Source organism: Bacteroides sp. OM05-12 (genome assembly GCF_003438995.1).
In the GTDB taxonomy this organism is placed as follows: Bacteria; Bacteroidota; Bacteroidia; order Bacteroidales; family Bacteroidaceae; genus Bacteroides.
This window is the reverse complement of the sequence record NZ_QSUN01000011.1, coordinates 1-57,671: the sequence shown is the minus strand read 5'-3', so window position 1 is coordinate 57,671 and position 57,671 is coordinate 1. Positions and strand designations below refer to the sequence as shown.

Below are 57,671 nucleotides of genomic sequence, written 5' to 3'. Positions count from 1 at the left end.
GTTACGACAACAGTATTGCTCTAAATTCTGTATTTTTGTCGTATGAAACAGGAAGAGAATGAGTATTTCAGTGCTTTATGGGATATTTATGCTGTCAAGGAGCAGTCGCTAGTCGTTGCCTATCGCCAGTTGCGTGAATTGTTAGAACGTCTGTGCCGTGCATTCATGCAAAACGAAAGTCTGCAAATGACAGACCTTGCGGCAAGGATTAACTTTTTGGCAGCTAAATATGAACTGGGAGGTATGGAACAGAATTGTTTGCATACCTTCCGTTTGACTTCTAATGATATACTGAACAAACGTGTAGAACCGACCGACGATTTGTTTCTACGTGATATAAAGACCATCGCTTTTACTATTCGTAAATTATATAGGCAGGATATTCCGCTGAGACTTTATTCCGTATTGCCTAAAAATGATGTTATTATACCGGTGCATAAAGTCGTACGGAAGCAGATTAAAAAGATCCGTGTCTGTTACCAGTATTCGGATGATACCTATTTATATGTAACACCGGTAGATATTGTTGCGGAAGAACTGTTGAAAGTCCGTTATGATGTAGCCGGGATGAATGATGCATTTAATTCTACGGTAGCACAGTTGTGGAGATATGCGCAAGTCAACCTTTTGGATGTTTCTATAGATGAAGAAGGTGTATATACTCCGGCTTTCATTGTGCTGGAACCTGATTATCTGATTGACATCAGCACACTGGCCGAATGTTTTAAAGATTACGGATGCCATCCGGCAAATTATAATCTAAATAAGCTCGTTCCCATATCGAATGCCCGCCCTCTGTTATTGGGAAATATAGTGAATCTTTTCTTGGACGAATGGATTCACTCGGATGGAGAGGTGGATTACCTTTCTTGCATGAAGAAAGCGTTTAAGAGGTATCCGATAGAGATTGCCGCTTGTGAGGACTTGCAGGATAAGGTAAAAGAAAAGCAGTTCTTTGATGATTGTAAGCTGCATTTTGAGCATATCCGTAAAATAGTGACCTATACTTTTCATGATTCCGGATATGATTTGAATAAAGAGGATGCGGTACTTGAACCTTCGTACATCTGTGAAGCATTGGGCATACAGGGGCGTCTGGACTATATGCAAAGGGATATGAGTAGTTTCATAGAAATGAAATCCGGAAAAGCTGATGAGTATGCCATACGTAACAAGATAGAGCCGAAAGAGAATAACAGGATACAGATGTTGCTTTATATGGCTGTATTGGAGTACAGTATGGGAAAAGACCATAGACAGCAACATCCGTATTTACTCTATACACGTTACCCGCTGCTCTATCCGGCGGGAGCTTCGTGGGCATTAGTCAAGCGGGTTATCAATGTCCGGAATTTAATCGTAGCCAATGAATACGGCGTTCAGTTACATAATAACTTATCTTATACGGCTCTCAAATTGGGAGAAATAAATCCGGTTACCCTGAATGAAAAACATCTTTCCGGTAAGTTCTGGGAACAGTATCTTTCACCTTCTATTGAGAATTTCCGAAAGCATTATGCGGAAATGTCATCTTTGGAGCAGGCGTATTATCTTTCACTCTATAACTTCATAACAAAAGAGCAATATACTTCGAAATCAGGAGATATAGATTATGAGGGTAGGACAGGTGCGGCTTCGCTATGGCTTTCTTCTTTAGTGGAAAAATGTGAGGCGGGAGAGATTCTCTATGATTTGAAGATTATTGATAACCATGCTGCCGATGAACATAAAGCGTATGTAATCTTGGCTGTACCTCAGTATGGAGATGATTTTCTACCTAATTTTAGGGCTGGAGATGTTGTTGTTCTCTATGAACGGAATAACGATGAAGACCGGGTTACAAACAAGATGGTTTTCAAAGGAAGTATTGATGAAATATCTTCGGAACGGATTAAGATCAGAATCAGGGCTGCACAGCAGAATGTGTCGGTTTTGCCGGATGATAGTCTTTATGCGGTGGAACATGATACGATGGATACCGCATTTAGGTGTATGTATCAGGGGTTGCACACTTTTTCAGTCGCTAATAAGGATAGGAGAGACTTGTTACTGTCACAACGTGAACCAAGTTTTGATCTTTCTTATGCAGATGCGGTTAGAGAGGCGAAGGATGATTTCGCTCGCGTAGCTTTGAAAGCAGTAGCAGCAAAAGATTATTTCTTGTTGGTGGGTCCTCCGGGAACAGGCAAGACTTCACGTGCTTTGAGAAAGATGGTGGAAATGTTTTATGAGAATCCGGGAGTGCAGATACTTCTGCTGGCATATACGAATCGGGCTGTTGATGAAATATGCAAATCATTGCTTGCTATCGAACCTAAAGTAGACTTTATCCGCGTTGGGAGTGAGCTTTCTTGTGATGAAATGTATCGTGAATATCTGATAGAGAATGTTTTGTCCGATTGTAGCCGTCGTTCGGAGGTATATGAATGTATTACGAAATGCAGATTGTTTGTAGGAACAGTTGCTTCTATTGCTAACAAGCCGGAACTTTTCAATTTGAAAACTTTTGATGTGGCTATTGTCGATGAAGCAACTCAAATTCTTGAGCCTCAATTACTAGGCATACTTTGCGCGAAGAACCGAAAGGGGGAAAATGCGTTAGGCAAATTTATATTGATTGGTGATCATAAGCAATTGCCGGCTGTTGTTTTGCAGAATGAAGAGCAGTCGCGTGTCGTTGATGAACAGTTAAATTCCATTGGTTTAACGAATTTGCGTGATTCTCTTTTTGAACGCCTTTACCGTTTACATATCAATAAACTGTCGGGAGACAACGGGAGTTGGGCGATTGACATGCTGTGTAAACAAGGACGTATGAATCCGGAAGTGGCTTTCTTCCCTAATCATGCTTTTTACAGTGGTAAGTTGGAGCCGGTAGGATTACCGCATCAACAAGGCGAACTATTTGTTCCTGAAAGATATGCGTCAGGTGATTTGGCTAGGTTAATGAGTAAACGGATGGTTTTTATTCCTTCTAAACCTCAACGAAATGGAACTTCGGCAAAAACAAATATATATGAAGCTGAAATTGTGGGGGTATTGGTGGGCGAGATTTATAAATGTTATGGAGAACAGTTTAATCCGACTCAGACATTGGGAATTATTACACCATATCGCAGTCAGATAGCTTTGATAAAAAAAGAATTAGCCAAATTGTCTATCCCGGCAGTAAATGATATTGTTGTGGATACGGTAGAAAGATTTCAGGGAAGTGAACGGGATGTCATTATTTATTCGTTTAGTGTCAACTACCTTTGGCAGTTAAAGTTCTTAGCCAATGTGATTGAGGAAAATGGCAAATTGATAGATCGTAAGCTGAATGTTGCACTAACCCGTGCACGAAAGCAACTGTTTATAACAGGAGTCCCTGACCTTTTGCGTCAAAATTCTATCTATTCTAATTTGCTAAATTTAATAGATTCGTGTGATGGTTTTACAGATTTATGGAAACATTAATTTATATTCAAACTTTATGCAATTCATTAACACCTTTGTATTTGACAAACCGCTATATTTGCAATACGTTTTTTTCATAGAGATTTAGATTTAAGGTTAGAAGAATTGTGGAAGTCGTGAGACTTCCCTTTTTTTATGTCTATACCTAAGGTTTTTATGACTCGGAATCCCCTGCTTTATCCACTATCCGGAAGAATCAACGACTATAAGTTTCATCCTTCAGTTTGCCAATATTCGAACTGATACAGAATGGGTTAAGCTGAATGATTCTATCTTTCAGTTATTTTTCAAATCATTCAGTTGATCATTTGAATCCATCGCTTGTTTTCCCGGCTGAACCTTTTTTACGATAAAGGTTCAGGATAATCTACTGATACTCAAACAGAATATCCGGAACTGAAGGATTGAAAGACAAATAAGAGTAACTCGTTTTATATGGTTCCACTTAATAATTTAATTAAATGATCAATAGAAGTAATGAAAAACGACCTTGGTGTTTTTCTGAAACACCTTGATGTTTTTTTAAATCATCAGGTTGATTGAAAAAAACATAAGGACGATCGTAAACAAAGATACGGTCGATTGATGATAAACTCCTATTGTTTGCAAACGATCGACCGTATGCTGAACAGCATGTATTATTACCATCCTGACTCTTAATTGAAAAGTCAGGTAATCTTTATAAATTAGTAAGCTAAGAAAAGGCGTATTTATTTCTTTAAGTCAAAAAATACAAATATATTTGTCACATATATTGTTCACTTGGATTCGGCTTGATTTTGTTTTGAAGAAGAACGTTCGAAGTTCTTTGTAAAAGATGTAGCAATTGGTTTTCTGAAAGAAAAGATGGATAGTGTATTTTGACCGTTTTATTAAATTAATCGGTGATGAAATAAGTGTAATATTGAAAGGGGATAGGGCAGTATTGCGTTTTATAGTACCTTATCGAAATGAAAAAGGGGGAAATATGAGTCAAGAGCTAAAATCTGAAAACCTTAATTTGAATTCTGTCAATCAGGATACAAATATGAAATCAATCCTTGTTGCTGAGGATGTTGATAGTAATTTCTTGTTATTGAGAGCCTTTTTAGGTAAAATGTATATTCTTATTCGGGCAAATGACGGTTTGGAGGCTGTGGAATTGTTTAAAAAGCATAAACCTGATTTAATTCTTATGGATATAAAAATGCCGAATATGGATGGTTTGGAAGCAACGAAGGCTATAAGGGAAATATCTAAAGATATACCCATTATAGCACTTACAGCATTTGCTTTTGACAATGATAGACAACAGGCTTTGTCGGCAGGATGTAATTCATTTCTGACAAAACCAATATCTAAGATGGCTTTATTAGAGATGTTGGATCAATATATATAATTGAGTATATAAAAATAAAAGACTTTGCTTAACCAAGCAAAGTCTTTTATTTTATAACCTTTTGGATGATTAAATTTCAATTGGTTTGTATTTAGGAACTAATGCTTTCATTACAACCCATCCAATAAGATAAGCTACGGCGCAGATGCAGAATATAATAAAGTATCCTGCCGGTTTACCGATAAATCCCATGAAAGCCATTTGCGTTTCGTCTGCGTGTACAAACAATATACCTGCGCAATATTGCAGAATCATTGAACCTACACCACCGGCCATACCACCTATACCGGTAATACTTGCGATTGCACTTTTAGGAAACATATCTCCTACGGTAGAGAAAATATTGGCAGACCATGATTGATGCGCTGCTCCTCCTATACCAATCATTATAACCGGGAACCATGGTGATATTGTTCCTAATGGTTGTGCGAAGAGCACTAATAATGGGAAGAATGCAAAAATAAGCATTGCTTTCATACGGGCAGCATAGGGATTCAAACCTGTCTTATTTATAATAATAGTTGGTAATTTACCGCCATAAATAGATAACATGGTGATGGCGTATAAAGTAAATATCAAAGCAACGCCTAAACCTTCGGAAGTTTTGATACCGAATTGTGTATTAAGGTAAGACGGAGTCCAGAATAAGAAGAACCACCAAACACCATCGGTCATGAATTTACCAAATGCAAATGCCCATGTCTGTTTATAGCTGAAACATTGCCAGAAGCTCATCTTTTTTTCTTCTTTTTCCTCTTTTGCAGGATTGGAACCTTCTTGATGGTCCTGTTCAATATAGGCAAGTTCCGCTTTATTTACGAATTTGCTTTTAGATGGAGCATTGTACATAAATACCCAGAATCCCATCCAAATAAAACCTAGTGCACCGATAACAACAAAAGCCATCTCCCAACCCCAAGCTTTTGCTAATAAAGGAATACTAAGTGGAGCAATTAATGCACCGATGGAAGCACCTGCGTTAAAGATACTTGTAGCATAAGCGCGGTCTTTTTTAGGGAAATATTCGGCAGTTACTTTGATAGCTGCCGGGAAGTTTCCGGCTTCACCCAAAGCCAACACGCATCGTGCTGCCAAGAAACAATACATACTTACTGTGGCTATTATTACGACTACATCACCGGTTGCTCCCGCTAATTCTGCTGCACTATGCAAACCAACGTGTGCTTCTGTTGCAACACCGCATAAAGCATGAAGACAGGCACCTGCAGACCATATACCGATTGCCCAGAGATATCCTTTTTTAGTACCCAACCAATCTATAAAGCGTCCTGCAAAGAGCATGCAGACTGCATATACAATGGAGAATACGGAGGTAATCGTTCCATAATGTGATTCATCCCAGTGGAATTCCGGTTTAATAAATTCATCCCATGTTAAGGATAGTACTTGACGATCTAAATAATTGACGGTAGTTGCAAAGAACAGCATAGCACAAATTGCCCATCTGTAGTTTGTCATTTTCTCGCCAACTTTCTGAAATGTACTCATGATAATTGATTTAAATATTAATAGTTTTATATTCGGATTCAAAATTACTTTTCTTTGTTTTATCCGGCTTCTAATATTTGCCTAAAAAGGTCTACATATTGTTTTAAAACTTTCAATATTGTCTAAAACTATAAGTAGATACCTAAAAATCAATGTGTTTTAATCAAAAACAGTGCAAATATATAGCGAATTATTAAATAAAGCAAGGAAAAAACACTTTTGTGTGCGCACACGAATGCCATTATGTATTGTCATTGCATTGATTACTAGTGAATTAATGTGTTTTGGCGAAATAGTACATTTGATAAATATGTTTTCTAACATATTTAGAACAAGGGGTGAACTGAAAAATACTTCAATAAATCCACCTTTTATCACGAAAAATCCACAGATACATGAAAAAGACTTCTTATTTTTGTAACATAGAATAAAATGTATTACTAGAATCATGAAAAACGGAATGAATAAAACCATTAGTAAGTTTCTTCTTTTAGGAGCTATATTCTGCTCAACCCAAGTGTTTGCTCAAAAGTCAATCAGTGATAAGTTACCATGGTCTATTAGAATGACGGAATCGGAAATGGTTCGTTGTCCTGAGTCTTGGCAATTGGACTTTCAGCCCAAATTGAAATGGGATTATTGTCATGGTTTGGAATTGCAGGCAATGCTGGATGTATATGATAGATATGGTGATGATAGTATATATGATTATGCTTTGGCTTATGCTGATACGATGATTATGCAAGATGGAAATATAAAAACCTATAAACTGAAAGAGTATAATATTGATCGACTGAACTCTGGGAAATTCCTTTTTCGTATTTATGAGCAGTCAAAGAATGAGAAATATAAAAAAGCGTTGGATTTGCTAAGGAGTCAGCTTGATACTCATCCTCGTAATGACGATGGCGGTTTTTGGCATAAAAAGATTTATCCTCACCAGATGTGGTTGGACGGGATTTACATGGGTGCACCTTTTTATGCAGAATATGCTTATAGGAATAATCGTCCGCAAGATTATCAGGATATAATTAATCAGTTTGTAACAGTGGCACGCCATACGTATGATCCGGTGAATGATGTGTTTCGTCATGCTTGTGATGTGAGTAAGCAGGAAAAGTGGGCCGATAAAATGACCGGGCAATCTGCCCATGCTTGGGGACGTGCGATGGGATGGTATGCAATGGCCCTTGTGGATGTACTTGATTTTATTCCCAAACATGAACCGAAGCGTGATACATTGCTCGTCTTGTTGGATAAAGTGGCGGAACAGGTTAAGAGGCTGCAAGATAAAAAGTCGGGTGTTTGGTATCAAGTGTTGGATAGAAGTGGAGACAAAGGAAATTATCTGGAATCTTCGGCTTCTACAATGTTCGTTTATACCTTATTCAAGGCTGTAAGAATGGGATATATTGATAAGTCTTATTTAAATGTAGCGGAGAAGGGATACAAAGGAATATTGAAGAACTTTATTGAGGTAGATGATAAAGGTTTGGTGACTATAACAAAGGCATGTGCCGTAGCCGGGCTCGGAGGTAAAGTTTATCGTATGGGAGATTATGATTATTATATCAATGAGAAGATTCGTGATAATGACCCGAAGGCTGTAGGACCTTTTATTATGGCAAGTTTGGAATGGGAGCGTTTGCATCCTTCTTATACAGTTTTGAAATAAAATTTAAAGATATACTAAAATGAATATTAGAAAAACATTATTATTACTGTGTGTGATTCTTTCGGGAACAGTTTTTGCACAGCAAGATGAAAACACAGCATTGGCTTTTCCTGGTGCTGAAGGATTTGGGCGATATACTACCGGTGGACGTGGAGGTAAAGTGATTTGTGTTACTAATTTGGAAGATTCCGGTGAAGGAAGTCTGCGTCATGCATTACAGAAGGATGGACCTCGTATTATTGTTTTTAAAGTTTCAGGAACTATTTTCCTGACCCGTTCTTTAGATATCAATAAGGGAAACGTTACTATTGCCGGACAGACTGCACCGGGAGAGGGTATTACTATTGCGGGTTATCCTGTAAAATTAAAGGCTGATAATATAATTATCCGTTATCTTCGTTTCCGTTTGGGTGATATTAATAAGGTGGAAGATGATGCCATTAATTGTGTCGGAGGACATAATGGCAAACCTGCATATAAAGATATTATTATCGATCATTGTACTATGAGCTGGAGTACGGATGAATGTGCAACGTTCTATGGTAATCAGAACTTTACTTTGCAATGGTGCTTGATCTCCGAAAGTTTGAGAAAGAGTGTCCATGTAAAAGGTAATCATGGATATGGGGGTATATGGGGTGGTGATGGAGCTTCTTTCCATCATAATTTATTGGCCCATCATGATAGCCGTAATCCTCGTTTCTGCCATCCGGGTATAACGAGTGTTGCCGGAGTAATCGATTTCAGAAATAATGTTATTTATAATTGGGGTAAAAACAGTTCTTATGGTGGAGATACCCGTACCATTAATATTGTGAACAATTATTATAAACCGGGACCTGCTACTGAAAAGAATCGTTCCCGTATCTTTCAGCCGTATTTGCCGTGTGGAAAGTTTTATATTGAAGGAAATTATGTAGAAGGTGAACCTAAAGTGACAAATAGTAATTGGTTGGGAGTTAAGCCTAAAGGAGAGGTAAAGATGGACACAGTGCTTCTTTGGTCTCCGTTACCTTATGAAGCGGTGAGTACACAACCTGCAGAACAAGCTTATAAATTGGTTTTAGAGAAAGCCGGAGCTTCATTAGTACGTGATAAAATTGACAGCCGGGTTGTTGAGGAAGTGAGGAAAGGAACTTATACATACGGAGATAAAGGTATGATAGATTCTCAAAATCAAGTTGGTGGATTTTTGAAGTTTGTTTCTCAAACTTCTATAGAATCGGATTCAGATAATGACGGTATGCCTGATATTTGGGAAGTTGCTAATAATCTTGATCCGAACAATCCGGAGGATGCTTCTGAATATACTTTGGATAAGCAATATACTAATATTGAAGTTTATATAAATTCATTGATTAAGTAAAGATGTCTGTCAGAGTATTTAGGCTTTTGCTCTTATTTCTTTGTTCCAGTCTTTGTGCTGAAGCAGAGATAAAGGATACATTGGTTGTAGCCCATGATGGAAGTGGAAAGTACGATAAGATTCAAGATGCTATTGAAAGTATTCGTGCTTTTATGGATTATACAGTTGTGGTATATGTAAAAAATGGAGTTTATAAGGAAAAAGTTGTAGTGCCCTCTTGGATAAAAAATGTGATTATTGTAGGAGAGGATGCTGAGAAAACGATCCTCACTTATGATGATGGAGCTAATATCAACAAAATGGGGACTTTTCGCTCTTATACTTTAAAAATTGAAGGGAGTGATATTACTTTGAAGAATATAACAATAGAGAATAATGCTCCTAAAGGAACAGGGCAGGCTGTAGCCTTACACACGGAAGGAGATCGGCTGATTTTTATTGGTTGTCGCTTTCTTGGGAATCAGGATACGGTATATACCGGAGCAGAGAGGACACGCTTGTATTTTTATAAATGCTATATAGAAGGTACTACTGATTTTTTATTCGGACCTTCTACTGCTTTGTTTGATTTCTGTCAGATTCACAGTAAATCAAATTCTTATATTACGGCTGCGGCTACTCCTAAAGAGGTAAAATATGGATATGTTTTTAAGAATTGTAGATTAACGGCAGATAATGGCGTTACGAAAGTTTATTTGGGACGTCCGTGGCGTCCGTATGCCTCAACTATATTTATGAATTGTGATTTTGGTAAACATATTTGTGCTGCAGGATGGCATAATTGGAAGAACCCGGATAATGAAAAAACAGCACGTTATGCGGAATTCATGAATAAAGGCGAAGGTGCCGACACAACAGGCAGAGTAAAATGGGCAAAGCAGTTGACGAAAGAAGAAGCGTTACTCTCTATCGAAAATATATTCGGAGAGGATATTAATTGGTTTCCATTCAAGTGATAACGAGTAATCATAGAATTATCTGTGGTAAAGTTAGGCATAGAGCTGTCTTATTACTGATGGTTAGCTTTTTCTTTTTTGCTTTCAAAGAAGAACAAAGAGACATCACAATCTTTATGATTGGTGATTCTACTATGGCTAATAAGAATTTAGTCGGTGGTAATCCTGAGCGGGGATGGGGACAGATGCTTCCCGGTTTTTTTACTGAAAATATTCGTGTCTGTAACTATGCGAAGAATGGACGCAGCTCGAAAAGCTTTATTGATGAAGGACTTTGGGATGAAGTAATCTCTCAGGTTAGAAAGGGAGATTATGTTTTCATTCAGTTTGGACATAATGATGAAAAACCTGATGAACTGCGTCATACGGTCCCGGGAAGTACATTTGATGATAATTTGCGTCGTTTCGTAAAAGAAACAAAGGAAAAAGGGGGGATACCTGTTTTGTTTAATTCCATAGTCAGACGTAATTTTCGGAATAACACGAATGCAATTCTTGAAGATGATGCACCTAAAGTTGTTTCTGCCATAAGTGAGCATCCTAAAGAAGGAGATATATTGATCGATACACACGGTGAGTATCTTAATTCACCTCGTAATGTGGCTAAAGATTTGGATGTGGTGTTTATTGATTTGAACCGGATTACTCATGATTTAGTGGAAGGTTTAGGACCTGAAAAGTCAAAGGAATTATATATGTGGATACCTCAGAACACCGTTCCGATATGTCCGAAAGGAAAAGAGGATAATACACATCTTAATATATATGGTGCAAGGGTAGTGGCAAAACTTGCTGTTACAGCTATAAGTGAAGCTATTCCTGAATTAGAGAAATATGTTTGTTATTATGATTTTGTCGTGGCCAAAGATGGCAGTGGTGACTTTTTTACAATACAGGAGGCTGTTAATGCCGTGCCTGATTTCCGCAAAGAAAGGAGAACTACTATTTTGCTTCGTAAAGGGGTTTATAAAGAAAAACTGATTATCCCGGAGAGCAAGATCAATTTATCCTTAATCGGGCAAGAAGGAGCGGTGATTAGTGGTGATGATTATGCTGCTAAGAAGAATCGCTTTGGCGAGAATATGTCTACTTCGGGATCTGCCTCATGTTATATATATGCTCCCGATTTTTATGCTGAAAACATAACTTTCGAGAATACGGCAGGACAAGTGGGGCAGGCGGTAGCCTGTTTTGTTAGTGGAGACCGTACTACTTTTAAAAGATGTCGTTTTTTAGGTAATCAAGATACACTTTATACTTATGGCAGATACAGTCGTCAATATTATGAGGATTGTTATATTGAAGGAACTGTGGATTTTATTTTCGGATGGTCTATGGCTGTCTTTAATCGTTGCATAGTACATAGCAAAAGAAATGGCTATGTAACAGCTCCTGCCACGGATCGGGGAAAAGCTTACGGTTATGTTTTCTTCGATTGTAACTTAACGGCAGACGATGATGTGGATAAAGTATATCTGTCTCGTCCATGGCGTCCGTATGCGCAAGCCGTTTTTATTCATTGTAACTTAGGAAAGCATATTTTGGCCGAAGGTTGGAATAATTGGAATAAAAAAGAAGCTGAGAAAACTGTTTTTTATGCTGAGTATGAGAATGTAGGGGAAGGAGCAAATCCCAAAGCCCGCGCATCTTTTTCAAGACAGTTGGAAAATATAAAAGATTATACAGTTGAAAAGATACTTTCGGGTGATGACGGATGGAATCCTACAACTGAAATAAAATAATCAGAACATCGTGAAAAACGATGTTCTGATATTGGATAAAATGCCTTTCTTATTTTTTTATGACTTTCTCTTTGTATTCTGTAGGAGTCATTCCGTATTTCTGTTTAAAGCACTTACTGAAATAACGAGGATCATTAATACCTACCATATAAGAGATTTGCGTCATATTAAATTCTCCGGTCTCAATCAATTGCGCTGCTCGCTTAACACGCATTTCTTTTATAAATTCGATAGGAGCAAGTCCTGTCAGAGTCTTTAATTTTTTGAAGAATACGGATCGGCTTACGGCTAATTCTTGTACAAGATCGTCCACTACCATATCACCGTTATCCATGTTTTTCTCCATCAGTTCAACTAATTTGTCCATGAATTTACGGTCACTGGATGACATCTCCGGTTGTATAGGAGCTTCCTTCTCTTCCTGTGCAGAAGGTATGTTCATTAAGTTAGCCCGATAGATTTCCTGGAGTTTCCGGCGTTGTGCCAATAGATTGTCTACTCTGGCCTTTAGATAAGTGGAGCTAAATGGTTTTGTGATATAATCATCCGCACCTAATTCCAACCCTTCCAATTTACTTTCAATAGACGCTTTTGCCGTTAGCAGTACAATAGGGATATGACTGGTAGAAATATTGGCACGTAGTTCCTTTGCTAATTCAATGCCATCTTTTTCCGGCATCATAACATCACTGATGATAATATTAGGGATGAACTTTAGAGCTTTGTTCCAACCTTCTATACCGTTTGCTGCTTCTATAACTCTGAATTCGGAGGAGAAAATGCTGCGTAAGAAGAAACGTAATTCTAAGTTGTCTTCTACTAAAAGCATGGTATCTTTTTGATTATCTTCTAAATCTATATTTATGTCTTCTTCAACTTCAGGAACAGAGGATTTCATATCGATGACTTTGATATTTGAAGCCATCGGTGAGTCGGAGTCATTCAGAATGAGTTCAACGTTTTCGTCATAATGTTCTTTTCCTTTGCGGAAGTTTACAGTAAAGCAGCTTCCTTCTCCCAATTCACTGTCTACTGTAATGGAGGCTTTATGCATTTCTACAAGCTCTTTTACCAATGAAAGTCCTATACCGGAACTACTTTGGTTAAATAAGTTCTTATCCATCAGGTTTTCAAAACGAACAAATAACGATCCTTTTTTATTCTCGGCAATTCCTATACCCTGATCTTGTACACCCAGTGCTACTGTCTTTTCATCTTCATGGATGAATACAGTAATCATTTTCCCTTGTGGAGTGTATTTGAACGCATTGGATAGTAAATTAAAGATGATCTTCTCAAATTTGTCTTCATCTACCCATAGTTTTAAACTTGTAGTCTCGCTTTCGAAAATGAAGTCAATATGATGCTCCTCTGCCATTGCTTCGAAATTGTCCATTATACGGCGTGTGAAAGGTACTATATCAATTTCTTGTACTTGTAGCTTCATTTTTCTGTTTTGTATTTTGCGGAAGTCAAGTATCTGATTAACTAACCGCAGCATGCGATCTGTATTGCGTTCCACTATCTGAAGCTGTTCGCGGGCATCTTCCGGAAGCCTTGTATTCTTTAAAACATATTCTACCGGACCTGCGATAAGTGTAAGAGGGGTACGAAGTTCATGAGATATATTGGTAAAGAAGCGTAGTTTTATGTCTGAAACTTGCTGCTCTACAGAAACTTCATGCTTTAGACGATATATAGTAAATAAGATATATACTGTGATTAAGATTATTATTATGATAAAGAGCACATAAAGCAAAAATGCAAGTGGTGTTTCCCAGAAAGAAGGAAGTACGGTTATATGCAGTGTACGTTCGTTTTCTACCCATACACCTTCGCTGTTTGTGGATTTGGCTTTGAGGGTATAATTCCCTTTAGGTAAGTTGGTGTATGTGGCTGTACGCTGCTTGTCTACATAGTTCCAGTCCTCGTCGAATCCTTCCAGAAAATAAGCATATTTGATGTTTTCCGGTTTTACCATATCCAATGCTGCATATTGTATAGTAAAGATATTTTCTTTATGGGAAAGAATCAGCTTGTTTGTATCGTCCAATCCTTTTTTCAGAATGGAGCCATCCTCTCCAGGCACTACTTCCACATTGGCTATGGACAATTTAGAGAATATCAGGGTAGGGACATAGGTACTTTTTCGAACGGAATCGGGAATAAAGCTAAGCACTCCGTTGCTTGTTCCGAAGTAAAGCTTATTATCACGTGATTTGGCCGAAGCCCCTTCATTGAAACGGGTACTGAGGTCGAAACGGCCTTCATCATAATTCTCAAATTTTTCAGTAGAGGGAACGAACTTGCTTAGTCCGTTTTCAGTGCTAATCCAGAGTTGTCCGTGATTATCTTCCTGAATAGAAAGCATTACGTCAGAAGGAGCGCCGTCTTTTACTGTATATGATTTGAATATGGCTTCGCCTTTTTCATTTATGGAAGTTAATTTATTCAATCCTCCACCGAAAGTAGCCAAATATAAATCTTTATTTTGGGTAGAGATAATCCAATGCACATCATTATTACTCAAACTATTTGTATTGCTTGGAACGCGGGAGTAATGATGAAATACAACATCTTCCGCATTCTTGAAGTTTTCATTGAAACAAAGTGCTCCGGTTGTTGTTCCTACCCAAATATTACCGGATTTATCGGTTGTAATATGGCGTACGCGATGGCAACGGTCTATTGGATATCCTTTTAGGTTATTACGATGATTGATAAAGGTGATTTTTTCATTATGATTGTCTATATAGTTCAAGCCACCTCCGAAAGTTGCTATCCAGATACGTCCCTTATGGTCTTCAAAGACGGAATAGACATCATTGTGGCTTAAACTGTATATGTCATCTGCATTATATTTATAACGGGTAAGTATATAATTGTCACCACTTTTTTGAGCACGTACCAGTCCATCCCCTTTAGTCGCAATCCATAAGATACCTTTGGAATCTTGGAAGAAGCAATAAACAACTCCTGTCATTGGTGCTCCTTTTTGAGATATGGTACCATTTTCGGTCAGATATCCCATATAAATGTTTTGGGGATTATAGAATCGGACAATACCTTCTTTTACGCTAACCCATAAGTTTCCATCCTTATCTTTAAGCAATGCACGCACCTCATTGCTAAGCGATTCATAGTCATGTGGATATGGCGTATCTAAATTAAACTCATTATTAGTAAAGGTTACTTTTTCCAATCCTTTAGAGTGGGAGCATAGCCATAAGTTGCCCTGACGATCGGACATGATGGAATGTAATTTATTAGAGAACTTCCAATCAGGTGATCCCGGTTTATTATAGAACGGTATCAATGTATTCTTTTCTCTGTCGAAATAAGACAGTCCTCCACCATAGGGATGTACCCATAATCTGTCGTTTACGTCTTCATGTATATGGAATGCAGGTTCCGAACGTGCCGCATTTCCGGGTTCTGTGACGAGTATTTCCCGTTTTAAGTTCTTGGTAAACGGATTGAAATGACATACTTCTCCGCGTTTATTAAGTTCAAACCATAATTCATGATGCTTATCTACATAGGTAGACATTATTTTAATGCCGGATAATTCAGGGTTTGATTCTTTTGTATATGGAGTTATTTTTTGAGTTTTCAAGTTGTATACGTAAAACCCTTCGGTACGCGTTGTTGCTACAATCTCATCTTTTGAAAGGGTGTTTATTTCTATGATATTGGCTTTTACCGGTAGTTCTAATAGTTGGAATCTGCTTCCGTCTTTTTGATAACGCCACAATCGTCCTTTATCCGAGCCAAAAAAGATTTCATTTCCGTGTTCTTGGAAGGAGTAGAAATATTGTTTCCTGTCCGAACCAGTCTCTTTCGTTTCAACGAAATAAGAAACAGGAATATTACTATCCGGCTTTATTAAAGCCAGACCATTGTCTGTAAGCAACCATTCGTTACCGGATTTGTCGGCACAAGCCTTAATAACTTTTTGGCATGGGAACAGACCGGACTTTAAAGAATAGATTTCTGTGGACAGTTCATGCGTCTTTTCATCTGTCGTAGCACGGATTGCACCATCATTTTCGGTCAGTAGCCAAACACTACCTTGAGGCATCACTTCGATTGACTGTATGTTAATGTTGCTGCCCTCACCGGAAGAAGGAACCTGTTCAAACGTTTCCGTACTGGGATCAAATCTGTGTGCACGGTTATCGTAAGTCAGAACCCAAAGATAACCGTATTTATCTTCTTTTATAAAGTCCACACGGTTGTTGGTCAGACTGATAAAGTTGCCCTGACGAGCCTTATAGGTTTTAAAATTATAGCCGTCGAATTTATTGATACCGTCCCAAGTGGCCAGCCATATTAATCCTTTATGGTCTTGCATTATACTCATTACAGTGTTTTGCGATAGACCATCCTCGGAAGAATAATGCCTGAAAGAACATTTTAATTGTGCGGATGCGGATATACTTATCAATAAAGCAAGAACTATAAATAATCTGTGTTTCATCATGGTCCTTTTAAGTTATTATTAGCATTCAAAAATACATAAAATATAGTAAAGCAGGAAGTATAGGACCAATTATTTCAGTGATAAACTAAATAATCAAGTGATATGAACTTCTATATGGATGATGCGTTTGCCCTTGCTTGAACGGAAGGATGAGCATGGGCAAACGACAGGCTTTCCATAGTGAAACGCAAGGCTTGCCATGGCTGAACGAATAGGAGGTACGGAGGACTAAAATAAAAAGAGCCGCTTTCTCTATGATGAGAAAACGACTCTTTGAAAAAGTGATACTCTTAATTCAATAAATCAAGTTATTTTTTCCATCTTGGGTCGCCCATAATACTTCCGCGTTTACCTCCTGATAAGCATGGTGAACTGCTGCTTAATGTGAAGTCACCGGTTTCAGGTGCTGCAAACATCGGATCGGTATTCAGACGGTTACCTTCTTCAACATGCCACTGTGCAGTAGCGTTACTGGTGAAGTTTACATTGAATATACAGTTATAACTGTATTCCAATGTTGAACCGCTAGCCGGTGTAGCTTTCCCGTCAGCATCTTTATCTTGAGGCATTGTCCATCCTTTACCTGTAATATTGGAGAAGATGTTGTTTGTAATAAGGTAAGTACCCTTACTGCCGTTATTGAAATCGATGAATGACTGGCTGGAAGCATTGGTATTGTAGAATGTACAGTTGCTCAATTCAAAGTTTTGACTGTTTTCGTTCTTTGCCACACGGATAAACGCTCTTTCCATATTGTAGAAGGTACTATTCGTAATCTTCATATTTGTAACGGTAACGTTACGTAAATCAATAACCTGTGCGCTCTTACCGGCACTGATGTCATGAACAATACTATTATCTATGAATACATTACAAGAGGTATCATCCGGACCATAGCAGATTAATGCTTTATTGTAGTTAGAAATCTCACATCCGCTGATAACAAGTGAATCGATACTTGCGAAAGCTACACTTTCCGCATCATTTCCGGCTTTTGCCAAATTAAATGTATTCTCTCCGGAAGCACCATCTCCTGTGATGATTAAATCATTGAATGAAACCTTTCCAAGAGTTCCGCGAAGATTTACTCCGTCCGGAAGATAGAATTGAGTCGGAGCATCTGATGCTGATTCGATAGTTACGGATTTTGTGATATTAAGTGCAGAAGAGAATTCATAAGGAGCTCCTTCGGAAAGTGCTTTTACACGGATCACCCATCCCGGTTCTACAGCTTTTAACTGTGCGAGTAATTCATCAACGCCGGTTACGATGACTTCGTTTGCACTGCGGGTTGTAAATACTACTTTACCTCTACGTTTGCCTTCATTATAAATAGATACGGAATAAACGGTAGAAGGCGTTAGTCCTTCGAATGTATAGGAACGTGCATCTATTTCTTCCGGTGTAAGCAGGTGTTCATCTTTGATTGAGCCGTCTGCGTTTCTTAAAATCAGTTGGTCTACATCGGTTATTCCTTCTTTCCAGCGTACAATGACACTAGTATTATTAACATATTCTTTTTTGAAAGTGTTATTGGATGTAGAGAAGATGTTTTCACGGTAAGGAGCGAATTTCATTGCTTCTAACCATTCGGAATCACCCACACCTTGCAATGCACTGAATGCACGGATACGTACATAAAGAGAGTCGAGATCGGTACTGTTGATTGCTACTCCGTCTGTTACATGGAGTGTGGTTTCTTTTAAATCACTGTAAGTATTAGTTTTACCTTCAGAGAAAGTTTCATCTTCAGAGATTTGTACTTCATAAGAGGATGCATTCTTACTTGGATACCAAGAGAAATCTACATAACCGTCTCCTGTGTTGTCAACAGTGATTTCAATAGGACGGAAAATGCGTGATTGCGTCATATCCTCGTCATCATTGCAGGCAACGAGTAATGCCGTTGCCGCAATAAATCCTAAAAAATATTTTTTTATTTGCATAATATATCTTTTTACAAATGTTCTTAATTATAAATTAATAAGCGGATAAATATCCGTAGTTAGATAATGCTCCCTGGCTGTTGCTGATTACCACATCCATGATCGGTAGTAATTGACGCTCATCAGGATCTTCACATTGATAAAGGGCTTTGTTTACGTAAGCATCTTCATCAAGTAATAATTTACCTGTACTACTGTCAGTAGCTGTAAGCCATGATTTCTTTTTCCAACCTTCGGCTTTATCTTCATCTGTATTTCTTGGAGTATCTTCTCCTCGGTTTAATCCCCAAATCTCTAAAGTTTGATTATCTGCATTTAATTTGTAATAAACGTCAGCCGGAACTCCGGAATAAGCACCGCTTTGTTCACGGAGGTCACTTAGATTGGCTTTAGCTTCATCCATCTTGCTCTTTAATGCTCCCCAACGCATTAAATCCCATTTACGAATATTTTCACCACAGAATTCAAATGCACGCTCGTTTACAATTGCATTCAAGAAACCTTCTTTTGTGGTATAATCACCGCAATAGTTCATGTGTGCTTCATTATCGGAGAATGCTCTTTTACGTATAGCTTCCAAATATCCGATAGCTTCAGTAGTAGGAGCGGATTCCAGTTCATTGATAGCTTCGGCAGCCATCAGAAGAATGTCTGCATAGCGGAGTACACAGTGTGCGATACCATCATCATTACTGCTAAGGAAATTGTCTTTCATCCACTCGGCACGGAACTTTGCCAGATAGAATTTGTTGACGCTTGTTAATGTTTGCACATCGTCAACCCATTTGTATGGAGCTGCTGTTACATCACGGCGAGTGTCACCGGTTTGGAAATCATAAAAGAATGATGGTACTACGCTGATTTCACCTTTAACGGTAATGCTGCTGTATTTATCTCCGGATAACTTTTCATATTCTCTGCGAAGGCCGAGATAACTGACGTATTCACCACGACTGGAACTAAATGGCATTTGGAAAATGATTTCGCTTCCTGATGCAAAGTTGCGTTCACATATTCTTTTGAATACATCTTCATAATTACCTAATGTACGTGGATCTTGAGCAATGATGTCTTTACATTCGTCGCGTGCGATTGTATATAATTCCGTTCTGCGTGCTGCATCCACTCTGTAATGTGTATTAATAGTCTGATAATCTTCAGACACTTTCATTTGGTAACCTGCCGCCATTAAAGCTATTCTTGCACGGAGTCCTTTAATAAAGGTCGTGGATACACGTTGTGTGTTTGAATACTGTGTTTTGCTGTATGGTAAAAATTCTTCGGCTGTTTTCAAGTCATCAAGAATCCGGTTATAGATACTATTACGGTCACTTTTCTTCATGTAAACATTATCAGCAGATACCGGCTCAAAACGTGCGGGAACATCTCCCCAGTATTTGATTAAATCATTGTAGACCATAGCACGAAGAGTCAATGCTTCGGCAAGTAAGGTTCCCATTTGATTTTCTTTTGTCGGATTTCCAAAGTCTTGGATTCCTTTAATAACTAAATTAGCCTGTTCAACGATGGCATACATACGGCTCCATGGGTCTGAACTGTTGGAGTCATTGAATCCATCAGTCATACTTGATGTTTGTTGGTAAGTAGCCAATGCTGTACGGTCGGTTTTTCCGGCTGCATCTTTTGAGTTCGAATGGGTTTCGATATCTGTATTTACACCCATATAACAAATCATACGGTTACGATAAGAACGATTCTCTGTCATCAGGTTGTAGATACCCATCACAGCACCTTCCGTCAGGTTCGGGTCACTGTATAATTCTTCGTCTGATTTGGAAGAACTGGCACCGGAATCCAAATAGTCATCGCAAGATGTATTTAGAAGTAGTAATCCGGCAACTAATATATAAAATAGATTCTTCATTTTATTTACTTTATTATTGTTAGAAAGTTAAGTTAATACCAAAGTTATAAGTACGGCTTTTCGGATATGCAGAATAGTCTACTCCCGGTGTAAGAGGAGTTTTTGTTCTTGTATCTACTTCCGGATCAAAGCCAGAATAACTAGTGATGCAGAATAAGTTGGTTGCAGTGAAGTATACACGGCATTGTTGCATGAATACTTTCTTTATCCATTCTTTAGGTAAACTGTAACCTACAGTCAGGTTATTCATTCTCAAGAATGAACCGTCTTCTACCGCCCATGAGTGGAATACGAATTGGTTATAAGGAGACCATAAAGAGGTATTGGCATTTGCAGCTGTTAAAGCAGCTTTATCTGTAATTACTGCTCCGGTTTGCCAGTCAATGTTGGTCCAACGGTTACCTAAAGCCATATCTGTAATCATGTTACGATATTTGTAGTTATTGTTGTTTGAGGTGAATTCTATCTTATTTGCGTTATAGATATCATTTCCATAAACAAATGTAAAGGCACTTGACAAATCGAAGTTCTTGTAACGGAGATTAATACCGAAACCACCGGTGAATTTAGGAGCGGCGTGACCGATAACCTGACGGTCATTTGCGTCAATCTTTCCATCTTTATTCACATCTTTAAGCTTTAAAGCACCCGGTCCCCATGATTTTCCGGTTATACTGCTGTTATCAGCCGGACCGGAAACATAATTTCCTTTTTCGTCTGTAACGACTCCTGCCAATACCCATTTACTTCCATCCCAATTAAAATCATCCACGCTATATCTGCCTTCCGTTACATAGCCGTACATCAAACCGATTTCTTGTCCTACGTATACGCGGTAATCATCAGACATGGTACTGGTCCAAGTGGAACCTGCAATGATTTGTTTCAAACCACCGAGTGATTTAACTTTACCTTTATTCTTACTGATATTAAAGTTTATATCAAATCCCCAATCTTTTGTATCGACAATCACGCCATTTAATTGGAACTCAATACCTTTATTAGAAGTTTCGCCAATATTTCTAGCTTGTGTATTATATCCTGTTCCATTAACCGGGAAGTCAATCAACAAGTCTTTGGTATTATTGGAATAAAGCTCAATAGAACCATTTAGGCGGTTATTCCAAAAACCGAAATCTATACCAAGGTTACGTGTATAGGTCGTTTCCCATTTCAGATCTGGATTGTAAAGTTGAGTTCCGGTAGTCCAGTAAGAAGTTCCTTGTTCCAAATAAGCCGTATTCTTTGCTGAATACATAGAACGGTATTGATCAGAATCAATATTATTATTTCCTGCTGTACCATAGCTGAAACGTAGTTTTAGGTTTGATAACCATTTGGAAGCCCCTTGCATGAATTTCTCGTCAGAAAGTCTCCATGCCACTGCTACTGAAGGGAAATATCCCCATCGTTGTCCCGGAGCAAATATGCTTGAACCGTCTGCACGGAATGTTGCTGTTAACAGATAACGTCCCATCAAATCATAATTGGCACGACCGAAGAAAGATAACAGTTTAACGTCCGGGTCTGTATAATTATTGAAAGACGAATATTTTCCGTTTACTGTGTATTTGAATGCATCTTCAGGTGAGAATGCATCGGATATGCCATCTATCTGATTCGTAACCGTACGACTACGTGTTGCCATTGTCTCTTCACCTAATAATACAGTCAACTTATGGATTTTCTTGAACGTAGCATCATAGTTGATTGTATTGGTGTTACGGAAACGATTGAAATATTTTGTAGTAACAGTTAAAGCCGGTTCATTCTGCACAGAGCTGTTTTGTCTTGCATAATAAGTGCTTTTACCGTAATAGCGGTTTTCCAGTCCGGGCCTGTTTTCGTAGCCTAATTCGGAACGTATGGATAATCCTTTTATCGGTTTGATTGTAACCCCACCATTATAACTGTAAATTTGGTTGTCTTTATAGCGGTATGTGTCACGAATCATTGTTGTTGGCGGGAATAATGAACCTACTTCTTCTTCGTCATCGGTTCCTGCTGTAACATTTCCCATGGCAATCGGAGTGTAGATAACACTATGTTTTAGGCGTGAGTCGTTAGTCGACTTTTCACTTTTTACATCATTTGCACCACCACCATTGATATCGGTATCTGTATAGCGTGTAGAAAAATCCAGATTCAACCATTTAAACGGTTTAGCTTTGATTTTTGCACTTAATGCATTACGTGTGTAATCGGAACCGGCCATGATAGCTTTATCATCTACACGGCTATAACTTATATTATAGCTAATCTTATCAGTACCACCGTTTATGCTGACATTATTGTTGATTGTATATCCGGTACGTCCGAATACTTCATCCACCCAATCTGTTCCTTCTATGGTATTGTAGATATCCATATCTTGGAACTTACCAAAATATGGTTCGTATTGGTCACTGATTTTATTTGCGATAGCAGCTTCTTCATATTGATGTGCAGCAAATTCGTATGGAGAAAGTACATTTAATTTGCCGGCAAGTTTTTTCCAACCGTAAGAACCATTATAAGAAACGGAGAATTTACCTTCTGTCGGAGATTTGGTCGTGATGAGAATAACACCGTTTGCACCACGGGCACCATAAATTGCAGTAGAAGAAGCATCTTTCAATACAACGATGTCTTGGATGTCAGTAGAAGGAATATCGGAAATACTATTTACCGGGAATCCGTCTACTATATAAAGAGGTGTATTGTCGCCGGTAATAGAACCTCCACCGCGAACGCGTATCTTAACATCTGCATCAGGTGAACCTTCTGTTGTGGTAACTTGTACACCGGCCATCTTACCGCTTATAGCTTCCGCTACATTGGCAACCGGTATATCTTTCAACGCTTCGCTATTGATTGTAGATACGGAACCTGTTAAGTCTTTCTTTTTTGCCGTACCGTAACCGATAACTACCACTTCATCCAGATTTTGTGTATCATCTTCTAAAGTAACATCGATTCTGGTCTTACCTTTTACATTGAACTCCTGTGTTTTCATACCGATATATGATACAATAACCGGAACTTTACCGGAAACTTTTAAGGTGAAATTTCCGTCGAAATCAGTAATGGTACCATTCGTTGTGCCTTTCTCGAGAATAGATGCACCGATAATCGGTTCTCCTGTTTTGTCTTTCACATTACCTGTGAGGGTAATGGTCTGCGCCGATACGTTTAATGATATCGCTGCTAATAGTATTAGAAGCAAGGTGCGCATGTTTTTCAAATTGTTAGACATTCTTTGCATGTTTATTAATTGATAAATACGATTTAATTAAAATTCAATGAATTAAGTGTTAATCATCGCTACAAAGATATGTGGTCATAGGAGAGTCATGTGTGTAATTTTTGTTTTTAGGATGGAATTAATTGTTATAGGTGTTTTAAAACAGATATTTAACAGTTTGATTCGTTCATGGTATTAAGCGGAAATTTATAGGGGTTTCTTTATACCCGTTTATTGATACGCAAAGAAAAGAAATAGCAGATAAATCAGCAAATTCTAAATGTTATTATTGTTTTGCTGACTAAGTATTTAACATCTTCACTTGGATAATATTTCCCCTTCAAAAAACAAAATTTACCAATAGCTATGGATGTAATCCAGTAATTTAGCACTCAGGAAAATATTAATTTTAAAATGAAGAATAACATGAAAAACAAGTTACTTTTATTTTTGACCTTTACGTTGGGTAGTTCCTTATTATATGCACAACCGGATTTTTCAATGGTTGGATATGCTGCAATGGAGGGCGAAGGCAGTTTTTATCAAAAGGGTGGTACAACCGGTGGCGCAGATGGAGAAATTGTTACTCCCGCTACTTTTACTGAATTAAAAAGATATGTTGAGGATGCTACTACTCCTTATACTATTTTGATTACTAAAGAGTTTACGACTGATACTCCGTGCTTTGTTGATGGAGACGGACATATTTCTACTTCCGGTACGGCTTCTACTTATGGTGAAATATTAAAAGTAGGTTCTAACAAAACATTGTTAGGCGTAGGGAACGATGCTTTTTTCAATCGTATAGGATTGGTTATCCAAACGCAGAGTAATATAATTATTCGGAATATTAAGTTTACGATGAAAGATGTTCCAGTTGTGAAAAGTGGTGAGAATAAAGTGATTGCTTGGAGAGATGGTGCGGAAGTCGTACTTGGTGATCCGGATTGTATCAGTATTCAGGCGGACAAAACAAGCGCAAAGACTGATTATGGACATCATTATTGGATAGACCATTGTGAATTCTTTAATGAGAACGGTGTAAATAAAGACCGTTATGACGGATTACTTGATATGAAGAATAATGTGCAATATACAACTATTTCTTGGTGTAAATTCCATGAACACAGTAAGGCTTGTCTGAGTGGTAAGGGAAATTCGGATATGTATCCTCGTACTGTTACCATGCATCACAACTATTTTTTGAACATACAAGGTTCTCGCTTACCCTTGCAGCGTGGTGGTACCTATCATTATTATAATAATCTGCAAGAGAATTGTCAGGATGGTTATGATTTGCGTAGTGGTGCCATTGCATATATTGAAGGCTGTTATTTTAAAGATGTGAAATCTCCGGTAATGCCAAGCGGTGAGGGGGAAGGAGCCACACTAGTGGATCTCATCTTTGAGAATTGTAAGAGAATCCCGCAAGAGTATGCAGAAGAAGGAGTGAAATATGATAAACTTTATGAGATCCCAACTTCTGATTATCGTCCACCTTATACATATAAGGCTGATGCTGCGTCTGAGGTTCCGGATATTGTTCCTGTTTATTGTGGAGTGGGTAAGATTGATGGACCTACTTTTATTCAAATAGTAGATGGCAATAAAGAAGTTATAGCAATAGAATATTATGATTTTAGCGGTTTAAAGTTATCAGCTCCGATGAAGGGGATAAATATCGTTCGTAGTATTTATAATGATGGTTCTGTTGAGGCGGCAAAAATGGTTATAAAGTAAGAATGCAGACCTTTTGAAACTTATTTACTATTTACAGAATATCTTTCTCTAATTTTAGTATTGTAGAAACTGTTCTGAAAAATTTATATTAAAAGATTTACCCCTGCTACAGCTTTGTAACAGGGGTAAGTTCTTTCTCTTTCTTAAATGATATTCTCTGTGATTTTTAAACTACTTTTAAAATCTCAGCTTTATACCGCCATTCATAACAAATCCATCCAATGGAGCATAAATGTCCCGAAAAACAGGATTAGAAATACTGCCTGTATAGATTGTATCAAAACGAGTTTGTCGTCTGTCTGTGAAATTTTCAAAATTGGCATATATAGAAAATCGTTCCCATATTTTTTCAATCATGAATCCACAGACAACATATTGTTTTCCTTTCAATCCTTCACTTAATTTCTGAGGGCTGAAATAGTATGCTTCCAAACCAATTTTCCATTTATCTTCTACTTCATACATTAATATACCGTTTAAACGATGTTTTGGGGTCAGTATATTCTCGTACTTTACAGAATTCTCAGTAGTGTGGGTGTCTGTAAAAGTATATCCTAGATATAAATGGAAATCTTTATATCCGATCTTCACATTTGTTTCCCCACCTTTAGTGTCCATGTTGCCCGTTATATTATTGAGTCTGTATAATCCGTTTTCCGAAGATTGCAGTAAAAGGGGGGTATCAAGATACGTATAAAAGAATAATTGATTGACGCTAAATGTTATGTCCCCTTCACAGAATGAGGTGACATAGTTAAAATCGATATTCACCCCGTAACTTCTTTCAAGTTTATTTTTGTTCTTGTCAATTGGTAACACACACTGATATTGTAAACGTTCGCTATCTTCCGTAAAGATAGTTGGAGCCTTATATCCGAATCCACCACCTAGGCGTGATGAGAATTTATCAGTTATTTTGAAGTGGGCAGAAATACGAGGAAGTACGGCTATTCCATAATTGGGGACATAATCTGTTCTTAACCCGGTTTCAAGATTGAGCCATTTCGTTGTTCTCCAGTTGTTTTGTATAAAAGCGCCCATTATGGTTTGGTTATAATTCCTTAGTTGAAAATCTGTTAGTTTCTTTTCATTGAATTTGTCCGTCCAAAGATTTAATCCTGCAACCCACTCTGATTTTTTGGTAGTATGTATATATGATAGCTCGCTAAACGTTGAAATCTGAGTACCTTCAAAGGAATAATCGGGTATACTTATATTTCTTTTGAAATAAGTTACGCTGTTTTTTAGATCCAACCTGTTTTTTTCATTGAATTTATGTTTGAATGTCAGTTGCGTAGAGTGTCTTTGAGTTTTGTTCTTCTCAAAATAAGAATGTACATCACCTCCTTTACCTTTGATATATTGGATGTCTCCTCCTAAACGGTTTTCAAACATAGTATTTAATCCTATGCTCATTTGCGTGTTTTCTGTGAAATAAAGAAATAATTTCGGATTAAGAACGTATCTGTCATATTGGGGAATCGCTGTAAAATCCGTATTCGAGGGGGCATAGGCCCAATTCTTATTATATGAAGCAAAAATAGTTGTTCCGATTTTGTCAAATCGTTGACCGTAGAATCCACTTACATCCAAGCCTTTTCCTGATGTTCCATTAAAATGTAGGCTTAAGTCCTTTTTTTCTTCTGGTGTTTTGGATATTAGGTTTACTAAACCAGCTATTGCACCACCACCATATAAAGTAGATGTTGCCCCTTTGATAATCTCAACTTGTTTTAAATCAAGAGGAGGAGTCTGTAATAGCCCCAATCCACTAGCTGCACCTGCAAAAACCGGAAAACCATCTTTTAATATTTGCGTATATCTGCCATCCAAACCTTGTATACGAATAGCTGCATTTCCTGATGTGGCAGATGTTTGTTGGGTAATGATTCCTGTACTTTCATTCAATAACATACGAATATCTCCAGGTTTCATACTTCCTTTTTCCCCCAACTCTTCACTTGATATAAATTCGACTCGAGTTGGTATGTTTTGAATGGTTCGTGTTCCTCTAGTAGATGAAATAACTACTTCTTCTAGCATTTCCTCATCCGGCTCTAAGAATATTTCAATAGGATCAGTTGTTGGTAAAGGAAATAAAAATGATTTTGTTTTAGTTTCATACCCGAGATAGCTAAATGTGATATGTTGCTCTCCATCAGGTATGTTTAATATAGTAATTATGCCGTTTTCATCAGAACTTGCTCCATTAGTCGTTTTGTTTAGTGTAGCATTTACTCCGATTAAAATGTCCTTACTTTCATTATCTTTTATAATGGCTTTAAATATATTTTGCGACAATATATTTTGTACTGACAATATGCACATTGCCAGTAATATAAATCTTATCTTCATATTTCTATTATTGGTAAAAAATAAGTGTATAACAATTCTACGATGAAGTTAGTATTCATCGCTAAACATTAATATAATACTTTTCAGACGTTAATCTATCTTTGGTGGTTGCCAAATAGAAGATGAAAATTGAGGAATCAGTTTATCTCTGTAAAAAGAAAGGAGATTGTCATTTAATAAGACTCTCACGACAGAAAATGAATGAAATAATCTAGGGACAGGACAGCCGGTGCAAGTATTACAATGTAAAAAGGGAGAACAACAACAGTCGGTGCAAGAACAATCATTATCAGTGCACGCCTCTTCTTGTGCTTCGTTCATACTTTGGAACAAACATTCATCTTTTAAAAAACAAGGAACTGTCGATAGTAGTAGTACCCATAAAGCTAATATGTAAGACAAATATTTCATTTACACCGATTAAAATCGGTGCAAATATACAATCTTTATATTCTTTGGCAAAGTCTTTTCTTATTAAATCAATTTTAGTATATCTTCGGCATTATCTACAATATAATCGGGTTGGAATTTCTCTAATTCTTGTCTTGGGCGAAATCCCCATGTTACGCCTACCCCGGTTACTTTTGCGTTTTTTGTCGTTTGCATGTCTACTCCGGAGTCTCCCACATATAGTACTTCATCACGGTTTACCTTGGCAATGGAAATGATTTCGTTGACAACGATAGGGTCCGGTTTGACAGGAATACTTTCTCTCTGACCTAAAATTGCTATGAAGTGAATGTTAGGAAAATAATGTGCTATCAGCCTCTGAGTGGCACTTTGATATTTATTTGATGCTACTGCGAGCATTAATCCTCTTTGTTGCAGTTCCCGTAAAAGTTCCGGAATATCGGGGTAGGGGGTACTAAAATCGGTATTATGAGCATCATAATGTTTAAGAAACTCTTTGCGTACGGATAAGATGTTTTCTTCTGTCTTTTCTCCTTCGGGGAGTGCACGTTCAAAGAGTTTGTTAATACCATTACCAACAAAGAAATTATATTCACTAACATCATGCTGTGGAAATCTGCATTGCTTTAGTGCATAGTTAGTGCTGTTTGCTAAGTCGGCTATCGTATTAAGCAGTGTTCCATCAAGGTCGAATATTACCAGTCGTTTCATAAATTATCGTTTAATGGGGCAAAGTTAAAGAAAATAATTGGTGTAGTAGTTGAATTTTTATTTTTGAAATATAAAGATATATAGATAAAAAAGGCGGAACTTGTAAAAGCCCCGCCTGATAATGTGTTGAATATTAAAACTTTATTTGATATAAGTCTTAGTAACTTGTACTGAACCGTCTTCGTAGATGTTCTTAACAATGTTCAAACCTTTTTGAGCTTCAGCCATTTTAACACCTGCTACATTGTAATATTCTGTTCCGATGATTACTTTTTCTGCAACTGATGAAGCAATATTATTGGGAGTATCACCATTATCAAATGCAAGATAATAATAGTTGATAGAGCCGGTTGGTGCGCTCAATACTAAATCACCTGCTCCTGAAATATTAACTTTTACATAAGGATAGATACTTCTGGTTTTTGTTTCTCCATTATCATCTGTATAGGTTTCTTTTTCTGCTTCTGATTCCAATAATATTTTATTAAGAACTTCTGTTCCGTTAAATGTTCCTACGATGTTACGGTCTGTAGCGCTGTTGCTACCTGTACGTGCTGCAATAATAACTGTACCTGCAGAAGGACAAGCGATTTTTACAGTTCTATCATCGTCTTTACTGGTTCCTGCTGTTTTCAGACGTGTTGTATAAGTAACTCCGTCTTCAAATTTAGAGGAATTAGCATCAACAGACATTGCATTCTTTTCACTTGCGGTAAAAGTGAAGATACCTTTGGTTACTACTGAAGTGATGTTTTTCTCTCCTTGTTCCCAGTCATCGAAAACCACAGAGTTTTGTGCACTCACTGTTCCAAACATTGTTGCTACGAAAGCAGCCACGAAAAGTAATTGTTTCTTCATGATAGTAAAAATTTTAAGTTTATAATTAATTTTGTTTTGTCTCGTTTGACATAGGCAAAGGTAGCCTGAAGCGTAGATACTGATGTGTAAAAATCAGCAATTACTGTGTAATATTTGGTGTTTCGTATTGTTGGTATGAAATTAATCATCAAGGATTTTAAAATAATCATCGGGTTGATTGAGCACAAACACCTCGATGTTTTTAAAAAACATAAGGTTGATTGAAAAAGGATCTTTTATTAATAGACAAATGGAGTTTCTTTTCGCAAGTTTCATCTTTCAGCTTGTATAAATAGTAACTGATAATGAATGAATTATCCTGAATGATGTATAGGCTGATTTGAAAGATGAAAAGGTTCAGTCATTTCTTTTTTATTGTAGAGAAATATATCTTTGACTCTTTGCGGGCTGAAACTTTTGGGGGAGAAAGGTTCAGGATAACGCATTGATAATCAAACAATAATTTGTACGCTGAAGGATTGAAAGAAGTTTTGGAGTAATCTCTGTTTTATTGCCTTTTAGAGTTAGGAGAAAAGGCAATAATTGTTTTTTTATAAACATACGGTCCTTTGTTCGCAAACAAGTATCGTTTGCGAACAAAGGACCGTATGTTTGAAATGCTATATTACTTGATAATTTTGACAGTACAAGGGTGCTCTAATTCTTGTTTCCATTCTTGTACATAGGCAAACCATTCTTCAGGAGATTTGTACCCGAATGTCTCTTTCATAGAAGTAAATGTTATATTATAATTGAAAGAGTTATGGCCTTCATTACCTACGGTGTAGAGGTAATTGCTTTTATCTTTTACCTCCTCTTTTACATATTTTTGCGGTATGTAAGTGGCGAGCCCTACTGTTTCTTTGGCGTATTTTATGGTATCATTAACCGGCCAATCCGTTCCCCAACATGCTATTAATCCTTTGTGATCAGAGAAGGATACTGATTCTTTAATATCTTGTACACCGGTACAAAAGACTTCTTTTTTTAATGGTTCTTCAAAAGAAATATAAACCTCTGCATCTCTATGACCTGCATACAGAATATATCGGGTAGTCATATTGAGTTTTGAGCCTTGGTATAACCAATCATTATCTTCTACCTCAACAACCGTACGGATAGGGCCTGCAGCCATAATTCTTTCTGTCCGGTATCTTACCGGCTCTACGTGAGTTGCTTTTTTACCATTCCATCCTTTTAGTGTACCTACACCACAGCTGCCACTGACGCGAAGTACATCATCACCGAATCCTTTGGCTAGTTGTTCGTCATTAGGGTAGAATCCGCTTTCTTTTAGTTCGAAGCCTTTATTAAACTTACCATAAATATCTACTGTCTGTTTCTGGTCGAAATAGATTCGGTAAATGACTAATTCGGATTCGAAAGCCGGTCCGTGATGATGAAGCTGATTATAAACATTGCTTGTTCCGGGAATTGTAAGTGAAGTGATAGGTACATGTTTACCTTTTTTATCACTAATCAACATATCGGCATATACTCTTGATTCATATTGTTTGTTTGATTCTTCAGAAGAAAAAGTAATTGTAACTTTTTTGCTGCTATTTGCCGGCATATCTATAACGAAAGCTAGTTCATCGGCTATGCGGTCTCCATTTAAATCATCCAATTGCGAAGGAATTTCCTTGTTTTGGTCTTTTATTATTGCCGATTTTATTGGGAATCCAACACTGATCTCATTAAGTTTGATTGCAATCGGGGCATCCGTTTTGTCTTGTTTCCAATTATTTTGAATTTCTACAGTGACATTCTTCTCTGTTGCTAAGATATTGAGTGAACACCATAATGCAATTGTAAAATTTAATATCTTCTTCATGTTGTTATGATAGTAATTTATAAAAATGAAATTCTGAATGCGATAAGGTTATCAGGTTTCATCCATAGATAACTTTATCGCATTCAGAATGGCAAAGTAAAGAAAATAATTTATTTTAAACTAATAATCTTTTCTGTATTTCCTACTTCCGGTAGTTTATTGTCATTAATAGTAATGTTTTTTACATTTCTCATACGTACTTCCGGACCTTGTTTGGGGCTAATACTTACATTCTTCATTACTACTCCGTCTGCGTTGTTTAATACAGCACCTTCACTTGCATCAGTAATGATAACGTCCTGAATATTTACATTCTGTATTTTCATTTCAGGTAATCCGTTGAAGAACATGGCTCTTCCTGCACCTTTGCAACTAACGTTGGAGATATGAATATCTTTAAACACCGGCGTTTCTTCTGTTACAGGAGGAACTGTGGTATCTTTGTTATTTTCCCTATCTTCCTCGGTTACTTCGTCCGGAGCTTTGCCGCCATAGAATAAATCAAATAATAATGGTTCGTTAGGGATATTAATCATGTTGATATTACTGATGTGAATTCCCTCTACTACTCCTCCACGGCCACGTGTACTCTTAAAACGCAACCCTACATCCGTACCTAAGAATGTACAATCTGTTACATATATATTTTTTACACCACCGGACATTTCACTGCCGACAACGAAACCTCCATGTCCATGTAATACCATGTTGTTTTTTACAATAACATTCTCGCAAGGCTCGCCTCTTTTTCGTCCGTCTTCATCTTTTCCTGATTTAATGCAAATAGCGTCATCACCGGCATCAAATACACTATTGATAATTAATGCATTTTTGCAGGACTCAAGGTCAAGAGCGTCGCCATTTTGTGAATACCAAGGGTTGTATACGTTGATATTGTCAATTGTTATATCTTCACATGAGAGAGGATGGATACACCAGCTCGGTGAGTTCTTAAATGTTACTCCTTCAAGAAGTACCCTTTTTGATTTAACCAGATTTACCATAACCGGACGGAGCCAATCATGAATGCTATCCCATTCTTCATCAGTTTCGATCCCTTCCGGATTGTTAAAGTTCTTACAAGCCATCGCACCTTTATATGATTTTTCACTAGGATACCATATCTTTTCATCTTCACTGACTACACCGCCTGATTTTATTAGTTTTTTCCATTGATTGCTAGTCATTTTGTCCTTTTTTACCGGACGCCAGCTATCTCCTGAACCATCAAATGTACCATATCCTGTGATAGCGATGTTTTCTACATTTTTAGAGGAAATAGGTGATTGACAACGGCGCGTTTCTAATCCTTCAAAAGAAGTCTTTACTATAGGATATGCATTGAAATCATTTGTAAATACCACTAACGCATTTTTTTCTGTATATAGGTTTACATTATCCAATAGGACAATTGGTCCGGTCAGCCATAAACCTTCGGAAATGATTACTTTACCCCCTCCTTTGGCATTAACTTGCTGTATCGCTTTATTAATAGCATCTGTATTGAGCGTTTTACCGTCATTTTTTGCACCGAATTCAATAATATTAACTGAGTAGTCCGGAAAAGAAGGACGTTTTACCTGATCCATTTTAAATGGTAGATCTTGGTATATGGATGCTTCATTCGCTTTTTGTACAGGAGGAGCATCTGTCTTACAGCTACATATTAATGGAAATATGCAAGATGCCGATAATAAAAAATACTTTTTAAATAGTGCGTTCATTGGTATACTTTAAAAGTTTGGTTAATACTTTATTTAAATTATAGATTGAACAATTGAGCTGTTTTTTTATTTATACTTTCGTAAACGGCTCTCACGAGTAGCTTACGAAAGTAATAAACTGTTAACCTAATTCTAACCTTCAATAAATACTATGAAAAAACCTCTTAATTGTCATGTGCAAATATAAATTGGATTATTCCGTTGTATGTGTACAATTTGTTGGTTTAGGTGTATTTTTTGTTGATTTGTCAGGTGTGAAAAATATTCCGTAATAATTCAATAGGAAATATTGTCTTTTCCTTTATTTCTGTTTGATTTATTCGTTTGTTTATTATAAAGTTTGTATCTTTGCAACCTAATTTAACTAATAAAAAGGTATGAGTTATAATTTGCTGAAAGGTAAGAGAGGTATTATCTTCGGTGCTTTGAATGAGCAATCTATCGCATGGAAAGTGGCTGAGAAAGCCGTAGAAGAAGGTGCGACCATAACATTATCAAACACACCGATAGCAGTACGTATGGGTGAAGTTTCTGCTTTGGCGGAGAAATTGCACTGTGAGGTAATTCCGGCAGACGCGACAAGTGTGGAAGATTTGGAAAATGTTTTCAGACGTTCTATGGAAGTTTTAGGTGGACAAATTGATTTCGTATTGCATTCTATCGGTATGTCGCCCAATGTTCGTAAGAAACGTACTTATGATGACTTGGATTATGATATGTTAGGTAAAACTTTAGATATTTCTGCCGTGTCTTTCCATAAGATGATACAAGCAGCTAAAAAACTGGATGCTATTTCTGAATATGGTTCTATTTTAGCATTGAGTTATGTAGCTGCTCAACGTACTTTCTATGGTTACAATGATATGGCGGACGCAAAAGCTTTGCTTGAATCCATAGCTCGTAGTTTTGGCTATATTTATGGTCGCGAACATCATGTGCGCGTTAACACTATTTCTCAATCACCGACAATGACTACCGCAGGATCTGGCGTGAAGGGTATGGATAAGTTGTTTGATTTTGCAAATAGAATGTCTCCTCTTGGAAATGCTTCGGCAGATGAGTGCGCTGATTATTGTATTGTGATGTTTTCTGATTTAACTCGTAAGGTAACGATGCAAAATCTTTATCATGATGGAGGTTTCTCCAGTGTTGGTATGAGTCTTCGTGCCATGGCTACTTATGAAAAGGGGCTTGACGAGTATAAAGATGAAAATGGAAATATTATTTATGGATAATAAATAAAAGGGAAAAGGGGAGTTTTGGTCTCCCCTATACCTTATTATATAATGAACATGAGATTACAGAAAATAGGACTTTCTTTTCTTTGTTTGATTATTCTTTTTTCTTCCTGTCAGTGGAAAGTACAGGAGAAGAAAAAAGAGGATAATAACATGACTATTTCTGTAATTCGTTTTGATAAGCTGTTGAATGATTATGTAGAGTTTAACAGTTTCTCGGCATTACAAAAGATGAATACCGAATGTCCGATGGAAATGAAATTATTAATAGAGGATATTTTGGGGTTGGGTGAAGTGAATGAGGATAATATAAATGGCAAACTAAAGACTTTTTATTCTGATCCTACACTGCAGGCGTTGATGAAGGATGCATTGCTGAAATTTGACGATATAAGTGATATAGAGAAAGAATTGACGGATGGCTTCGAGAAATTGAAGCACGAAGTTCCTTTTATTAGAATACCTTCTGTTTACTCCCAGTTTTCAGCATTAAATGAATCGGTAGTTGTCGGTGATAGTTTACTCGGCTTTAGCATTGATAAATATATGGGGGAAGATTATCCTTTATATAAACGTTTTTATTACAATTATCAGCGTAAAAGCATGAAGCCAGAACGTATCGTACCTGATTGTTTCGTATACTATTTGATGAGTGAATATCCGTTTCCGATGGATGGGAATCGTACGCTACTTGATTTGATAATGCATTTCGGTAAGATTCATTATGTTGTTGCCAAGATTTTGAATTATAGTTCTGTTGAAAAAGAACTGGATTATACAGAGGATGAGGTTAAATGGTGTAAGGCCAATAAAAAGGCTATTTGGGAATATATGCTACAGAACGGGCATCTTTTTGCAACTGATCCGATGATAATCCGTAAATATAATAAACCGGCACCATACACAGCCTTTTTTGGAGATAATTCTCCTGCATTGATTGGTATTTGGATGGGTACACAGCTGGTTGATTCGTATATGAAGAATAAGAAGAAAGCAGGGATAAAGGAGTTATTGGAATGTACTGATTATCAGCAAATGCTGACAGATGCAAAATTCAAACCCTGATTTCAACTATAAATGTATTATATGGATATTGCGTTATACCTGTTGCCTGTTACCTTGGGTGAAACTGCCATAGAGACTGTACTTCCTTCTTATAATAAAGAAATTATTGGGGGTATCAAACATTTTATAGTGGAAGATGTACGTTCAGCCCGTCGTTTTCTTAAGAAAGTAGATAAAGATATTGATATAGATTCGCTTACTTTTTATGTTTTGAATAAACATACTTCTCCTGAAGATATTTCGGGCTATTTGAAACCTTTGCAATCAGGAATGTCAATGGGAGTTATTTCAGAAGCAGGATGCCCAGCAGTTGCTGATCCGGGAGCGGATGTTGTGGCTATTGCTCAAAGTAGGAATCTGAAAGTTGTTCCATTAGTTGGCCCTTCTTCCATAATTCTAGCGGTTATGGCTTCCGGCTTTAACGGTCAAAGTTTTGCTTTTCATGGTTATCTTCCGATAGAGCAGATTGATCGTGTGAAGACAATAAAATATTTGGAGCAACGTATTTATAATGAAAATCAAACGCAGTTATTTATAGAAACTCCATATCGGAACAATAAGATGGCTGAAGATTTATTGCGAAATTGCCGTCCTCAGACAAAACTTTGTATCGCTGCCAATATCACTTGTGAAGAGGAGTATATAAAAACTAAGACGATAAAGGAATGGCAAGGAAAATTGCCGGATTTATCTAAGATTCCTTGTATCTTTTTGATTTATAAATAAAAGATTATTTATATTCTTCCCAGATTTTCACTGATTCTTTCAGATAAAGATATTCTTCTTCGAAACATTTACTGAAGAAATTTTTCCCCAGATTATGTTCTATTTGTTGGAATGTCCATAATTTGCCATTTTGGAAGAAAGGGCTTTGGAGTAGTTTCTCATCTTCTATATATGCAATATGAAGATATATCAAGCGGTTTGTTTCTTCATTTTTAAAGAGATGTTTTATACCAAATCTCGGATGAACAGTGCTTCCGTCAGGATATGGATAATGTAATAGTCTTTTAATTCCTTCGTCTATTTTCTCTCCAAAACGTAGATAGATTTCCAAGGGCAAATCGATCTTATTACTTTCTGTTATACAATTGGCTTTTCTTTTGCTCAAAAATAACATTCCATTATGGATAAAGGCAATACGTATAACCGGATTAATAAAGTCATTTTTATAAATAGGGGCTTCTGACAAGTAGGTCCTTCCAATTATGTTACCTTGTTTATTCACTATTGGAACTTCTTCTTCTTGTGAGAAAACATGGTTAGCATATCGGATACCCATTTGGTTTATAATAATGCTGGATAATAATAAAAATGGTGGTAGAATTTGGAACAAAATGAGATTTGCCTCTTTTGTTAATGGATGAAAAAAAGCTAAGAATATTGCAATAGTAATACAATGAAGTATTCCCATTATAGAAATAACTTTTGCAGATGCAATGCTGGAATCCAGACTTTTACATATCACGCTATCACATTCCGGACATTTTTTTAGATTGAATATTCTGCGTATTATGTTTTGCCCGAAAAATAAAATAGCATTCATGATAAACATCATTACTTCCAATGTGAAAGGCAACGTTCCCCATGGAAACATTTGCATAGAAAGTAATGTCGTTGCTGAAAGCAAAATAAGTATTCCTGTAGATATATAAAGGACGAAATTATAGATTCTTTTTCGTGATAAATAGTATGAACCGAAAGAATATATTAATCCTACAAGAGAACTAATATAGAGTGCGTGTTCATCTAATATAAATTCACTTAATAGCATACATAGTATAACCGGAATCAATCCGAATGACATGTTAAATGCTAATGGTATTGCTTTTCTACGTCTCATTTCCCCCATTCTAATTAACTTCGTTATATTAACAATTAACAGATAGGTTAGGTTCTACTGCTTTTGTTTTATTTTGCAATATTCTTCTGCATGATAAGATGAACGTACAAGAGGTGCACTTTCCACTTGCTCAAAGCCTTTTTGTAATCCTGTTTTTTTGTATATGGCAAATTGTTCAGGTGTTATGTATTCAGCTACGGGATAGTGTTTATGAGTGGGCTGCAGGTATTGTCCGATAGTAAGTATATTACAACCGACATTTCGTAAGTCATCCATAAGTTCTTCTATTTCATTGGCTGTTTCGCCTAAGCCAACCATAATACCGGATTTTGTGGTAATGTCGCTTTCCGAAATTTGTCTGATAACTTCTAGACTTGTATCATAATTTGCAACACTACGTACATTAGGACTGATACGACGTACTGTCTCCATATTGTGGGAGATAATATCCGGGTGTGCATTAATGACTAATTCAATAAGTTCTTTTCGTCCTTGAAAATCGGGAATCAGAACTTCTATTGTTGTTTCTGGAGTTAGATTTCTGATTTCTTTGATCGTTTGTGCCCAATGTGAAGCCCCAAAATCATCTAAATCATCTCTGTCAACAGAAGTGATGACCGCATGTGACAGTTTCATTAACTGTATAGATTCTGCTACATGACGAGGTTCTTCTTTGTCAAGTGGTAATGGTCGTCCTGTTTGTGTATTGCAAAACTTGCAAGAACGGGTACAAATATTTCCTCCAATCATAAAAGTTGCCGTGCCTTTACCCCAACATTCTCCAAGATTCGGGCATCTTCCGCTACTGCAAATAGTGTGGAGTTTGTGCGATTCTACGATTTTTTTAGTTTGAGCATATCGCTCGTTAGCTCCGATGCTTATTTTTAACCATTCAGGTTTTTTGGTGTGTTCCATTATAAATTGCTCTTCATAAAGTCGCTCAATTTAGTATATAGGTGTAGACGTGTATTACCACCATAGATACTATGATTGCGATTCGTATAAATTTGCATATCAAATTGTTTATTCAGTTGAACCAATTGTTCGCTGTATTCGGTACAGTTTTGGAAATGAACATTATCGTCAGCTGTTCCATGTACAAGTAATAATTTACCGTATAATTTGTTTGCGCGGGTGAAAGCAGAAGATGCTTTGTAGCCTTCTGGATTTTCTTTTGGTGTACGCATGAAACGTTCTGCATAAACACTATCGTAATATTTCCAGTCGGTAACAGCAGCAACTGCAATGCCGGCTTTGAATACATTACTACCTTCACTCATGCTCATAATTGTATTATATCCTCCGAAGCTCCAACCCCAGATCCCGATACGATTCTTGTCAGCATAAGGTAGCTTACCGATATATTGGGCAGCTTCCACCTGATCTTGTGCTTCTTTAACACCTAATGTCAGATAGGTGCATTTTTCAAATTCTGCGCCTCGTCCGCCGGTTCCCCGTCCGTCTACACATACGATTAAAAATCCTTGTGAAGCCATATATGTTTCCCAACCAATGCCTTCACGGTCAATTCCTATTTTCCAACTGTCCATTACTTCTTGAGAACCCGGGCCTCCATATTGATACATGATGACCGGATATTTATTAGCAGGATTAAAGCCGATAGGCTTAATCATCCAACCGTTAAGTTCCGTTCCTTGTGAGGTAGTGAATGAGAATAAACTCTTTTCCGGAAGGTTGAGCTGTGCGATTTTTTGTTTTAATTCGCTATTATCAATTAAGACTTTTAATTGTTTGCCATTGTCATCATTCAAAGTAACAATAGGGGGAGTGGACAGATTTGAGAAAGTGTTAATATAATATTTCATAGAAGTGCTGAATACTGCACTGTTTACACCTTCTCCGGAAGATAGCTTAGTCTTTTTCCCTTTGTTATCCACCTTATAGATAGCACGACGTACCGGACTTCCTTCATTACTTTCATAATAGAATGTATTACTGGTTTCATCCCAACCTAAGAATTTGCTTACTACAAATTTTCCTTGAGTAACTTGTTTAACTAGGCTACCTCCAATTGAATACCAATAAAGATGACTGTATCCGCTTTTCTCACTTAGGAAACTGAAATTGTTCTTATAGAATACAATATTGTCAAAATTGAAATCATTGATATAATAAGGACTTTCGTCACGAACAATCAATTTGCATACCGTGGAACGAGGATTGGCAAAATAAAGATCAAGACGATTTTGTGTCCGGTTCATAGCCATGATAGCAAGGGCATTCTCATCCTTTGTAAAACGGATACGCGGAATATATCCGTCAGCATCTAACGGCAAATCCATTTTACGAGTAACATGAGATTTAATATCATATGTATGTACTGTGACTGTAGAATTTGTCATCCCGGCTAATGGGTATTTATAGGAATAAGTTCCCGGATAGCTGGCATATTGTTTTAATGTGGGATATTGCCCTTCGTAAAGCATGAAAGAGAACATGGGGACTTTTGTTTCATCGAAGCGAATGAAAGCAATCATTTTACTGTCAGCGCTGAAATCAAAAGCACGATTATAACCGAATTCTTCTTCGTTCACCCAATCAGGAATACCATTAAGCACCTCACCGAATTTCCCGTCTTTGGTAACTTGTGACTCGCTATTTCCATAGAGTAGTTTTACTAAATAGATGTTGTTTTCACGAACGAAAGCAATTTGTTGTCCATCTGGTGAGAATAACGGAACTTGTTGCGGACCACCGTCGGATAATGGTTCTAATTTATTATTCTTTATAGAAAAGATGTGATAGATAGCTGTAAAAGAACGACGATAAATCGGAGCGGTTTCTGTCTGAATTAATAGTTTTGTTTCGTCCGGAGAGAGTATATAGCCGTCGAATGTTTTGAACTTGCAGTCCCGTGCAGTGGTTACATCAAATATGGTTTCTATTTCTTTTCCATTCTTAAAAGAGTATTTTATGATTTTTGTACGTTCTTGATTCATTTGGAGATATGTTTCCCCATCTGCCATTGGAGTGAGTCCACGCATTCCTTCCGAGCGATACTCACCACTTGTTATGTCTTTCAAAGTCAGCTCTTTGCTGCCTTGTGCAAATACTGAGAATGTACAGATAACCATTGCCAGTAGTAACAAATTTCTTTTCATCCTTTTCCGATTTAAGTTATTTCAGCTGCGAACTTACATAAAATTCCCGTATTTTTATGTAAGTTTGCGCAAAAAGATAGTATAATGACGAAATTCTTATATAATGATTTCTCGACTTTCCTTCGTCAGCATTTTAATTGTAAGGTTCAAAAGATCTCAATAAACGCAGGATTCACTTGTCCGAATAGGGATGGAACCAAAGGGTTGGGGGGGTGTACATATTGTAATAATCAGACGTTTAATCCTGAATATTGTAAAACGGAAAAAACAGTTCGAGAGCAATTGGAAGAAGGACGTGTCTTCTTTTCCAGGAAATATCCGGAGATGAAGTATTTGGCATACTTTCAGGCATACACAAATACCTATGATGAGTTGGAAGAACTAAAACGGAAATACGAACAAGCATTGGAAGTAGAGGATGTTGTTGGTATAGTGATAGGCACTCGTCCTGATTGTATGCCGGATGAGTTATTGAATTATCTGCAAGAACTGTCCAAAAAAGTCTTTTTATTAGTGGAATATGGAATTGAGAGCACAGATGATGTGACATTGCAACGTATAAATCGCGGTCATACTTATGCTGATACGATAGATGCAGTGAATAGGACGGTTGAGAGAGACATTTATGTTGGTGGTCATATTATATTAGGACTGCCCGGGGAATCGCACGAACAAATAATGAAGCAGGCAACTCAATTATCACGTTTACCGTTGACTACATTAAAATTACATCAACTTCAATTAATACGGGGTACGAAAATGGCAAAAGAATATATGATGAATCCGGAATTGTTCCATCTTTATGAGGTTGATGAATACATTGATCTTGTAATTGACTATGTAGAGCGTCTACGCCCGGACATCATTTTGGAACGTTTTGTCTCACAATCTCCTAAGGAGTTGCTTATAGCTCCGGATTGGGGCCTAAAGAATTATGAATTTACTGAAAGAGTTAAAAAAAGAATGCAAGAAAGAGGGGCTTATCAAGGAAAGATGTATGTGGATTGAGAAATTATCAGTATTTTTGCCGTAAATATAAAGAATGACTTTGCTTATACAATATAATATAAATAACAAAACTATAAAGAAGAGATGAATATAAAAGGAAAAGTACATTATGTAGGTGTGAATGATCGCAATAAGGCATTGTTTGAAGGACTTTGGCCATTACCTTACGGTGTATCTTATAATTCATATCTGATTGATGACGATATGATTGCACTTGTTGATACCGTGGACATTTGCTATTTTGAAGTTTTTCTTGAAAAAATAAAGAGAGTAATAGGTGATAAGCCTATAAACTATCTTATAATCAATCATATGGAACCGGATCATTCCGGCTCGATTAGTCTGATAAAGCAGCATTATCCTGATATCGTTATTGTTGGTAATAAGCAAACATTCGGCATGATTGAAGGCTTTTATGGAGTAACCGGTGAACGTTATCTTGTAGGTGACGGTGATTTTCTGGCATTGGGACATCATAAACTTCGTTTTTATCTTACTCCGATGGTTCATTGGCCGGAAACAATGATGACTTTTGACGAAACAGACGGTATTCTTTTCTCAGGTGATGCTTTCGGTTGTTTCGGAGCTTTGAATGGTGGAGTTATCGATTCAAAAATTAATACGGATATATACTGGAAAGAAATGGTGCGTTACTATTCCAATATAGTTGGAAAGTATGGTTCGCCTGTTCAGAAGGCTTTGCAAAAACTTGGTGGTCTTCCTGTATCTACAATTTGTTCTACTCATGGTCCTGTCTGGACAGGGGAGAATATCCCTAGAGTCGTTGGCGTTTATGATAAATTAAGCCGTTATGAAGCGGAAGAAGGGGTCGTGATTGCCTATGGAAGTATGTATGGTAATACCGAACAAATGGCAGAAGCCATAGCTGAAGAACTTTATGAACAAGGCATCAAGAATATTGTTATTCATAATGTTTCCAATACAAATCACTCTTATATTCTGGCAGATATATTTCGTTATAAGGGATTGATTATCGGCGGTCCTACTTATAGTAACCAGATATATCCGGAAGTGGAAGCGTTGCTTTCAAAAATTGCGGTACGTGATGTTAAGGGAAGATATATGGGGTATTTCGGCTCTTTCTGTTGGGCAAGTGCGGCTGTAAAGCGTATCGGTGAGTATAATGAGAAACTAAAATTTGAGCTGGTAGGTAATCCGGTCGATATGAAACAGGGAATGAAAGCTGACGTTTATAAGATGTGTCGTGAATTGGGAAAGGCTATGGCGGACCGTCTTAAAGCAGATAGAAATTAATAAACCTAATAAAATAACAGATTTAAACCAACAAAACTTATGAGATTAATAATTCAGCCTGATTATCAGACTATTTCTCAATGGGCTGCCAACTATGTAGCTGCAAAGATAAATAAGGCTCAGCCTACTGCTGAAAAACCTTTTGTCTTAGGTTTACCTACCGGGTCTTCACCTCTTGGTATGTATAAGGCTTTGATCGATTTGAACAAGAAAGGCATCGTATCTTTTAAGAATGTTGTGACTTTCAATATGGATGAATATGTAGGGCTTCCTAAGGATCATCCGGAAAGTTATCATTCATTTATGTGGAATAACTTTTTCAGTCATGTAGATGTTAATCCGGATAATGTAAATATCTTAAATGGTAATGCTGCTGATTTGGAAGCTGAATGTGCTCGCTATGAAGAAAAGATTAAATTTTATGGCGGTATCGACTTGTTCCTAGGTGGTATTGGGCCGGATGGTCATATTGCATTTAATGAACCGGGCTCTTCTTTATCTTCGCGTACTCGTGTAAAGACTCTGACAACAGATACGATCATTGCAAATTCCCGTTTTTTTGATAACGATGTGAATAAAGTTCCTAAGACCTCTCTGACAGTAGGTGTTGGTACTGTATTGTCTGCAAAGGAAGTTTTGATTATTGTGAACGGTCATAATAAGGCACGGGCACTTTATCATGCAGTAGAAGGTGCTATAACACAGATGTGGACGATTAGTGCTCTTCAGTTACATGAAAAGGGAATTATTGTATGTGATGATGCTGCAACGGTAGAATTGAAAGTCGGTACTTATCGCTATTTCAAAGATATTGAAGCTGATAATTTAGATCCTCAGAACTTATTGAAATAAGATGAAAGATACAAAGGGCGATCACGGGTAATTGTGGTCGCTTTTTTATTACCCTTCGTCCAGCCAACCTTTTCCTTGACGGATGATTTCTGTTTTTCCATCCGTGCAGTCTACAATAGTGGAAGGCTCAACTCCGCCGATGCCTCCGTCAATAACCAAATCTACTTCGTTACCGAATTTCTCCTCGATTAGTTCGGGAGTAGTGCTATATTCGATATCTTCTTTTTCATTGTATGGTAGAGTGGTAGTCATGATAGGAGCATCCAACTGCCGACAGATTTCCCTGATAATGTTATTGTCCGGTACACGGATTCCTACTTCTTTTCGGTTACGGAATATCTTGGGAAGACGGCTTCCTGTAGTTAAAATGAAGGTGAAAGGCCCAGGAAGATTTCGTTTCATCAGTTTAAATGTACCGTTGTCTACTTTTGCATATTCACTGATATTGCTCAAATCATAGCAAATAATAGATAAGTTATTCTTCTTGGGATCTATGTTCTTTATTTTGCATATACGTTCGATGGCACGTTCTTTCAATCCGTGGCAGCCGATGGCATATTTGGTATCTGTCGGGTAGATGATAAGTCCGCCGTTCTCAAGAATCCTGATGATTTCTACGATATCATTAGGATTGTTATTCTTGTCGTAGAGTTTTAATAGCATATATTTAAAGGTTTATTGGTTAAGATTTCTCTCGTAGTCTTTCCGCTATCTCCCAATGCAAGGCGGCTTCATCCATCTTGCCGAGTTTGGAAAAAGCATCTCCCAGCAGTTCGTGCGCCTTGGGATGGTCTTGCTTGATGGTGCAGGCACGGTCAAGGTCGGAAACGGCTCCCTCATAATTTCCGGTAGCAATGCGGTTCTTTCCCCGATTATATACCGCTTTGAATAATCTCGGACTGAGTTTCACGGCTTGGTTAAAACATGCTTCGGCTTCGTGATAATCGCTTTCATTGTGGAGTGTGATGCCTTTTCTTATCCATGCATCTACAAATTTTCCATCAAGTTCTATCGCTTTATTATAATTGGCTATCGCTGCACGCGCATCACGGGCTTGAGTGATACATTCGTTACCCATCTGATAATACTCTTTGGCGTACTTTTGCAGATTCTTTTCCTTATTTCTTATGGATTCTTTTAGTCGGGTATTTTCTTTTTTCAGTTGGTTGATAATTCCCAGTTTCTTCCTGATATACCGTTTTGCCAACGGTTTTTCTATGTCATAGCGGGAATGGATGGCAAGAAAGAATTGTTCGAGAAACTCGTCGAAGTTTCCTTCATCAAACTGCTTAATGGCTTCGGTGTATTGAATATCTGCCTGTGCTTGTTTTAGTGCCTTGTCTATGGCTTGTTGGTTATTGAATCGTTCTGCGAACTTCACGATTTCAGGACGCACGAAGATATCTCCTCTGGTGATTTGCTTTTTAAGCTGAATACCATCCAGAGAAGTGCATCGGCTTAATGCTACGTATGCTTGACCTCCTGCAAATACTCCTCCGGTAAAGTCTATAACAACCCGGCTGAATGTCAGTCCTTGACTTTTATGTACGGTAATAGCCCATGCCAGTCGGATAGGATATTGTGTAAAGACACCTAATTCCTTTTCTTCAACTCTTTTCTCTTTCTCATTATATATATAGCGGATATTCCGCCAAGAGTCCTTATTTACATCACATTCTTTACCATCGTTCGTGATGACGTAGATAGTACCGTCATTGTCTATGCCGGAGATTACGCCGATAGTTCCGTTTACCCAACGGCGTTCATAATCGTTTTTGATGAAGATAATCTGTGCACCGACTTTTAGCTCCAAGTCCATCTGTGTCGGTAAACTGCTTTCCGGAAATTCACCGGTGATTTCTCCGGAGAAGATAACCGATTCTCCCGGTAATTCCGCCAGTTTCTTTTCGTTGATATAATCTACATTATCGCGACGTGTGGCGAGGGTGATATACATATCCTGTTCTGATTCCTCAATCTTGGTGTTGTAGCGGGTGTTTAATAACTGTAACTCCGATGCTCCGGCTGTGTTGGTACGTATATGGTCCAATACATTGACAAATACTTTATCCGTTTGTCGATAGACTTTAGTCAGCTCAATGGACACGAGTTCCATCTCGTTGAATACTTTTGCCGAGAAGAAATAAGGAGTGGGATAGAAGCGGTTCAATATTTCCCGCTCGTCGGATTTTATCACCGGTTCCAACTGATAGACATCTCCTACTAACAGGATTTGTTTTCCACCGAAAGGTTCCCGCATATTCTGTGAATATACTCGCAACACTTTATCTATAAAATCGATAATGTCCGCCCGTACCATTGATATTTCATCAATAATAATCAGTTCCACGTTCTTTATCAGTTTCTTATGGGCGGAAGAGTATTTCAGGAAATTCTGTAGTTTGCCTCCTTGCAGACTAAAGTTGGGATCATCCGGTAGTAACGGATAAAACGGTAGTTTAAAGAAACTGTGCAGTGTACTTCCACCTGCATTAATAGCGGCGATACCTGTCGGTGCGAGCACGATATGTTTCTTTTTAGTGATTTCGCAGACGTATTTTAAAAAAGTAGATTTACCCGTCCCGGCTTTTCCGGTCAGGAATACGGATTGGCGCGTGTACTGAATCAGATTCAGCGCATCCTGAAACTCTTTATTGTCGGTATCTAATGTAAACTTCACGGTTCCGTTATTTTATAACCTTACAAAAATACGATAAATCTGCGGATGTACGCAAATAACGGACGTATTTATAAAAAGATTTAGAGGGCTTCGGCAGATTCGTTGTTCCTAACGCTTGAATCGTTTCACTGGGCACATCCTATCGTTTGAGCCGGGCTGAACGACAAGCTTCCCTTGGGTAAACGACAGGTTTGCCCGGGTGAAACGATTCAAATGACCGTATGAATGGATAAGCAGCCAATAAAAAAGCCGGCAATAATTACCGGCTTCCTTATTCGTTTGTTAAGGGATAATTATTTTGTCGCTGCTATTTTGCGAACTTGTGTTCCTTTATCGGTTTTAATTACCAGCAGATAAATACCTTTGTCCGGAGTTTCTATACTTTCCGCTTGTGCTTCTTCTGCGTTTAGAGTACGTATAGGAGTACCGTTGAGTGTATAGAGCGTTGCTTCTAATACTGTTGCGTTGGTAGCGGAAGTTACACTGATGCCGGACGGATCATGCCATGCTGTGAATACCTCTTTAAAAGCGAGCGTCTCGTCTGCGTATATTTCAACTTGAAGCGGGTTGCCGGATGCATCATATTGCCAGTCGAAACGTGCGGTTGCGCTCTCTTCTTCATCTGCGTATTGATCATCTGTGAATAGATGTGAACTAACTATCTGGAGTTTGGTAATATCTTTGTGATCATTATATTCACACGTGTAAACGTCCATTTCATCGTTCATGTAATCCGTGTTCGTAAGTATGAAACTGCCATTATAGTCAGTAGGCTCATATCTATATGACATGGCTACAGGCATATTAATAGCGGTCAATGCAATGTTCATTCTAAAAGCCTGCGGTTTGCCTGCTTCCAATTCTTCTCCTATACAGTCGATTGTCATCGGACTCTCTATTGTTTCGCCTTCTGAAACGGATTTCATCTTTCCTGTGGCGTTGATTCCGAAGAAAGGCGGAGTATGGTCTATTCCCCATTTCAATATAGTTTCTTCGTCAATGCCGAACAAATAGATAAAGCTGTTTATCTTGTAAGGGTTAAACGGGGTACTTGAGAATACAAATTCAATATTGTTGAGTTCCATATATCCTTCTTCAGAACCGTTGTCACTGCTGCTGTGGAACATGGCTCCGGTTAAACGATTACCGTCCCATGTTTGTGTGCCTTCCTCCAAATCTGTAGCATCTTCACTCTTGTAGCTTGTTACTAATCCGCGTTCATTGAGTTTGATTTCATCATAATCTTTGTCTTGAATGGAGATACGGATGTTTTGGTCATTGAGCGTTGTAAAACGTTCATAATTGACCGGTTCCGGCTTTTCCCACGGATGTTCCGGTGATACACGTGATGAGGTGTAATTATTTAGAAGTATTTTACCTGTGGAATCATATTCCCATACATCCTTTATAATAGAAACTATATGTTCTGTCAGATTGCCGAAACGGTCATACGTCAGTGTATCGGGTATTCCACTCGAATCGTATGCTGCATACAGTAATGAATGCATCGGTTGTACGTGTTGCACTCCATCAGCCCGGGAAGACATTGTTACGGGATGGGGGATACTTGTTTCTCTTTGCGGCGTTTTAGAACGGAAGATTTTCGTCAAGCTCGGTTGTGAACTCAAAGGGATGCTACATATAAGCATAACCAGCATAGCAGATAAAGTTTTTTTCATGTCTGTTTATTTGTTAGTTTGTAGATATACAAATGTAACGAATATGTTTTTCATAACCTAACAATATTGTTGGAATATTTATTATTGGTTTCATTTCAACGTTTTATAAGAGAGTATATGCCATGTCGTACAAATTGCGATGACAGCAAGAAGAAGTTTCAACCAGACGAAAGGCACCACATAAAAGATACAGTAAAGTATAGTAATCCAGATAAGGGATACAGATAGGATTTTTGCTCTTAGCGGTATAGCTTTATGCTCTCTGAAATTCCGTATATACGGACCTAACTGCCTCTGGTTTAATAACCAATTGTAAAGACGTGGAGATCCTTTGCAATATAACGCTGCAGTGAGTAGCAGGAACGGTGTCGTGGGCAATAACGGTAGAAATATTCCGATAATCCCTAAAGCCAATGATATGCTGCCTAAGATAATATATAGGTATCTCATTGTCTTTAGGCAACGGGAATAGTAATAACAAATTTAGTACCTTGTGTATATTCCGGATCTATATAAATATGCCCGTCCATACGTTGAGCTATTATCTTACAGATATATAATCCCAGTCCTGTTCCTTGCGTGAATTCATCCAGTTTGGAGAAACGTTGGAATATATATTCGTATTTTTCTTTTGGAATACCGCATCCTGTGTCGGTCACACTGAATACTGCTTCGTGTTTCTCTGTGTTGACGTGAGATTCCAGTGTAATTGAACCTTTCTCGGTAAATTTGTTCGCATTATCCAATAAAGAACGTATCATTAAAGCAAAATATCGTGCGTTTGTTTTTATAGTGAGATTCTCTTCAGGCATTATCAGTTTATATTCAATATTAGGCTTCTTCTCGTTTGCTTCAAGACGTTCCATTTCTGTATTACAGATGGTAGTAACATCGGTATCTTCCATCGGAAATATGTTGGAAGAACTGTCGAGATTAGCAACCTCTAAGATATCGTTCATTAAAGAAGTCAATATTTTTGTGTTTCCTTGGATAATATTCGGAAAGTCTCTTTTTTCTTCTTTGCTTAGGGATTCATCAGACATAAGTTCCGAAAATCCGCAAATAGCATTTAGCGGTGTACGTATCTCATGGCACATAGAGTTGATAAAAGCAGTTTTCATGTTTTCACTTTCTTGTGCACGGGCGCTTTCGCGGATTAACTCTTTCTGTAAATGAGTCACCTTTTTTAAGTTCAAGTATAAGTATATGCTTATGGAAATGGTTATAAGAATCAAACAGAGGGCGAAGTAAAGTGCTGTTTTACGCTTCTCGGCCAGCAGAGTCGTATTAGCCAGCTCAAGTTTGTCCACATCATGTTTCACTCTCATCTCACTTACCTTACCTACATATTCTTTTTCAATTAAAGAATCTTGTGCTTTGATTGCCTTTTCGTATGCTTCGCACGCCTCTTTATATTTACCCCATTGGGCTAAGATTGCGGCTCTACTTTTATAATGTCCGGTTTTAGTCGTTGTAAGTGCCCCACCTGTTTCCATGAGTTGAATTAAAGAATCTTTGTAAGCCAAAGCATTTTCATAATCTTTTCTGTTTAGATAATGCCTGCAACTGATATCATAAAAGAATGTTTTGTTACGTAGCAAGGAATCTCCTTTCTTTTGATATATAAAGTCGCAATAACGCAGATAATATTCATGAGCTTTTTCTTTGCCGATGATGTTGTCACTTGTTATGAGTTGTTGGTAGCAGATGGCATAAGGTATATCTTTGTTGATAAATGGTCTGCGCTTCTTTATCTCTTCTTGTTCATAATATCTATCTAAATTACTCAGATATGTATTGGCTACATTTATCATTTTCTGGTTGCTTTTTATATATGCATAAGAAGGTAATAGGCATACGCATAAATTGGCCGAGAAATTCTTTCGCGTCATCAGCGGGAAACTCTGAGCCAGTGCCCACGCTTCTTCCCAATAGGGTAACCCTTTGCTCCAGTCAGATTTTTCAGAAAGAGACATTAACTGGTAAGTGATAATGCCCGAAAGGAACAATCTTTCTGCTGTCTGGAATGGAGTCTCTTTTTTCTTCCGTGCTTCCAACTCTTTATTATATTTGTCGCATAACTTAGCAATCTCTTCGCGTTTGGCGGTCTGCAATATTCTCGCTTTGGAAGTCATTCGATAATAGTCGGTTAGTCCGTCGTAAGCACTGCCTTTAAGTAGATTCTCCGCATAGTCCAAATAGTAATCAAGGGAGTCTGTTCGGTTTGCTTCCAAAAGATGAGAAGTTATTGTGCCCAGTGGAGTGGCAAGGGCAAATTGATCTTTTATATTTTTGGCTTCGTTGTATAATTGATATGCATAAGGTAGTTCATGTTCTGTAGATTCGCTTAAATCATAGAGATTAATCAGTATATCGACTCTTTTTTGTGGTTCAACAGTTCGGTCCAGTCGGAACTTCAGGCTATCTATTATCTGATTATCTGCAGCTTGAACTATTAGGCTGTAAAATGAACAGATGATATAAAGTAGTATTATCTTTTTCATCATGTGAATTTTATCATTGCACAAATATAATACTTTCGAGCGAAAAGCTTTATTATTTTTCCGGTATTTATTATTTTTGCACGGTGTCGAGGTGACATTAGGCACAGTGTATCTAATTTATATTATAACACAAAATGTATACAATTATTAAACGAATGGAGATTTCGGCTTCACACAGCCTGAAGCTCTCTTATCAAAGTAAATGTGAGAATCTGCATGGTCACAATTGGATTATCACGATCTATTGTCGTTCAAAAGAGTTGAATGAAGATGGTATGGTGGTGGATTTTACCCATGTCAAAGAGAAAGTAATGTCTCGTCTTGATCATCAAAATTTGAATGAAGTACTTCCCTTCAATACTACGGCTGAAAATATAGCTCGTTGGGTATGTGAGCAGGTTCCGTATTGTTATCGTGTCGAGGTTCAGGAGTCCGAAGGAAATATTGCAGTCTATGAGGAAGATTAATGAAATATTTTATAGTCTTCAAGGGGAAGGATATTATACCGGTACTCCGGCTGTCTTTATCCGTTTCTCTGGTTGCAATTTGAAATGTTCTTTCTGTGATACGCAGCATGAAAACGGTGTGATGATGACGGATGAAGCCATTCTTGCAGAGGTTTGTAAGTATCCTGCAAAGATGGTTGTTTTGACGGGTGGCGAACCCGGTTTATGGATTGATGAGGCTTTTGTGGAACTATTGCATTCAGTTGATAAATACGTGAGTATTGAAACGAATGGAACAAGACATCTTCCTGTTAATCTGGATTGGGTAACTTGTTCGCCTAAGAAAGGAGGAGCACTAAAGGTTACGCATATTGATGAACTGAAAGTCGTTTATGAGGGACAGGATATAAGTATGTATGAGGGTATTTCTGCTTTACATTATTTTCTACAACCTTGTTCGGGAAAGAATACGGCAGAAGTTGTATCGTATATTTTGGAGCATCCCCGATGGCGGTTGAGTTTGCAGACTCATAAACTGATTGATATACCATAAAATTTTGTTATCCGGGATAATCCGGCGTTATTTAAAAACATCAAGACGTTTGAGAACAAACAATCGTATGAATTGTTAATAGATACAGTTAGCTTGAAATTATCTATTAGCATTTGATATTATGGAACTTGTATTCGCTATTTTGCCTGTTCTTCTTCTTATCTTTCTGATGGCTGTTTTAAAAATGTCCGGTGATAAGAGTAGTGTGATATCTTTAGGGGTAACAATCTTGGTTGCCTTGTTTGCATTTAGCTTTCCGGTAAAAGATTTGTTTTATTCTTTTCTGTACGGTGCTTTAAAAGCTGTATCACCCATCTTATTTATCATTGTGATGGCGATATTCAGTTACAACGTTTTATTGAAGACCGGAAGAATGGAAATTATCAAAGAGCAATTTTCTTCTATATCCACGGATAAGAGTATTCAGGTTTTGTTATTGACATGGGGATTTGGAGGACTACTTGAAGCAATGGCGGGGTTCGGTACGGCGGTTGCCATTCCGGCGGCAATCCTGATTAGTCTTGGATTCAAACCTGTATTTTCTGCGGTGGTGAGTTTGATAGCGAATAGTGTTGCTACGGCTTTTGGAGCTATCGGTACACCTGTGTTGGTACTTGCAAAAGAAACCAATTTGGATGTGATGAACTTGAGTGCAAATATTGTATTACAGTTATCCGTTCTGATGTTTCTTATTCCTTTGGTTTTACTTTTCCTGACAGACCCCAAAGTGAAGTCTTTGCCGAAGAATCTTTTTCTTGCATTTTTGGTCGGGGCGGTTTCATTGGTTACACAATACCTGGCAGCACGTTATATGGGAGCTGAGTCTCCGGCAATTATAGGAAGTATTGCCTCTATTATTGTTATTGTAGTTTTCGGTAAACTGACTTCTTCGGGAAAGAATAAAGCACCGGTGAAGAAGGTACATTTAGACTTTCGTAAGATAGCTAATGCATGGAGTATTTATCTACTGATATTGGTGTTGATTATATTGACCAGTCCGATATTTCCGGGACTTCGCCATACCCTCAGTAATAATTGGGTTACGGAAATCGTATTTCCTATAAACGGATTACGTACGGTTTATGCAATTTCTTGGCTTACACATGCGGGAGTTTTATTGTTTGTTGGTACTTTTGTAGGTGGATTGATACAAGGTGCATCAGTAAAAGACTTGTTTGTCGTATTGTGGAATACTATAAAACAATTGAAGAAAACATTTGTCACTGTCATTTGTTTGGTCGGTCTCTCTACCATCATGGATTATTCCGGTATGATTGCAGTAATCGCCACAGTCCTTGCCACAGCTACAGGTGCTTTATATCCACTTTTTGCTCCGGTTATCGGTTGTCTCGGTACTTTTATAACGGGAAGCGATACATCTTCGAATATCCTTTTCGGGAAGTTGCAATCGAGCGTTGCCGGACAAATTCATGTGAACCCCGATTGGCTTTCAGCCGCCAACACCGTAGGGGCTACAGGCGGAAAGATTATTTCTCCGCAAAGTATAGCGATCGCCACTTCTGCAAGTAATCAGCAAGGCCAGGAAGGTGAAATTTTGAAAGCGGCTATACCGTATGCATTGGCATATGTAGTGATTACGGGAATTATCGTGTATATTTTTAGTTGAAAATAACATTGAATATTATGAAGGTAGGTTTATTTATCCCTTGTTACATCAATGCGATTTATCCGAAAGTGGGAGTCGCTTCATACAAACTATTAAAGAGTTTGGGAGTTGATGTGGATTATCCTTTAGACCAGACTTGCTGCGGGCAGCCGATGGCGAATGCCGGATTTGAGAATGAATCGATACGGTTGGCACAGCAGTTTGATGAAAAATTTAAAGACTATGATTATATCGTAGGTCCTTCGGCAAGTTGTGTGGCTTTTGTACGCGACAATTACGGACGTTTGATGAAGAAAGAAAATCATGTTTGCACCAGTGACGGAAAGATTTATGATTTATGTGAGTTTATCCATGATGTGGTAAAACCTAGTCATCTGGCGGCGAAGTTTCCCCATAAAGTCAGTTTGCAAAATAGCTGCCACGGAGTACGTTTGTTGAACCTGTCCTCTGCAAGCGAGTTGAATATACCTTATTATAATAAGCTGCGCGATTTACTTTCTTTGGTGGAGGGGATTGAGATCTTGGAACCTGAACGTCCGGATGAGTGTTGTGGGTTCGGAGGAATGTTTGCCATTGAGGAAGATGCCGTTTCTGTTTGTATGGGTGAAGATAAAGTACGCCGCCACATGAATACCGGAGCAGAGTATATTGTAGGTGCGGACAGTTCTTGCCTGATGCACTTGGAAGGAGTTATCAAACGGGAAAAATCTCCTATTAAGACTATTCACATTGTAGAAATTTTAGCTTCACAGTTATGAGTACCAAACATGCAAAAGCAGCTTCTGCATTTCTTGAAGACAAGAAACAAGCTGCATGGTTCGATGAGACTTTGTGGTTAGTAAGAGCCAAACGAGATAAAATGAGTAAAGAAGTTCCGGAGTGGGAGTGGTTACGGAACACGGCACGTGACATCAAATTATATTCCAACAGCCATTTGGAAGAGCTACTTCAAGAGTTTGAGCGGAATGCGACGGCAAACGGTGCTATTGTACATTGGGCGAAAGATGCGGAGGAATATAATGAAATTGTATACAATATTCTTCGAGAACATAAGGTGACTAAGTTCATAAAAAGTAAATCCATGCTTGCCGAAGAATGTGAATTAAATCCTTACCTGATAGAAAGGGGTATTGAAACGGTTGAATCAGATCTGGGTGAACGTATTCTTCAGTTAATGAATCTGCCACCCAGTCATATTGTGCTTCCTGCTGTTCATATTAAGCGTGAGGAAGTAGGTAAACTTTTTGAAGAAAAGATGGGAACGGAGAAAGGTAATTCCGATCCGACTTATCTGACGCATGCTGCCCGTAAGAACTTGCGTGACCGGTTTATCCATGCTGAGGCTGCCATGACCGGAGTGAATTTTGCCGTAGCTTCTACGGGAGAAGTGGTTGTTTGCACGAATGAGGGCAATGCCGATATGGGAACTTCGATACCTAAATTACATATAGCCGGAATGGGATTGGAAAAGATTGTGCCTACGCAGGAAGCTTTGGGGATATTTACCCGTCTGTTGGCACGTTCGGCTACGGGACAACCGATAACCACTTATACATCGCATTATCGTAAACCGCGTGAAGGTGGAGAATTCCATATCGTAATTGTGGATAACGGCAGAAGTAAGATTTTGGGAAACAAAGACCATATCAAAACTCTGAACTGCATTCGTTGCGGTGCGTGCATGAATACTTGTCCCGTTTACCGTCGTAGCGGAGGGTATTCTTATACTTATTTCATTCCGGGCCCTATCGGTATTAATTTAGGTATGCTGAAATCTGAAACGAAATACTCGGACAACGTTTCTGCCTGTTCGCTCTGTTATTCCTGTTCCTTTGTTTGTCCGGTAAAAGTGGATTTAGCGGAACAGATTTATAAATGGCGACAGGATTTGGACGGTATCGGTAAAGCGGATGCAACGAAGAAGGTCATGTCCGGCGGCATGGAGTATCTGATGGAGCATCCTAAACTTTTCAATGCGGCTTTGTGGGCGGCTCCGCTTGTCAATCATTTACCGCGCTTTATGAAATATAACAGTTTGGATGCATGGGGCAAGGGACGTGAACTCCCTGAATTCTCCGGTGAGTCATTCAATGAAATGTGGAAAAAAGACAAAGTGAACGATAAAAAGAAATAGAGTATGAGTAGTAGAGAAGATATATTGAAGAGTATCCGTGAACATACACAAACCCGGTATGAAATGCCCGATTTGGATTCACATGAATTAATGACTTATCCGGATAAGTCGGAGCAATTCGGTATTATGCTGAAGCAAGTGGGAGGTGAGGCCGTTGTGTTAGAAGAGGGGGCGGATATAAATAAGGTGATTCGGGATTTGTATCCTGATGCTCAAAGGATAGCTTCGGATTTGCCGGAAATAAAGATTGCTACTTTTAATCCTGATGATGTAGCTGCGGCGGCTGATTTGAATGGGACGGATGTAGCCGTCATACGTGGATGTCTGGGCGTTGCAGAGAATGGCGCAGTCTGGATAGAACAGAATGTAAAATACCGGTCGCTCTATTTTATTTCGGAGAATCTGGTTATCTTGCTGGATAAAGATAAATTAGTGAATAATATGGCGGAGGCATACCTCATTGTGAATACCGGAAAATATGGTTTCGGCACATTCATCTCCGGCCCGTCCAAAACAGCAGATATTGAACAGGCATTGGTGTTTGGTGCACATGGTGCACGGGGTGTGACAGTGATATTGGAATAACAGGTATTGTTATTTGGACACTGTTTTATTGTTGTTTAATCCATTCCATGACATTGGCAGGCGGACGTTGAGCCATTAATTCTTTTTTCATGAAATCCATGTAAGGAGCTACATGCTTGAAGAATTGACGGTATCCCTTACAGAGGTAGTTCAGTCCCGCCTCTCCGTCTGCTGTATGCATGAAACGGTTTTTAGGACATTCTCCGTTGCAGGCAAAAAGAAATTCACATTCACGGCATTGACGGGGAAGTGAATCCTGTTTATGCTGGCCGAAACGTTGCTGTTCGGGACTGTACATCATCTCGACCAGTGTTTTTTGATAGATATTTCCCAAACGGTATTCCGGGAATACAAAGTGATCGCAGGAGTATACATCTCCGTTAAACTCCATAACACCTGCATGTCCGCAGGTCTTTGCCAGTGTACATACGCCCGGTTGCTCACCAATCCAGTTTGCCAATGTAGAATCGAATAGCTGAATGAAGAATTTGCCGACATCTTCCCGTATCCATTCGTCAAAGATGGTACAAAGAAAGTTACCCCATTGTTTCGGCGTGATGCTAAATTCTGCCAATTCTGTCCCGTCTGTGTTTTGGATTGCAGAGCTGAGTGTAAGTCCGTCCTTGCGCTTACCCAAACGTTCCACGATAGGGGTAAACTGGATGTAACGGCAATCCAGCTCTTTGAAGAAATGGTAGAAGTCTAATGGATAATCGGCATTGAAATCATTGACTACTGCCATTGCATTCCACTCCACTCCATGTTTCTTTAAAAGGTTGATTCCTTTCATCACTTTCTGGAAAGAGGGTTGACCTTGCCGGTTACGGCGATATTCATCATGAAATTCTTGCGGTCCGTCTATGGATACACCGACCAGAAAGTTATTCTCCTTTAGAAACTTACACCATTCATCGGTTAGCAATGTCCCGTTTGTTTGGATGCAGTTGTCTATGGTGCGTCCGTTTGCATACTTTTTCTGCAATTCTATCGCCTTTTTGTAAAAGCTGATAGGCCGCATAAATGTTTCGCCTCCGTGCCAGGTGAAGAGCACTTGCGGCATTGTTTGGGAATTTATGTATTCTTCGATGAACTTTTCCAATAATTTCTCGCTCATCACATGTTTGGGCGTCTCTTTGTATAGTCGTGCTTTCTCCAGATAGTAACAGTACTCACAGGCGAGGTTGCACACAGCTCCCACAGGCTTTAGCATCACGTACAGCGGACGTGCGAAAGGTGCGAATGTATTACTCATATGCGGATTTGGTTATATTGTTTCGACAAACATACTATAAAATTAGGAGTTTCCGTATCGTTTCTTAAAAAAAATATCCTAAAATGAAGTTGCTTGATGGTTCATATCCTTGAATTATTAAGATACGGTCGGTTGTTTACAAACGATAGGAGTTTGTCATCAATCGACCGTATGTTTGTCAACAAACGACCTGATGTTTTTTTCAATCAACCTGATGATTTAAAAAAACATCGAGGTGTTTGTAAAAAGCATCGGGATCATTTATATAAATCGCCTAAGGGAGCGTTGCCTATCACTCAAGGGAGCGACGACTAACGCTCAAGGGAGCGATAGCTTACATCTACTGGAGTGTAAGACATCACTCCCTTAGGCGATTTTCGTTCACTCATTTTATCTATTTAGCAGTTATTCAACTTTTACTTAGACTTGCCTTCACCTTATCACCATTTGCTTCTTTGCTGCTGATTGATAATTAATTATAGTGAAAGCACTTTTTTAGTGAACTGCACCCCAAAAGTTGGACAGTTAATTATTTGTTTCTATAATTGATTCTATA

General features: G+C 38.0%; 38 protein-coding genes. 19 read left to right on the top strand and 19 right to left on the bottom strand.

All coding sequences use genetic code 11. The features are described 5' to 3' along the window. Window positions 1–42 precede the first annotated feature (42 nt). A complete protein-coding gene (locus DXB63_RS10330; RefSeq protein WP_122126338.1) occupies window positions 43–3,456 on the top strand; it encodes a DEAD/DEAH box helicase in 3,414 nt (1,137 codons plus the stop codon). An 853-nt stretch (window positions 3,457–4,309) separates the two neighbouring features. Continuing rightward, the gene (locus DXB63_RS10325; RefSeq protein ID WP_233522844.1) at window positions 4,310–4,834 is read left to right on the top strand and encodes a response regulator; all 525 of its coding nucleotides are present in this window, start codon (window positions 4,310–4,312) and stop codon (window positions 4,832–4,834) included. A gap of 69 nt (window positions 4,835–4,903) precedes the next feature. Here DXB63_RS10325 and DXB63_RS10320 read toward each other — a convergent pair whose 3' ends face one another. Further along, the gene (locus DXB63_RS10320; RefSeq protein ID WP_122126337.1) at window positions 4,904–6,343 is read right to left on the bottom strand and encodes an MFS transporter; all 1,440 of its coding nucleotides are present in this window, start codon (window positions 6,341–6,343) and stop codon (window positions 4,904–4,906) included. Between the two features lie 460 nt (window positions 6,344–6,803). Between DXB63_RS10320 and DXB63_RS10315 the strand changes: the two genes are divergently transcribed. The 4 genes from DXB63_RS10315 to DXB63_RS10300 are packed head-to-tail and all read left to right on the top strand — an operon-like array spanning window position 6,804 to window position 12,082. Beyond that, the gene (locus DXB63_RS10315) at window positions 6,804–8,018 is read left to right on the top strand and encodes a glycoside hydrolase family 105 protein (protein WP_122126374.1); all 1,215 of its coding nucleotides are present in this window, start codon (window positions 6,804–6,806) and stop codon (window positions 8,016–8,018) included. A 19-nt stretch (window positions 8,019–8,037) separates the two neighbouring features. Beyond that, window positions 8,038–9,384, top strand: coding sequence for a pectate lyase (locus DXB63_RS10310; protein ID WP_233522843.1), 1,347 nt, complete (start codon window positions 8,038–8,040; stop codon window positions 9,382–9,384). Window positions 9,385–9,386: 2 nt separating this feature from the next. Continuing rightward, the gene (locus tag DXB63_RS10305) at window positions 9,387–10,340 is read left to right on the top strand and encodes a pectinesterase family protein (RefSeq protein ID WP_122126336.1); all 954 of its coding nucleotides are present in this window, start codon (window positions 9,387–9,389) and stop codon (window positions 10,338–10,340) included. Window positions 10,341–10,399: 59 nt separating this feature from the next. Then, entirely contained in the window at window positions 10,400–12,082 is a 1,683-nt protein-coding gene (locus DXB63_RS10300; protein WP_122126335.1) for a pectinesterase family protein, read from the top strand. A gap of 49 nt (window positions 12,083–12,131) precedes the next feature. On the opposite strand, the gene DXB63_RS10295 is transcribed toward DXB63_RS10300, so the two are convergent. The 4 genes from DXB63_RS10295 to DXB63_RS10280 form a co-directional block, all read right to left on the bottom strand. Next, window positions 12,132–16,565: a two-component regulator propeller domain-containing protein gene (locus tag DXB63_RS10295; protein WP_122126334.1), complete on the bottom strand. Its 4,434-nt coding sequence runs from the start codon at window positions 16,563–16,565 to the stop codon at window positions 12,132–12,134. A 308-nt stretch (window positions 16,566–16,873) separates the two neighbouring features. Then, window positions 16,874–18,511 (bottom strand): DUF5123 domain-containing protein, encoded by a 1,638-nt coding sequence (locus DXB63_RS10290; RefSeq protein ID WP_122126333.1) that lies wholly within the window; start codon window positions 18,509–18,511, stop codon window positions 16,874–16,876. A gap of 34 nt (window positions 18,512–18,545) precedes the next feature. Further along, window positions 18,546–20,396 carry a RagB/SusD family nutrient uptake outer membrane protein gene (locus DXB63_RS10285; protein ID WP_122126332.1) on the bottom strand — a complete coding sequence of 617 codons (1,851 nt, stop codon included), beginning with the start codon at window positions 20,394–20,396 and terminating at the stop codon, window positions 18,546–18,548. A 19-nt stretch (window positions 20,397–20,415) separates the two neighbouring features. Further along, a complete protein-coding gene (locus DXB63_RS10280; RefSeq protein WP_122126331.1) occupies window positions 20,416–23,631 on the bottom strand; it encodes a TonB-dependent receptor in 3,216 nt (1,071 codons plus the stop codon). 414 nt (window positions 23,632–24,045) lie between these two features. Between DXB63_RS10280 and DXB63_RS10275 the strand changes: the two genes are divergently transcribed. Next, window positions 24,046–25,359: a polysaccharide lyase family 1 protein gene (locus DXB63_RS10275; protein WP_158563667.1), complete on the top strand. Its 1,314-nt coding sequence runs from the start codon at window positions 24,046–24,048 to the stop codon at window positions 25,357–25,359. A 177-nt stretch (window positions 25,360–25,536) separates the two neighbouring features. Here DXB63_RS10275 and DXB63_RS10270 read toward each other — a convergent pair whose 3' ends face one another. The 5 genes from DXB63_RS10270 to DXB63_RS10250 all read right to left on the bottom strand — a co-directional run bounded on the left by DXB63_RS10270 (window position 25,537) and on the right by DXB63_RS10250 (window position 33,252). Further along, on the bottom strand, window positions 25,537–27,714 hold the full coding sequence (locus tag DXB63_RS10270) for a TonB-dependent receptor (RefSeq protein WP_122126329.1): 2,178 nt from the start codon (window positions 27,712–27,714) through the stop codon (window positions 25,537–25,539). A 474-nt stretch (window positions 27,715–28,188) separates the two neighbouring features. After that, window positions 28,189–28,836, bottom strand: a complete 648-nt coding sequence (locus DXB63_RS10265) for an HAD family hydrolase (RefSeq protein WP_122126328.1) — start codon at window positions 28,834–28,836, stop codon at window positions 28,189–28,191. Window positions 28,837–28,977: 141 nt separating this feature from the next. Beyond that, window positions 28,978–29,694: a hypothetical protein gene (locus DXB63_RS10260; RefSeq protein WP_122126327.1), complete on the bottom strand. Its 717-nt coding sequence runs from the start codon at window positions 29,692–29,694 to the stop codon at window positions 28,978–28,980. 625 nt (window positions 29,695–30,319) lie between these two features. Continuing rightward, a complete protein-coding gene (locus tag DXB63_RS10255; protein ID WP_122126326.1) occupies window positions 30,320–31,528 on the bottom strand; it encodes a DUF4861 domain-containing protein in 1,209 nt (402 codons plus the stop codon). Between the two features lie 110 nt (window positions 31,529–31,638). Beyond that, complete coding sequence (locus DXB63_RS10250) at window positions 31,639–33,252, bottom strand: glycoside hydrolase family 28 protein (protein WP_122126325.1); 1,614 nt, start codon at window positions 33,250–33,252, stop codon at window positions 31,639–31,641. Window positions 33,253–33,629: 377 nt separating this feature from the next. Here DXB63_RS10250 and DXB63_RS10245 point away from each other — a divergent pair, with 377 nt between their 5' ends. From DXB63_RS10245 to DXB63_RS10235, 3 genes are read left to right on the top strand one after another with little or no spacing between them, the layout of a single operon-like run. Continuing rightward, the gene (locus tag DXB63_RS10245) at window positions 33,630–34,487 is read left to right on the top strand and encodes an enoyl-ACP reductase (protein ID WP_122126324.1); all 858 of its coding nucleotides are present in this window, start codon (window positions 33,630–33,632) and stop codon (window positions 34,485–34,487) included. Between the two features lie 57 nt (window positions 34,488–34,544). After that, window positions 34,545–35,555, top strand: a complete 1,011-nt coding sequence (locus DXB63_RS10240) for a gliding motility lipoprotein GldB (RefSeq protein ID WP_122126372.1) — start codon at window positions 34,545–34,547, stop codon at window positions 35,553–35,555. A gap of 21 nt (window positions 35,556–35,576) precedes the next feature. After that, window positions 35,577–36,281, top strand: coding sequence for an SAM-dependent methyltransferase (locus tag DXB63_RS10235; protein WP_122126323.1), 705 nt, complete (start codon window positions 35,577–35,579; stop codon window positions 36,279–36,281). Window positions 36,282–36,285: 4 nt separating this feature from the next. Here the strand turns inward: DXB63_RS10235 and DXB63_RS10230 are convergent, their stop codons facing one another. Genes DXB63_RS10230 through DXB63_RS10220 form a run of 3 tightly spaced genes read right to left on the bottom strand, consistent with a single transcriptional unit; the run spans window position 36,286 to window position 40,520 of the window. Continuing rightward, complete coding sequence (locus DXB63_RS10230; protein ID WP_122126371.1) at window positions 36,286–37,398, bottom strand: hypothetical protein; 1,113 nt, start codon at window positions 37,396–37,398, stop codon at window positions 36,286–36,288. A gap of 54 nt (window positions 37,399–37,452) precedes the next feature. Beyond that, a complete protein-coding gene (gene lipA / locus DXB63_RS10225) occupies window positions 37,453–38,313 on the bottom strand; it encodes a lipoyl synthase (protein WP_122126322.1) in 861 nt (286 codons plus the stop codon). Next, the gene (locus DXB63_RS10220; RefSeq protein WP_122126321.1) at window positions 38,313–40,520 is read right to left on the bottom strand and encodes a S9 family peptidase; all 2,208 of its coding nucleotides are present in this window, start codon (window positions 40,518–40,520) and stop codon (window positions 38,313–38,315) included. The genes lipA and DXB63_RS10220 overlap by 1 nt, the downstream gene beginning before the upstream one ends. Window positions 40,521–40,604: 84 nt before the next feature. Here DXB63_RS10220 and DXB63_RS10215 point away from each other — a divergent pair, with 84 nt between their 5' ends. The 3 genes from DXB63_RS10215 (at window position 40,605) to nagB (ending at window position 43,655) form a co-directional block, all read left to right on the top strand. Next, complete coding sequence (locus tag DXB63_RS10215) at window positions 40,605–41,528, top strand: TIGR01212 family radical SAM protein (protein ID WP_122126320.1); 924 nt, start codon at window positions 40,605–40,607, stop codon at window positions 41,526–41,528. An 84-nt stretch (window positions 41,529–41,612) separates the two neighbouring features. Beyond that, entirely contained in the window at window positions 41,613–42,803 is a 1,191-nt protein-coding gene (locus DXB63_RS10210; protein WP_122126319.1) for an FprA family A-type flavoprotein, read from the top strand. 39 nt (window positions 42,804–42,842) lie between these two features. Beyond that, window positions 42,843–43,655 (top strand): glucosamine-6-phosphate deaminase, encoded by an 813-nt coding sequence (nagB, locus tag DXB63_RS10205; RefSeq protein WP_122126318.1) that lies wholly within the window; start codon window positions 42,843–42,845, stop codon window positions 43,653–43,655. 48 nt (window positions 43,656–43,703) lie between these two features. Here the strand turns inward: nagB and DXB63_RS10200 are convergent, their stop codons facing one another. The 5 genes from DXB63_RS10200 to DXB63_RS10180 form a co-directional block, all read right to left on the bottom strand. Further along, window positions 43,704–44,318, bottom strand: a complete 615-nt coding sequence (locus tag DXB63_RS10200; protein WP_122126317.1) for an L-threonylcarbamoyladenylate synthase — start codon at window positions 44,316–44,318, stop codon at window positions 43,704–43,706. Window positions 44,319–44,337: 19 nt separating this feature from the next. Then, a complete protein-coding gene (locus tag DXB63_RS10195) occupies window positions 44,338–46,335 on the bottom strand; it encodes a tetratricopeptide repeat protein (RefSeq protein ID WP_122126316.1) in 1,998 nt (665 codons plus the stop codon). A gap of 293 nt (window positions 46,336–46,628) precedes the next feature. Next, window positions 46,629–48,014, bottom strand: coding sequence for a T9SS type A sorting domain-containing protein (locus DXB63_RS10190; RefSeq protein WP_122126315.1), 1,386 nt, complete (start codon window positions 48,012–48,014; stop codon window positions 46,629–46,631). A gap of 90 nt (window positions 48,015–48,104) precedes the next feature. Continuing rightward, window positions 48,105–48,464 (bottom strand): YbaN family protein, encoded by a 360-nt coding sequence (locus tag DXB63_RS10185; RefSeq protein ID WP_122126314.1) that lies wholly within the window; start codon window positions 48,462–48,464, stop codon window positions 48,105–48,107. Between the two features lie 5 nt (window positions 48,465–48,469). Further along, window positions 48,470–50,521 carry a sensor histidine kinase KdpD gene (locus DXB63_RS10180; RefSeq protein WP_122126313.1) on the bottom strand — a complete coding sequence of 684 codons (2,052 nt, stop codon included), beginning with the start codon at window positions 50,519–50,521 and terminating at the stop codon, window positions 48,470–48,472. 131 nt (window positions 50,522–50,652) lie between these two features. Here DXB63_RS10180 and DXB63_RS10175 point away from each other — a divergent pair, with 131 nt between their 5' ends. From DXB63_RS10175 to DXB63_RS10150, 6 genes are all read left to right on the top strand, one after another. Continuing rightward, on the top strand, window positions 50,653–50,985 hold the full coding sequence (locus tag DXB63_RS10175; RefSeq protein ID WP_122126312.1) for a 6-carboxytetrahydropterin synthase: 333 nt from the start codon (window positions 50,653–50,655) through the stop codon (window positions 50,983–50,985). Then, the gene (locus DXB63_RS10170) at window positions 50,972–51,517 is read left to right on the top strand and encodes a radical SAM protein (RefSeq protein ID WP_122126311.1); all 546 of its coding nucleotides are present in this window, start codon (window positions 50,972–50,974) and stop codon (window positions 51,515–51,517) included. The genes DXB63_RS10175 and DXB63_RS10170 overlap by 14 nt, the downstream gene beginning before the upstream one ends. A gap of 121 nt (window positions 51,518–51,638) precedes the next feature. Beyond that, window positions 51,639–53,144, top strand: coding sequence for an L-lactate permease (locus DXB63_RS10165; protein ID WP_122126310.1), 1,506 nt, complete (start codon window positions 51,639–51,641; stop codon window positions 53,142–53,144). Window positions 53,145–53,161: 17 nt separating this feature from the next. Beyond that, window positions 53,162–53,902 carry a (Fe-S)-binding protein gene (locus tag DXB63_RS10160; RefSeq protein ID WP_122126309.1) on the top strand — a complete coding sequence of 247 codons (741 nt, stop codon included), beginning with the start codon at window positions 53,162–53,164 and terminating at the stop codon, window positions 53,900–53,902. Then, complete coding sequence (locus tag DXB63_RS10155; RefSeq protein WP_122126308.1) at window positions 53,899–55,278, top strand: lactate utilization protein B; 1,380 nt, start codon at window positions 53,899–53,901, stop codon at window positions 55,276–55,278. The genes DXB63_RS10160 and DXB63_RS10155 overlap by 4 nt, the downstream gene beginning before the upstream one ends. A gap of 3 nt (window positions 55,279–55,281) precedes the next feature. Further along, complete coding sequence (locus tag DXB63_RS10150) at window positions 55,282–55,863, top strand: LUD domain-containing protein (RefSeq protein WP_122126307.1); 582 nt, start codon at window positions 55,282–55,284, stop codon at window positions 55,861–55,863. A gap of 25 nt (window positions 55,864–55,888) precedes the next feature. On the opposite strand, the gene DXB63_RS10145 is transcribed toward DXB63_RS10150, so the two are convergent. Then, entirely contained in the window at window positions 55,889–57,115 is a 1,227-nt protein-coding gene (locus tag DXB63_RS10145) for an anaerobic sulfatase-maturation protein (RefSeq protein WP_122126306.1), read from the bottom strand. Between the last annotated feature and the right edge of the window lie 556 nt (window positions 57,116–57,671).

Coding starts and splice junctions, on each gene's coding strand:
- DXB63_RS10330 (WP_122126338.1), top strand. CDS start 43: ATGAAACAGGAAGAGAATGAGTATTTCAGTGCTTTATGGGATATTTAT.
- DXB63_RS10320 (WP_122126337.1), bottom strand. CDS start 6,343: ATGAGTACATTTCAGAAAGTTGGCGAGAAAATGACAAACTACAGATGG.
- DXB63_RS10315 (WP_122126374.1), top strand. CDS start 6,804: ATGAATAAAACCATTAGTAAGTTTCTTCTTTTAGGAGCTATATTCTGC.
- DXB63_RS10310 (WP_233522843.1), top strand. CDS start 8,038: ATGAATATTAGAAAAACATTATTATTACTGTGTGTGATTCTTTCGGGA.
- DXB63_RS10305 (WP_122126336.1), top strand. CDS start 9,387: ATGTCTGTCAGAGTATTTAGGCTTTTGCTCTTATTTCTTTGTTCCAGT.
- DXB63_RS10300 (WP_122126335.1), top strand. CDS start 10,400: ATGGTTAGCTTTTTCTTTTTTGCTTTCAAAGAAGAACAAAGAGACATC.
- DXB63_RS10295 (WP_122126334.1), bottom strand. CDS start 16,565: ATGATGAAACACAGATTATTTATAGTTCTTGCTTTATTGATAAGTATA.
- DXB63_RS10290 (WP_122126333.1), bottom strand. CDS start 18,511: ATGCAAATAAAAAAATATTTTTTAGGATTTATTGCGGCAACGGCATTA.
- DXB63_RS10285 (WP_122126332.1), bottom strand. CDS start 20,396: ATGAAGAATCTATTTTATATATTAGTTGCCGGATTACTACTTCTAAAT.
- DXB63_RS10280 (WP_122126331.1), bottom strand. CDS start 23,631: ATGTCTAACAATTTGAAAAACATGCGCACCTTGCTTCTAATACTATTA.
- DXB63_RS10275 (WP_158563667.1), top strand. CDS start 24,046: ATGAAAAACAAGTTACTTTTATTTTTGACCTTTACGTTGGGTAGTTCC.
- DXB63_RS10270 (WP_122126329.1), bottom strand. CDS start 27,714: ATGAAGATAAGATTTATATTACTGGCAATGTGCATATTGTCAGTACAA.
- DXB63_RS10265 (WP_122126328.1), bottom strand. CDS start 28,836: ATGAAACGACTGGTAATATTCGACCTTGATGGAACACTGCTTAATACG.
- DXB63_RS10260 (WP_122126327.1), bottom strand. CDS start 29,694: ATGAAGAAACAATTACTTTTCGTGGCTGCTTTCGTAGCAACAATGTTT.
- DXB63_RS10255 (WP_122126326.1), bottom strand. CDS start 31,528: ATGAAGAAGATATTAAATTTTACAATTGCATTATGGTGTTCACTCAAT.
- DXB63_RS10250 (WP_122126325.1), bottom strand. CDS start 33,252: ATGAACGCACTATTTAAAAAGTATTTTTTATTATCGGCATCTTGCATA.
- DXB63_RS10245 (WP_122126324.1), top strand. CDS start 33,630: ATGAGTTATAATTTGCTGAAAGGTAAGAGAGGTATTATCTTCGGTGCT.
- DXB63_RS10240 (WP_122126372.1), top strand. CDS start 34,545: ATGAGATTACAGAAAATAGGACTTTCTTTTCTTTGTTTGATTATTCTT.
- DXB63_RS10235 (WP_122126323.1), top strand. CDS start 35,577: ATGGATATTGCGTTATACCTGTTGCCTGTTACCTTGGGTGAAACTGCC.
- DXB63_RS10230 (WP_122126371.1), bottom strand. CDS start 37,398: ATGAGACGTAGAAAAGCAATACCATTAGCATTTAACATGTCATTCGGA.
- lipA (WP_122126322.1), bottom strand. CDS start 38,313: ATGGAACACACCAAAAAACCTGAATGGTTAAAAATAAGCATCGGAGCT.
- DXB63_RS10220 (WP_122126321.1), bottom strand. CDS start 40,520: ATGAAAAGAAATTTGTTACTACTGGCAATGGTTATCTGTACATTCTCA.
- DXB63_RS10215 (WP_122126320.1), top strand. CDS start 40,605: ATGACGAAATTCTTATATAATGATTTCTCGACTTTCCTTCGTCAGCAT.
- DXB63_RS10210 (WP_122126319.1), top strand. CDS start 41,613: ATGAATATAAAAGGAAAAGTACATTATGTAGGTGTGAATGATCGCAAT.
- nagB (WP_122126318.1), top strand. CDS start 42,843: ATGAGATTAATAATTCAGCCTGATTATCAGACTATTTCTCAATGGGCT.
- DXB63_RS10200 (WP_122126317.1), bottom strand. CDS start 44,318: ATGCTATTAAAACTCTACGACAAGAATAACAATCCTAATGATATCGTA.
- DXB63_RS10190 (WP_122126315.1), bottom strand. CDS start 48,014: ATGAAAAAAACTTTATCTGCTATGCTGGTTATGCTTATATGTAGCATC.
- DXB63_RS10185 (WP_122126314.1), bottom strand. CDS start 48,464: ATGAGATACCTATATATTATCTTAGGCAGCATATCATTGGCTTTAGGG.
- DXB63_RS10180 (WP_122126313.1), bottom strand. CDS start 50,521: ATGATGAAAAAGATAATACTACTTTATATCATCTGTTCATTTTACAGC.
- DXB63_RS10175 (WP_122126312.1), top strand. CDS start 50,653: ATGTATACAATTATTAAACGAATGGAGATTTCGGCTTCACACAGCCTG.
- DXB63_RS10170 (WP_122126311.1), top strand. CDS start 50,972: ATGAGGAAGATTAATGAAATATTTTATAGTCTTCAAGGGGAAGGATAT.
- DXB63_RS10165 (WP_122126310.1), top strand. CDS start 51,639: ATGGAACTTGTATTCGCTATTTTGCCTGTTCTTCTTCTTATCTTTCTG.
- DXB63_RS10160 (WP_122126309.1), top strand. CDS start 53,162: ATGAAGGTAGGTTTATTTATCCCTTGTTACATCAATGCGATTTATCCG.
- DXB63_RS10155 (WP_122126308.1), top strand. CDS start 53,899: ATGAGTACCAAACATGCAAAAGCAGCTTCTGCATTTCTTGAAGACAAG.
- DXB63_RS10150 (WP_122126307.1), top strand. CDS start 55,282: ATGAGTAGTAGAGAAGATATATTGAAGAGTATCCGTGAACATACACAA.
- DXB63_RS10145 (WP_122126306.1), bottom strand. CDS start 57,115: ATGAGTAATACATTCGCACCTTTCGCACGTCCGCTGTACGTGATGCTA.